Origin of the sequence: Sphingomonas flavalba (assembly GCF_047553045.1) — a bacterium.
Lineage (GTDB): Bacteria > Pseudomonadota > Alphaproteobacteria > Sphingomonadales > Sphingomonadaceae > Sphingomonas_L > Sphingomonas_L flavalba_A.
The window spans coordinates 2,533,899-2,589,903 of the sequence record NZ_CP180208.1; the positions used below are offsets into that span (position 1 = coordinate 2,533,899).

Annotated in this window: 53 protein-coding genes (1 of these 53 running past the window's edge); 25 read left to right on the forward strand and 28 right to left on the reverse strand. The window is 68.0% G+C overall.

The features are described 5' to 3' along the window. The first annotated feature begins 110 nt into the window (after positions 1–110). Positions 111–3,101, forward strand: coding sequence for a TonB-dependent receptor (locus ACMT1E_RS12125; RefSeq protein ID WP_414900543.1), 2,991 nt, complete (start codon positions 111–113; stop codon positions 3,099–3,101). Between the two features lie 323 nt (positions 3,102–3,424). Further along, complete coding sequence (locus tag ACMT1E_RS12130; protein ID WP_414900544.1) at positions 3,425–3,922, forward strand: MucR family transcriptional regulator; 498 nt, start codon at positions 3,425–3,427, stop codon at positions 3,920–3,922. 228 nt (positions 3,923–4,150) lie between these two features. Here the strand turns inward: ACMT1E_RS12130 and ACMT1E_RS12135 are convergent, their stop codons facing one another. From ACMT1E_RS12135 to coxB, 10 genes are all read right to left on the reverse strand, one after another. Next, positions 4,151–5,023: a class I SAM-dependent methyltransferase gene (locus ACMT1E_RS12135; protein ID WP_414900545.1), complete on the reverse strand. Its 873-nt coding sequence runs from the start codon at positions 5,021–5,023 to the stop codon at positions 4,151–4,153. After that, positions 5,020–6,417: a threonine synthase gene (gene thrC / locus ACMT1E_RS12140; protein ID WP_414900546.1), complete on the reverse strand. Its 1,398-nt coding sequence runs from the start codon at positions 6,415–6,417 to the stop codon at positions 5,020–5,022. The genes ACMT1E_RS12135 and thrC overlap by 4 nt, the downstream gene beginning before the upstream one ends. 64 nt (positions 6,418–6,481) lie before the next feature. Then, positions 6,482–7,051 (reverse strand): SURF1 family cytochrome oxidase biogenesis protein, encoded by a 570-nt coding sequence (locus ACMT1E_RS12145; protein ID WP_414900547.1) that lies wholly within the window; start codon positions 7,049–7,051, stop codon positions 6,482–6,484. After that, complete coding sequence (locus ACMT1E_RS12150) at positions 7,048–7,380, reverse strand: DUF983 domain-containing protein (protein WP_414900549.1); 333 nt, start codon at positions 7,378–7,380, stop codon at positions 7,048–7,050. The genes ACMT1E_RS12145 and ACMT1E_RS12150 overlap by 4 nt, the downstream gene beginning before the upstream one ends. Before the next feature lie 28 nt (positions 7,381–7,408). After that, positions 7,409–8,230: a cytochrome c oxidase subunit 3 gene (locus tag ACMT1E_RS12155; protein ID WP_414900550.1), complete on the reverse strand. Its 822-nt coding sequence runs from the start codon at positions 8,228–8,230 to the stop codon at positions 7,409–7,411. A gap of 35 nt (positions 8,231–8,265) precedes the next feature. Next, positions 8,266–8,820: a cytochrome c oxidase assembly protein gene (locus tag ACMT1E_RS12160; protein WP_414900551.1), complete on the reverse strand. Its 555-nt coding sequence runs from the start codon at positions 8,818–8,820 to the stop codon at positions 8,266–8,268. Next, positions 8,817–8,948, reverse strand: a complete 132-nt coding sequence (locus ACMT1E_RS12165; RefSeq protein WP_414900552.1) for a hypothetical protein — start codon at positions 8,946–8,948, stop codon at positions 8,817–8,819. Before ACMT1E_RS12165 ends, ACMT1E_RS12160 begins: the two co-directional genes overlap by 4 nt. Beyond that, positions 8,945–9,859: a heme o synthase gene (locus ACMT1E_RS12170; RefSeq protein WP_414900553.1), complete on the reverse strand. Its 915-nt coding sequence runs from the start codon at positions 9,857–9,859 to the stop codon at positions 8,945–8,947. Before ACMT1E_RS12170 ends, ACMT1E_RS12165 begins: the two co-directional genes overlap by 4 nt. A 53-nt stretch (positions 9,860–9,912) precedes the next feature. Continuing rightward, entirely contained in the window at positions 9,913–11,601 is a 1,689-nt protein-coding gene (gene ctaD, locus ACMT1E_RS12175; RefSeq protein ID WP_414900554.1) for a cytochrome c oxidase subunit I, read from the reverse strand. Positions 11,602–11,603: 2 nt separating this feature from the next. Then, positions 11,604–12,680 (reverse strand): cytochrome c oxidase subunit II, encoded by a 1,077-nt coding sequence (gene coxB, locus ACMT1E_RS12180; protein WP_414900555.1) that lies wholly within the window; start codon positions 12,678–12,680, stop codon positions 11,604–11,606. 193 nt (positions 12,681–12,873) lie between these two features. On the opposite strand from coxB, the gene pyrE reads away from it, so the two are divergent. Genes pyrE through ACMT1E_RS12205 form a run of 5 tightly spaced genes read left to right on the forward strand, consistent with a single transcriptional unit; the run spans position 12,874 to position 16,544 of the window. Continuing rightward, positions 12,874–13,455, forward strand: a complete 582-nt coding sequence (pyrE, locus tag ACMT1E_RS12185) for an orotate phosphoribosyltransferase (RefSeq protein ID WP_414900556.1) — start codon at positions 12,874–12,876, stop codon at positions 13,453–13,455. Then, positions 13,452–14,174 (forward strand): pyridoxine 5'-phosphate synthase, encoded by a 723-nt coding sequence (locus tag ACMT1E_RS12190; RefSeq protein WP_414900557.1) that lies wholly within the window; start codon positions 13,452–13,454, stop codon positions 14,172–14,174. Before pyrE ends, ACMT1E_RS12190 begins: the two co-directional genes overlap by 4 nt. Beyond that, positions 14,171–14,584, forward strand: coding sequence for a holo-ACP synthase (acpS, locus tag ACMT1E_RS12195; RefSeq protein ID WP_414900558.1), 414 nt, complete (start codon positions 14,171–14,173; stop codon positions 14,582–14,584). The genes ACMT1E_RS12190 and acpS overlap by 4 nt, the downstream gene beginning before the upstream one ends. After that, a complete protein-coding gene (gene lepB, locus ACMT1E_RS12200) occupies positions 14,581–15,450 on the forward strand; it encodes a signal peptidase I (protein ID WP_414900559.1) in 870 nt (289 codons plus the stop codon). The genes acpS and lepB overlap by 4 nt, the downstream gene beginning before the upstream one ends. Further along, the gene (locus tag ACMT1E_RS12205) at positions 15,447–16,544 is read left to right on the forward strand and encodes an AI-2E family transporter (protein WP_414900560.1); all 1,098 of its coding nucleotides are present in this window, start codon (positions 15,447–15,449) and stop codon (positions 16,542–16,544) included. Before lepB ends, ACMT1E_RS12205 begins: the two co-directional genes overlap by 4 nt. Before the next feature lie 5 nt (positions 16,545–16,549). On the opposite strand, the gene ACMT1E_RS12210 is transcribed toward ACMT1E_RS12205, so the two are convergent. Continuing rightward, on the reverse strand, positions 16,550–18,340 hold the full coding sequence (locus tag ACMT1E_RS12210; protein WP_414900561.1) for an ABC-F family ATP-binding cassette domain-containing protein: 1,791 nt from the start codon (positions 18,338–18,340) through the stop codon (positions 16,550–16,552). 115 nt (positions 18,341–18,455) lie between these two features. Between ACMT1E_RS12210 and ACMT1E_RS12215 the strand changes: the two genes are divergently transcribed. The 4 genes from ACMT1E_RS12215 (at position 18,456) to ACMT1E_RS12230 (ending at position 23,385) form a co-directional block, all read left to right on the forward strand. After that, positions 18,456–18,950, forward strand: coding sequence for a hypothetical protein (locus tag ACMT1E_RS12215; RefSeq protein ID WP_414900563.1), 495 nt, complete (start codon positions 18,456–18,458; stop codon positions 18,948–18,950). A gap of 135 nt (positions 18,951–19,085) precedes the next feature. Then, positions 19,086–19,751, forward strand: a complete 666-nt coding sequence (locus tag ACMT1E_RS12220; RefSeq protein ID WP_414900564.1) for a response regulator transcription factor — start codon at positions 19,086–19,088, stop codon at positions 19,749–19,751. An 89-nt stretch (positions 19,752–19,840) separates the two neighbouring features. After that, positions 19,841–21,148, forward strand: coding sequence for an ATP-binding protein (locus ACMT1E_RS12225; RefSeq protein WP_414903417.1), 1,308 nt, complete (start codon positions 19,841–19,843; stop codon positions 21,146–21,148). Between the two features lie 173 nt (positions 21,149–21,321). Next, positions 21,322–23,385, forward strand: coding sequence for a M13 family metallopeptidase (locus ACMT1E_RS12230; protein WP_414900565.1), 2,064 nt, complete (start codon positions 21,322–21,324; stop codon positions 23,383–23,385). Positions 23,386–23,439: 54 nt separating this feature from the next. On the opposite strand, the gene ACMT1E_RS12235 is transcribed toward ACMT1E_RS12230, so the two are convergent. Together ACMT1E_RS12235 and ACMT1E_RS12240 are read right to left on the reverse strand one after the other, a co-directional pair. Continuing rightward, positions 23,440–23,982, reverse strand: coding sequence for a SixA phosphatase family protein (locus tag ACMT1E_RS12235; RefSeq protein WP_414900567.1), 543 nt, complete (start codon positions 23,980–23,982; stop codon positions 23,440–23,442). After that, positions 23,979–26,699: an ATP-dependent DNA helicase gene (locus tag ACMT1E_RS12240; RefSeq protein WP_414903419.1), complete on the reverse strand. Its 2,721-nt coding sequence runs from the start codon at positions 26,697–26,699 to the stop codon at positions 23,979–23,981. The genes ACMT1E_RS12235 and ACMT1E_RS12240 overlap by 4 nt, the downstream gene beginning before the upstream one ends. Positions 26,700–26,867: 168 nt before the next feature. On the opposite strand from ACMT1E_RS12240, the gene ACMT1E_RS12245 reads away from it, so the two are divergent. Further along, complete coding sequence (locus ACMT1E_RS12245; RefSeq protein ID WP_414900569.1) at positions 26,868–28,448, forward strand: lysine--tRNA ligase; 1,581 nt, start codon at positions 26,868–26,870, stop codon at positions 28,446–28,448. Beyond that, positions 28,441–29,124 (forward strand): hypothetical protein, encoded by a 684-nt coding sequence (locus ACMT1E_RS12250; protein WP_414900571.1) that lies wholly within the window; start codon positions 28,441–28,443, stop codon positions 29,122–29,124. The genes ACMT1E_RS12245 and ACMT1E_RS12250 overlap by 8 nt, the downstream gene beginning before the upstream one ends. 130 nt (positions 29,125–29,254) lie before the next feature. Here the strand turns inward: ACMT1E_RS12250 and ACMT1E_RS12255 are convergent, their stop codons facing one another. From ACMT1E_RS12255 to mgtE, 5 genes are all read right to left on the reverse strand, one after another. After that, positions 29,255–31,084: a DUF885 domain-containing protein gene (locus ACMT1E_RS12255; RefSeq protein ID WP_414900573.1), complete on the reverse strand. Its 1,830-nt coding sequence runs from the start codon at positions 31,082–31,084 to the stop codon at positions 29,255–29,257. A gap of 160 nt (positions 31,085–31,244) precedes the next feature. Continuing rightward, complete coding sequence (locus ACMT1E_RS12260) at positions 31,245–31,727, reverse strand: RcnB family protein (RefSeq protein WP_414900575.1); 483 nt, start codon at positions 31,725–31,727, stop codon at positions 31,245–31,247. Between the two features lie 141 nt (positions 31,728–31,868). Continuing rightward, positions 31,869–34,037 carry a primosomal protein N' gene (locus tag ACMT1E_RS12265; protein ID WP_414900577.1) on the reverse strand — a complete coding sequence of 723 codons (2,169 nt, stop codon included), beginning with the start codon at positions 34,035–34,037 and terminating at the stop codon, positions 31,869–31,871. A 38-nt stretch (positions 34,038–34,075) separates the two neighbouring features. Further along, positions 34,076–34,465, reverse strand: a complete 390-nt coding sequence (locus ACMT1E_RS12270; RefSeq protein WP_414900579.1) for a DUF1489 family protein — start codon at positions 34,463–34,465, stop codon at positions 34,076–34,078. Positions 34,466–34,491: 26 nt separating this feature from the next. Beyond that, a complete protein-coding gene (gene mgtE / locus ACMT1E_RS12275; RefSeq protein WP_414900581.1) occupies positions 34,492–35,895 on the reverse strand; it encodes a magnesium transporter in 1,404 nt (467 codons plus the stop codon). A 131-nt stretch (positions 35,896–36,026) separates the two neighbouring features. Between mgtE and ACMT1E_RS12280 the strand changes: the two genes are divergently transcribed. Further along, positions 36,027–36,479: a peptidylprolyl isomerase gene (locus tag ACMT1E_RS12280; RefSeq protein ID WP_414900582.1), complete on the forward strand. Its 453-nt coding sequence runs from the start codon at positions 36,027–36,029 to the stop codon at positions 36,477–36,479. Positions 36,480–36,518: 39 nt separating this feature from the next. On the opposite strand, the gene ACMT1E_RS12285 is transcribed toward ACMT1E_RS12280, so the two are convergent. Continuing rightward, positions 36,519–37,400 carry a LysR substrate-binding domain-containing protein gene (locus tag ACMT1E_RS12285; RefSeq protein WP_414900583.1) on the reverse strand — a complete coding sequence of 294 codons (882 nt, stop codon included), beginning with the start codon at positions 37,398–37,400 and terminating at the stop codon, positions 36,519–36,521. A gap of 325 nt (positions 37,401–37,725) precedes the next feature. On the opposite strand from ACMT1E_RS12285, the gene ACMT1E_RS12290 reads away from it, so the two are divergent. Continuing rightward, a complete protein-coding gene (locus ACMT1E_RS12290; protein WP_414900585.1) occupies positions 37,726–40,014 on the forward strand; it encodes a CDC48 family AAA ATPase in 2,289 nt (762 codons plus the stop codon). Here ACMT1E_RS12290 and ACMT1E_RS12295 read toward each other — a convergent pair. Both ACMT1E_RS12295 and ACMT1E_RS12300 read right to left on the reverse strand, forming a co-directional pair. After that, the gene (locus ACMT1E_RS12295; RefSeq protein ID WP_414900586.1) at positions 39,983–41,275 is read right to left on the reverse strand and encodes an MFS transporter; all 1,293 of its coding nucleotides are present in this window, start codon (positions 41,273–41,275) and stop codon (positions 39,983–39,985) included. The two genes, ACMT1E_RS12290 and ACMT1E_RS12295, sit on opposite strands and share 32 nt — an antisense overlap. Then, positions 41,275–41,598: an antibiotic biosynthesis monooxygenase family protein gene (locus tag ACMT1E_RS12300; protein WP_414900587.1), complete on the reverse strand. Its 324-nt coding sequence runs from the start codon at positions 41,596–41,598 to the stop codon at positions 41,275–41,277. The genes ACMT1E_RS12295 and ACMT1E_RS12300 overlap by 1 nt, the downstream gene beginning before the upstream one ends. Positions 41,599–41,682: 84 nt before the next feature. Between ACMT1E_RS12300 and ACMT1E_RS12305 the strand changes: the two genes are divergently transcribed. Next, complete coding sequence (locus tag ACMT1E_RS12305; protein ID WP_414900588.1) at positions 41,683–42,300, forward strand: class I SAM-dependent methyltransferase; 618 nt, start codon at positions 41,683–41,685, stop codon at positions 42,298–42,300. Positions 42,301–42,316: 16 nt separating this feature from the next. Here the strand turns inward: ACMT1E_RS12305 and ACMT1E_RS12310 are convergent, their stop codons facing one another. Further along, positions 42,317–43,483, reverse strand: a complete 1,167-nt coding sequence (locus ACMT1E_RS12310; protein ID WP_414900589.1) for a phospholipase D-like domain-containing protein — start codon at positions 43,481–43,483, stop codon at positions 42,317–42,319. 129 nt (positions 43,484–43,612) lie between these two features. Here ACMT1E_RS12310 and rpoZ point away from each other — a divergent pair, with 129 nt between their 5' ends. Continuing rightward, the gene (rpoZ, locus tag ACMT1E_RS12315; RefSeq protein WP_414900591.1) at positions 43,613–43,954 is read left to right on the forward strand and encodes a DNA-directed RNA polymerase subunit omega; all 342 of its coding nucleotides are present in this window, start codon (positions 43,613–43,615) and stop codon (positions 43,952–43,954) included. A 113-nt stretch (positions 43,955–44,067) separates the two neighbouring features. On the opposite strand, the gene ACMT1E_RS12320 is transcribed toward rpoZ, so the two are convergent. Next, positions 44,068–44,544 carry a winged helix-turn-helix transcriptional regulator gene (locus ACMT1E_RS12320; RefSeq protein WP_414900592.1) on the reverse strand — a complete coding sequence of 159 codons (477 nt, stop codon included), beginning with the start codon at positions 44,542–44,544 and terminating at the stop codon, positions 44,068–44,070. Between the two features lie 134 nt (positions 44,545–44,678). Here ACMT1E_RS12320 and ACMT1E_RS12325 point away from each other — a divergent pair, with 134 nt between their 5' ends. From ACMT1E_RS12325 to ACMT1E_RS12340, 4 genes are all read left to right on the forward strand, one after another. Beyond that, positions 44,679–44,990: a CC_3452 family protein gene (locus ACMT1E_RS12325; RefSeq protein ID WP_414900594.1), complete on the forward strand. Its 312-nt coding sequence runs from the start codon at positions 44,679–44,681 to the stop codon at positions 44,988–44,990. A gap of 109 nt (positions 44,991–45,099) precedes the next feature. Beyond that, positions 45,100–47,190: a RelA/SpoT family protein gene (locus ACMT1E_RS12330; RefSeq protein WP_414900595.1), complete on the forward strand. Its 2,091-nt coding sequence runs from the start codon at positions 45,100–45,102 to the stop codon at positions 47,188–47,190. A gap of 55 nt (positions 47,191–47,245) precedes the next feature. Then, positions 47,246–48,436 (forward strand): acyl-CoA dehydrogenase, encoded by a 1,191-nt coding sequence (locus ACMT1E_RS12335; RefSeq protein ID WP_414900597.1) that lies wholly within the window; start codon positions 47,246–47,248, stop codon positions 48,434–48,436. Beyond that, positions 48,433–49,590 (forward strand): CaiB/BaiF CoA transferase family protein, encoded by a 1,158-nt coding sequence (locus tag ACMT1E_RS12340; protein ID WP_414900598.1) that lies wholly within the window; start codon positions 48,433–48,435, stop codon positions 49,588–49,590. The genes ACMT1E_RS12335 and ACMT1E_RS12340 overlap by 4 nt, the downstream gene beginning before the upstream one ends. 64 nt (positions 49,591–49,654) lie before the next feature. Here the strand turns inward: ACMT1E_RS12340 and ACMT1E_RS12345 are convergent, their stop codons facing one another. The 4 genes from ACMT1E_RS12345 to ACMT1E_RS12360 form a co-directional block, all read right to left on the reverse strand. Next, positions 49,655–50,542, reverse strand: coding sequence for an acyl-CoA thioesterase (locus ACMT1E_RS12345; RefSeq protein ID WP_414900599.1), 888 nt, complete (start codon positions 50,540–50,542; stop codon positions 49,655–49,657). After that, positions 50,535–51,770, reverse strand: coding sequence for a serine hydrolase domain-containing protein (locus ACMT1E_RS12350; protein ID WP_414900600.1), 1,236 nt, complete (start codon positions 51,768–51,770; stop codon positions 50,535–50,537). The genes ACMT1E_RS12345 and ACMT1E_RS12350 overlap by 8 nt, the downstream gene beginning before the upstream one ends. 99 nt (positions 51,771–51,869) lie before the next feature. Then, positions 51,870–52,124 carry a DUF3297 family protein gene (locus tag ACMT1E_RS12355; protein WP_414900602.1) on the reverse strand — a complete coding sequence of 85 codons (255 nt, stop codon included), beginning with the start codon at positions 52,122–52,124 and terminating at the stop codon, positions 51,870–51,872. A gap of 60 nt (positions 52,125–52,184) precedes the next feature. Further along, positions 52,185–52,640 (reverse strand): RrF2 family transcriptional regulator, encoded by a 456-nt coding sequence (locus tag ACMT1E_RS12360; RefSeq protein WP_414900603.1) that lies wholly within the window; start codon positions 52,638–52,640, stop codon positions 52,185–52,187. A gap of 232 nt (positions 52,641–52,872) precedes the next feature. On the opposite strand from ACMT1E_RS12360, the gene ACMT1E_RS12365 reads away from it, so the two are divergent. The 3 genes from ACMT1E_RS12365 to ACMT1E_RS12375 are packed head-to-tail and all read left to right on the forward strand — an operon-like array spanning position 52,873 to position 53,962. Then, a complete protein-coding gene (locus ACMT1E_RS12365; RefSeq protein ID WP_414900604.1) occupies positions 52,873–53,172 on the forward strand; it encodes a DUF1971 domain-containing protein in 300 nt (99 codons plus the stop codon). Beyond that, entirely contained in the window at positions 53,172–53,459 is a 288-nt protein-coding gene (locus ACMT1E_RS12370) for a hypothetical protein (protein WP_414900605.1), read from the forward strand. The genes ACMT1E_RS12365 and ACMT1E_RS12370 overlap by 1 nt, the downstream gene beginning before the upstream one ends. Positions 53,460–53,482: 23 nt before the next feature. Then, positions 53,483–53,962 carry a hypothetical protein gene (locus ACMT1E_RS12375; protein WP_414900606.1) on the forward strand — a complete coding sequence of 160 codons (480 nt, stop codon included), beginning with the start codon at positions 53,483–53,485 and terminating at the stop codon, positions 53,960–53,962. Positions 53,963–53,991: 29 nt separating this feature from the next. Here ACMT1E_RS12375 and ACMT1E_RS12380 read toward each other — a convergent pair whose 3' ends face one another. Beyond that, positions 53,992–55,248, reverse strand: coding sequence for a cysteine desulfurase-like protein (locus tag ACMT1E_RS12380; protein ID WP_414900608.1), 1,257 nt, complete (start codon positions 55,246–55,248; stop codon positions 53,992–53,994). Between the two features lie 144 nt (positions 55,249–55,392). Here ACMT1E_RS12380 and ACMT1E_RS12385 point away from each other — a divergent pair, with 144 nt between their 5' ends. After that, positions 55,393–56,005, forward strand: the 5' portion of a protein-coding gene (locus tag ACMT1E_RS12385) for a TetR/AcrR family transcriptional regulator (protein WP_414900609.1). 74 nt of this gene lie beyond the right edge of the window; 613 of the gene's 687 nt are visible here — the first part of the coding sequence; the start codon lies at positions 55,393–55,395; its stop codon lies beyond the right edge, outside the window.

Here is a 56,005-nt window from a genome sequence, read left to right on the forward strand (position 1 = left end):
GTGCCGCAGGCGGGCATTGACCGCGCTCCAATCTGAACGCAACATGCCGCAGCAAAATCGCGCTCGGCGCGATGGCCGGACAGCCGGCACCATTGGGGGAGGATGGTTTGATGGGGAAGTTCGATCTTCTGGGCGCAAGCATGCTCGCGCTGATCGTCTCGGCGCCCGCCACGGCGCAATCTGTCCCGGCCGATACGGCGGAGTCCGGCCTTGCCGATATCGTCGTCACCGCCCAGCGCCAGTCCGAACGGCTTCAGGACGTGCCGATCGCCGTCTCCGCATTTTCGGCGGAAACGCTTGAGCGGCAGCAGATCCGCAACGCCACCGACCTGCAACTGTCGCTGCCCAACGTCACCTTCACCAAGACCAACTTCACCTCGTCCAGCTTCAACATTCGCGGCATCGGCGACCTGTGCGTCGGCATCACCTGCGATTCCGCCACCGCGATCCATGTCAACGACATGCCGCTGCTGTCGACCAGGCTGTTCGAAACCGAATATTTCGATCTGGAACGGGTGGAGGTGCTGCGCGGCCCGCAAGGCACGCTGTTCGGCCGCAACGCGACATCGGGCGTGGTCAATTTCATCACCGCGCGCCCCAGCCTATCCGCATTCGGCGCCAGCGGATCGGTGGAATACGGCAATTACGACTCGGTCAAGGTCAACGGCATGGTCAACCTGCCGGTGGGGGAGACGCTCGGCGCCCGCGTCGCCGGCTATTATCTGAACCGCGACGGCTATACCAGGAACCTCTACGACAACAGCCGGATCGACGGCCGCGACCTCTACGCGCTGCGCGGCACCATCCGCTGGGAACCCAGCCCCGACACCACGCTCGACCTGATGGGCTATTACTTCCGCGAGAAGGACGACCGGTCGCGCATCCAGAAGCAGCTATGCCATCGCGATCCGACCGGCGTGCTCGGCTGTTTGCCGGACAGGCTGGCGAACGAAACGCTGAACGGCAACGCCACCTTCCCGGCAACGCTGGTTTCGAACGAGTTCCTCGCCATCCAGTCGGGTGGCGCGCTGACCCCGTTCGGCCTTGGTAGCGTCTACGGCGCGGACGTGTTCTCCAGCTCGGTCAACCCGGCCGGCGTGCGTACCGTCAACACCGATTTCAAGCCGACCTACTATGCCCGCGAGGTCCAGTTCATGGGCAAGCTGCATCAGCAGCTGGGCGATGCGTTCAGTCTGACCATCACCGGCGGCTATGCAAAGAACGAGGTCGACTCCCGATCCGACTATAATCTCGCGGTGCAGGATTCGCTGGCCACCAACCCGGGCCTGCTTGCGCTCCATGCCTATGGCCGGGCGGGCAGCCTGGCGCCGTTCCTCGACCCGGTTCGCCAGACGTTGATCCCCAACGGGCCGGCCGGCGGCGTCTGCCAATCGGATCTCGAACCGACCGGTACCGGCGTCTACGGTGGCCACAGCGTCGGCTGCTTCACCAGCAGCCTCGATTTCGACCGGTCGAAACAGACGACCCGGCAATATTCGGTTGAGGGCCATATCGACAGCAAGCTGGACGGCATGTTCAACTTCCTGATCGGCGGCCTCTATCTGGACAGCAAGACCCGCGACAACAGCTACTATATCAGCTCGTTCGGCATCGATTACGCTGCGGGCCTGCTCGGCGCGGCGACCTCGGCACAGATGGCGCCGCTCGGGGTACCGCTCAGCTATTTCGGTACGCCGACCTACCGCAACCATTCGGACCTGTTCCGGCTGAAATCCTACGGCATCTTCGGCGAAGCCTATCTGGAATTCAGCGACCGGGTGAAACTGACCCTCGGCGCGCGCTACAACAACGACAAGAAATTCTACCGCGCCCGCACCACCTTGCTGCAGGACGCGGTCGGCAATTTCGCGCTGGTCCCGTTCGGCTCCACGGATTTCACCGACGCGGTGAATTACGGCCAGCTTGATTACGACGCCAGCACCCCCGGCGCGCAGGAATTTGCCGTCACCCGTGTCGGCTTCAGCAAGATGACCGGGCGCGCCGTCCTCGATTTCAAGGTCACACCCGACAACCTGCTCTATCTGTCCTATTCGCGCGGCTACAAGTCGGGCGGCGTCAATCCGCCGCTGTCGGCGATCTTCGCGGTGCCGTCGCAATTCACGCCGGAAACGGTCGATGCGTTCGAAATCGGCTCGAAGAATACCTTCCTCAACGGCACGCTGCGCCTGAACCTGACCGGCTTCTACTATAAGTATAACGATCTGCAGCTCAGCCGGATCGTGTCACGCACCGCGGTCAACGACAATGTCAGCGCCAATATCTACGGGCTGGAGGCGGAAGCGCTGATCAGTCCGGTGCGCCGCCTGCTGGTCAACCTGAACTTCAGCTATCTGCGCACCAAGGTGTCGGACGACAAATATCTGGTCAACACCCGCGACCCGTCCGGCGGCCGGTCCGATGTCGTCATCGTCAAGGACCTGTCGAACGCCGCCAACTGCGCGGTGGTGCCGACCACCGCCGGCAACGCCGCCGGGGCCAACAGCTTCGTCGGGCTGGTCAACACCCAGGCACTTGGCCTGCAGGCGCCGCGCGCGATACCGGGCATGGGCGCGACCGGCGCCTTCTCGCTGTGCAGCACGCTCCAACAGCTTTCCACCAACACCCTGCCAGCCGGCTCGCCGCTGCTCGCGCTGCAACCGGTGCTGAACGGCCTGTTCGGCGTCGACGCCAACGGCAACCTGCCGTTTCACGTCGCCGGCAGCGGAGTAGAGGTCAACATTCGCGGCAACCAGTTGCCGCAGGCGCCGCGCTACAAATTCTCGGCGGGCATCCAGTACACCGCCGATTTCGCCAACGGCATGTCGTTCGTGCCCCGCTTCGACATCACCTACACCGGCGAATCCTATGCCAGCATCTTCAACGGCCATATCGACCGGATGCAGGGCTATGCGATCATCAACGCACAGGCGCAGCTCAACGGCCCCGACGACCGCTGGTTCGTGCGCGGCTTCATCCAGAATCTCACCAACAACAACGCGATCACCGGCCAGTATGTGACCGACCAGTCGACCGGGCTGTTCACCAACATCTTCACGCTGGAACCGCGCCGCTACGGGGTCGCCGCCGGCTTCCGCTTCTAAGCGTCCGCCTGCCCAACCCGGTGCTTCCCCGCCGCCGCGCCATCGCGGCGGCGGGGGATCCGCCCCTTATCGACATAATGACAACGCCGCGGTCCCGGCGCACGTCCGCCGCGAACAGCCGCCTCACCCTATTTGTTTGGCGCCGCTTCTCCAGTCATCGTCACCGGACAGCCCGTCTTTCGGCGTATCATCGGGGTATCGGGTCGACAAATTGTACATTTCGTGCAAGCATCCGCGCGCGATATTGGGTCGGTCATTCCCCCTTCGACTGATCCATGGAATATCCGGATACCGCGCCGCCCCGGAATATGGAGTAGAAAATAATGGCCGATGCCGAACAGACCGATCTCACCATGCTGACCGTCGACTTGTTGAGTGCCTATGTCACCAACAATTCTGTGCCCAGCGCCGATCTCGCCGCACTGATCAAGGCGACGCATGCGGCACTGACCGACATCAACGCCCCCGCCTCCGCCGAATCCGATGCGCCGGAAGTCCAGCCGGCGGTCACGGTCCGCAAAAGTCTCGGATCACGCGAATATATTCTTAGCCTGATCGACGGAAAAGCTTACAAGACCCTGAAAAGGCACCTTTCCCGCCACGGTCTGACCCCGGACGAATACCGTCAACGGTACAACCTGCCGAGCAACTACCCGATGGTCGCGCCGGCCTATTCGGAACAGCGTCGCCTCGTCGCGCAGAAGCTCGGCCTCGGTCGCAAGCGCCCGGCCGCCGCTGCCAAGGCGGCTCCCGCGCCGACCAAGCCCCCCCGCGCGTCTGCGGCTAAGAAGCCCGCCGGCCGGCGCAAGGCCGCCAGCTGATCCGGCGTCATCCTGTCGATCGTCGAAAAAAGCGGGTTCCGTCCCCAGTTCCCCCCTTTGAACGGAACCCGCCAGAAATCGCCGCGAAGGGAACGCAGCGAACTGGCCTGACTATGCGACGAAAGGATGATGCTGTCCACGGCTATCATACCGGCCGGGTATCATTTTAGCGGGCAATAGGAATGGCATCACGCGCAAATTCCCGCTGGGCCGGCGGGCGCCTTTGACTCAGTCCGCGGTCCAGCGGGCGAAGATCGCGGTCGGCAGCAACAGCCCGCGCGCCTCCTCGCGCACCGCCAGTTCCCCGGCTTCCACCCGTCCCGGCAGGTCGGCAAAGGCCTGGGCAAGCAGTTCGCCAATCGCCAGTGCCGACATCCGGACCGCATAGACGGTCAGGAACAGAAAGCGCGATTCGGCGTCGAGCAGACGGCGGCAGTCGGTGATCAGGGCGGGCAGCCCTTCCTCCAGCCGCCACACCTCGCCGGCCGGGCCACGGCCGTATTTCGGCGGGTCGAGGATGATGCCGTCATAACGGTGGCCGCGCCGCACCTCGCGCGCGACGAACTTGGCCGCATCGTCAACCAGCCAGCGGATCGGCGCCGCCGCCTGGCCGGACAGGATGGCGTTGGCCCGCGCCGCGTCCACCGATTTGCGCGACGCATCGACATGGACCATCTGCGCCCCCGCCGCCGCCAGCGCCAGCGTGCCGACGCCGGTATAGCCGAACAGGTTCATCACCGACGGCGCGTCCCGCCCGGCAATGCGTTCGCGCATCCAGCTCCACACCGGCGCCATGTCGGGAAAGAAGCCGAGATGGCGGAACGGCGTGCAATTGGCCTGGAAACGCACCTCGTTCCAGTCGAGCGGCCAGCCTTCGTCCGGCACCGGTCCGGTCAGTTGCCAGCGCCCGCCGCCATCCTCGTCCGATCCGGGAATGAACGCGCCGTCCGCCCGCCAGTCGGGCGCGGCGGGCGCCCACAGCGCCTGCGGCTCCGGCCGGATAAACCGGAACCGGCCATAGCGTTCCAGCTTGCGCCCGTGGCCGCTGTCGATCAGGCCGTAATCGGCCCACGGCTCGCCGATGAGGGTGGAAAGGGTCACCGCGGCGTGGCGTGCGCCGCGATATGGGCGGTCACCGCGCCAAAATCCGCCGGCAGCGACACACAGCGTTCGGCGCGGGCGAACAGATCGCCGACCCGCGCCGGCAACGCCGGCCGGTTGCCGGTCGCGCGCTCCACCGCGTCGCGAAACTTGGCGGAATGGGCGGTGGCCAGCGTGACCAGCGGCACCGCCGGGTCGAGATCGGCGGCGCGCGCGGCGGCCAGGCCGACGGCGCTGTGCGGGTCGATCACCTGCCCCGCCGCCTCGCTGGCCCAGCGCATCGCCAGCGCCATGTCGTCGGCGTCGATCCGCGCGCTGGCGAACAGGCCGGCGGCACCGCCCAATTGCCCGTCCGTCAGCCGCATCGCCTTCGTCGCCTCGAACCCGTGCATCTGCGCCGCCATCGCCTGCCCATCGCGCCCGCCCAGGTCGAACAGCAACCGCTCGAAATTGGAACTGACCTGAATGTCCATCGACGGCGTCGCGGTCGCGGTCACCTCACCGGTCGAATAGTCGCCGCTGGACAGCGCGCGATAGAGGATGTCGTTGACGTTGGTCGCGACGATCAGCCGGGCGATCGGCAGGCCCATCTTTGCCGCGACATAGCCGGCGAACACGTCACCGAAATTGCCGGTCGGCACCGAAAACGCCACCGGCCGCCCCGGCGCGCCCAGCCGGACGGCGGCGTAGAAATAATAGACGACCTGGGCCATCAACCGCGCCCAGTTGATCGAATTGACCGCCGACAGGGCGAAACGCCCGGCGAAATCGCGGTCAGCGAACATCGCCTTCACCAGCGCCTGCGCGTCGTCGAAACTGCCGTCGATCGCGATATTGTGGACGTTGGGGGCGAACACCGTCGTCATCTGGCGACGCTGCACGTCGGACACCCGGCCTTCCGGGTGGAGCATGAAGATGTCGACCTTGGCCCGGCCGGCAATCGCGTCGATCGCCGCCGATCCGGTATCGCCGCTGGTCGCGCCGACGATGGTCAGATGGGTGTCGCGGTTCGACAGAAAACGCTCGAACAACAGGCCTAACAGTTGCAGCGCCACGTCCTTGAACGCCAGCGTCGGGCCGTGAAACAGCTCCAGCAGCCACTGCCGCTCGTCAAGCTGGACCAGCGGCGTCACGGCGGCGTGGGAAAACCGGCCATAGGCCTGCGTGCACAGCGCGCGCAGCGCGTCCTCGTCCAGCGCGTCGCCGACAAACGGCTTCATCACCGCGACGGCGGTATCGACATAGGACAGGCCGGCCAGCGCGGCGATCGCGTCGGCCGAAAAGCTTGGCCAGCGTTCCGGCAGATACAGGCCGCCGTCGGGCGCGAGGCCCGCCAGCGTCACCTGTTCGAAGTCGAGCGGCGGCGCTGCCCCTCTGGTGCTGATATAGCGCATGGCGGGCGCTTAGCCGGGCTGGCCGCACATCGCAACGCCGCTGCGCGCCACATCGCCCGTCATGTCACCCGCGCCGGCGCAGCGCCAGGCCGTAGATGATCATCGCCACGCCGGCGAAAAGGAACCACTGCACGGCATAGGACAGGTGGTTGTTGGGAATGTCTTCGGGCGACGGCGCCGCCGCCGCCTGCAACCCCGGCGCCGGTTCGCTCGCGACCAGCCGGATGACGTGCTGGCTGTCCGGGGCGATGACGCCGGTCACCGGCCCACCGGTCCACGCCGGGTCGTCCGGCCGGTCGGACCAGCCCATCACCGCCTGAAACCCCGGCCCTTCCGCCCCACGCCGGCACTGGGCGATATGGGACCATCCGGGCACCCCGGCCAGATTACGCCCGCTGGTCGATCGCCAGCCGACCACCTCGACGCACAGCGCGCTGCTCCGGCGGAACAGCGGCGCGTTGCGCGGGTCGGGTACGGTGGGATAGGCAACCGGCGGCTGGTCGTGCGCGGCGGCGTAGGTGGCGAGCAGCGCCGCCTTCCACTGCGCCCGCTGCAACTGCCAGATGCCAAGGCCGATCATCAGCGCCACCGCCAGCGCGACGATGACGGTGGGGATAAGCGGCAACCGCTTCATGCCTCGCCCTGTCGCCCCTCGCCGGCATCGTTGTGATATTCGGAATAGAGCAACGCCGCCTTCGACACCCGCAGCGCGCCGATAACCAATCCGGCGGTTATCGGCACCCACAGCAGGACATGCACCCAGAATGGCGGGCCGACGGTCAGTTCAAGCGCAATCGCCAGGCCGACGATCAACCCGCCAAGGAACAGGGTCAGCAACGCCGCCGGCCCGTCGCCGACATTGAACGCCGAATAATCCAGCCCGCACGCGCGGCATCGCGGCGCGAAACCGACAACGCTGGCGAACAACGTCTTGGCGCCGCAGCGGGGGCACAGCCCCCGCAACGATGCTCGGGCGAGACCGGGAAGCGTATCAGCCGCCGTGGATCGGTGCGCCGGCGCTGCCCCATACGTAGATGGTGATGAACAGGAACAGCCAGACGACGTCGACGAAGTGCCAGTACCAGGCGGCCGCTTCAAAACCGAAGTGCTGCCGCGGGGTAAAGTCACCCTTGTAGGTGCGGATCAGGCAGACGATCAGGAAGATCGTGCCGACCAGCACGTGGAAGCCGTGGAACCCGGTCGCCATGTAGAAGGCGGCGCTGTAGTTCAGACCCTTGAACGGGAACGGCGCGTGGATGTACTCGAACACCTGGATGCTGCTGAACAGCGCGCCAAGCAAAATGGTCAGCCACAGGCCCTTCTTCAGCCCTTCGCGGTCACCGTGGATCAGCGAATGGTGCGCCCAGGTGATGGTGGTGCCCGAACACAGCAGGATCAGCGTATTGAGCAGCGGGAAGGAGAACGGGTCGATCACCTCGATGCCCTTGGGCGGCCACACCCCGCCGACCGACTCGACCGCCGCCGGGAACAGCGCGAAATCGAACCAGGCCCAGAACCAGCCGACGAAGAACATCACTTCGGACGCAATGAACAGGATCATGCCGTACCGCAGGTGCAGCCCGACCACCGGAGTATGGTCCCCGGCATTGGCCTCGCGCACCACGTCCGCCCACCACAGGTACATGGTGGCGATCACGCCGGCGACGCCCAGCATGAAAATGCTGCCGCCATAGGCGGCGGTATGCATCCACATGACCGCGCCAACCGCCATGACCAGCGCCGAGAATGAGCCCATCAGCGGCCACGGGCTGGGAGGCAGGATATGGTAGTCGTGGTTCTTGGCGCCGGCCATCTGTCTGAAGACCCCTTTGTTGATTCCGCTCCGCTCTAGCTTCCGGCCTTCGCCGGGTCCACCGGGAAGAACGTGTAGCTAAGCGTGATTTCCTGAATATCGTCGGCGTCCCGATCATCGAGAATCTTGGGATCGACGAAGAAGATCACCGGCATCCGCACGGTCTCGCCGGGCTTCAGCGTCTGCTGGGTAAAGCAGAAACACTCGATCTTGGTGAAATATTTGCCGGCCGTGCTCGGCGACACATTGAACGTCGCGGTCCCGGTCACTTCGTGGCTGGCTGTGTTGCGCGCGACAAAGAACGCCATGTCGCGCGCGCCGACGGCGATGTCGTCGGTCTCGCGCTCCGGCTTGAATTCCCACGGCAGGTTCGGCGCGGTGTTGGAATCGAAACGGATGCGGACCATTCGGGTCGACACGGCGCCGGTCGTCGGCGCCGCGACGGCGCGCTGCGTCGTCCCCTGAAAACCGGTAACCTGGCAGAACAGGCGATACAGCGGCACGCTGGCATAGCCGAGGCCGAGCATGCCAAGCACAAGCACGGCGGCGGCAATGGCGCTGCGGCGGTTGCGGACGGCAAGCTCGGTCATGACCCGCTCATCTTGGCTATGGCGATGAAATAGAACAGCACGACCAGCGCGCCGAGCAGCAGCGCGGTAACCAGCGCCCGCGACCGCTGCCGCGACCGGATGCGGTCGGTGTCGTCCGGCTCGCTCATGCCAGCACCAGCCGGTCCACGACCAGCGCCCCGAACAGCAGGAACAGATAGGCGATCGAGAATTTGAACAGCGCCCGCTCGGCCCGCATCGCCGCCGGGTCGACCACCCGCGACAGGCCGACGCGCACCGCCAGCAGCGTGAACGCCGCGCTCAGCACCACCGCCGTCACCCCGTACACCGCGCCGGTCAGCCCCAGCGCCCACGGCAGCACCGCGACCGCGCTCATCACCACGCTGTACAGCAGGATCTGGCGGCGGGTGACCTGCTCGCCGGCGACGACCGGCAACATCGGGAAACCGGCGGCGGCGTAGTCGGAACGGACGAACAGCGCCAGCGCCCAGAAATGCGGCGGCGTCCACAGAAAGATCAGGGCGAACAGCAGCACCGGCAACAGCGTCACGTCGCCGGTCACCGCCGCCCAGCCGAGCAGCGGCGGAAACGCACCGGCCGCCCCGCCGATGACGATGTTCTGGGACGTCCGCGGCTTCAGCCACATCGTATAGACGACGACGTAGAACAGGATCGACACCGCCAGGATCGCGGCGGCGAACCAGTTGGTCGCCAGGCCGAGCAACAGCACGGAGAAGAACGACAGGCCGATGCCGAAATGCAGCGCCGACTGGCGATCCATCCGCCCGGCGGGCAGCGGCCGGTCGCGGGTGCGCTTCATCCGCGCGTCGACGTCGGCCTCGTACCACTGGTTCAGCGCGCCGGCCGCGCCGGCGCCGACCGCGATGCACAATATCGCGGTAAACGCGATCGCGAAGGGCAAATGCCCCGGCGCGGCGAGCAGCCCGCACAGCCCGGTAAAGACGACAAGCGTCATCACCCGCGGCTTGGTCAGCGCAAGGAAATCGCGCCAATCGGCAACGGGCGACAGATCGGCCGTGTTCAACGCTGACGTGTTCATCTCAAATCCTGTGCCGCCCGACACATATGCCGGGCGGCGTTACCTGTCTTGGCTCAGTCGATCCGCGGCAGGGTCGTGAACTGGTGGTACGGCGGCGGGCTGGGCAGCGTCCACTCCAGCGTGGTCGCGCCGTCACCCCACGGGTTGCCTTCCGCCTTGCGGCCGGCGGCCAGCGACCAGAACAGGTTGACGAAGAAGAAGATCATGCTGCCGGCCATGATCATGTAGCCGGTGCTCGCCATCTCGTTCCAGCCGGCATAGGCCGGGGTATAGTCCGGAATACGGCGCGGCATGCCTTCGATGCCCAGGAAGTGCATCGGGAAGAACAGCACGTTCACGCCGATGAAGAAGGTCCAGAAGTGCAGCTGGCCCAGGACCTCGCTGTACATCCGGCCCGACATCTTCGGGAACCAGTAGTAGAAGCCGGCGAACAGCGAGAACACCGCGCCCAGCGACAACACGTAGTGGAAGTGCGCGACCACGTAATAGGTGTCGTGCATATAATCGTCGATGCCGCCATTGGCGAGGACGACGCCGGTGACGCCGCCGACGGTGAACATGAAGATGAAGCCGAGCGCCCAGACCATCGGCGTCTTGAAGGTCAGCGATCCACCCCACATCGTCGCGATCCACGAGAAGATCTTGATGCCGGTCGGCACCGCGATCACCATCGTCGCCGCGGTGAAGTACATCTTGACGTTCACGCTCATACCGGTGGTGAACATGTGGTGCGCCCACACGATGAAGCCGACGGTCGCGATCGCCACCATCGCATAGGCCATGCCGAGATAGCCGAAGATCGGCTTCTTGGAGAAGGTCGAGACGATGTGGCTGACGATGCCGAAGCCCGGCAGGATCATGATGTACACTTCGGGGTGGCCGAAGAACCAGAACAGATGCTGGTACAGCACCGGATCGCCACCGCCGGCCGGGTCGAAGAACGCCGTGCCGAAATTGCGGTCGGTCAGCAGCATGGTCAGCGCGGCGGCCAGCACCGGCAGCGCCAGCAGCAGCATGAACGCGGTGACCAGCGTCGCCCAGGCGAACAACGGCATCTTGTGGATGGTCATGCCCGGCGCGCGCATGTTGAAAATGGTGGTGATGATGTTGATCGCGCCGAGGATCGAACTGACGCCGGCGATATGGATCGACAGAATCACCAGGTCGACCGACGGCCCCGCCGCCCCGCTGGTCGAGAGAGGCGCATAGATCGTCCAGCCCGTGCCCGGCCCAAGGCCGGTGCCGCCGGGGAAGAAGGTCGAACCGAGCAGCAGAACGAACGACGGGATCAGCAGCCAGAAGCTGATGTTGTTCATCCGCGGGAAGGCCATGTCCGGCGCGCCGATCATTAGCGGCACGAACCAGTTGCCGAACCCGCCCATCATCGCCGGCATGACCATGAAGAACACCATGATCAGCCCGTGACAGGTGATCAGCACGTTCCACAGGTGGTACGCCTCGTCCATCGTCGCCGGCCCGCCGCCGACGATGGCGTTGTGATAGCTCGCCCAGGTCTGCAGATATTGGATGCCCGGATGCATCAGCTCCGCGCGCATCAGGCCCGATACGGCACCGCCGATGATACCGGCGACGATCGCGAAGATCAGATAGAGGGTGCCGATATCCTTGTGGTTGGTCGACATGAACCAACGCGCGAAGAAGCCGGGCTTGTGGTCGGCGTCGTGCGCGTGGTCGTCCTCATGGGCGTGAAAGGCGCTGGGGGTTGCGGCGATGTCTGTCATTGTCAGTTACCCGAATTGGCCGTTGCGGCCTGAGAAGGAGCAGCGGCGGGCGCTTCGGCCGGAGCGGCGGCGACGGCGGCTGGCGCTTCGGCGGCCGGCGTCTCGGCGGCGGCCGGCGCGTCCTCCGGCATCGTGCCGCCCTTGGAACGGACCCACTGCGCGAAACGCTCGGGGCTGACCACCTCGACCGCGATCGGCATGAAACCGTGGCGGGCACCGCACAGCTCGGAACACTGGCCGAAATACAGACCTTCCTTCTCGACAGTGAACTGCACTTCGTTCAGCCGGCCGGGGACCGCGTCCATCTTGGTCCAGAAGGCGGGAATCGCCCAGCTATGGATCACGTCGTTGGACGTGACGATCAGCTTGATCTGCCGGCCAACCGGCATGACAATGCGGTTATCGACGGCCAGCAGCGGCGGACCGTCGGCGTCGGCGCGCTGGCGCTCACCCGGCGCGACGTCGTCCTTCAGCATGTTCGAGATGATCTCGAAGCCGCCATTGTCCGGGTATTCGTAGGTCCAGTACCACTGGTTGCCGACCACCTTGATGGTCAGCGCGTCCTTCGACGCCGGCTTGAACTGCGCGGCAAGCAGGCCGATCGACGGCACCGCGATCGCCAGCAGGATAAACACCGGCACCAGCGTCCAGATCACCTCGATGACGGTGTGGTGCGAGGTGCGCGACGGCACCGGGTTGGCGCTCGCGCGGTAACGGAACATCACCCACACCAGCAGCACCAGCACCAGCAGCGTAATCGCGACGATGACCGGCATCAGCACGGCGTCATGGATCCACAGCGCTTCCTGGCCGTTCGGGGTCACCTGATGCTCGACCTGCATCGATCCGGCCTGCGGCATGCCCACATTGGGGTCGGGCAGCAACGGGGCCGGCGCTTCCACCGCCTGCGATTCGGCGGCGGCCGGTGCGTCAGCGGCCGGGGTCGCGACCGGCGTGATCGGCGCCGGCGCGGCAACCGTGGCGGGCGCGACCGGCGCCGGCGCTGGGGCCGGCTGGGCCGTCGCGGCAGACGCCGCGATAAGGCCGAAAGCGAGCAGGAACGGCGTGAACTTGATCATGATATTCTGTCTTTTACCCCGGCTTGGCCGCACGCGCGCGGCGGCCCTTGGACCCTGATCCTCGAGCAAGATGCCGGGCTTATATGCTCGCCGTCCCGCTGTCTCAAGCATCTTGGCGCCTTTTTTCCGGCCATTGCGCCACAGCGCCGCCGACCCTATCAGGGCGGCCGCGCTGAAGGACAAGGCAAAGGGCATGACAGACGACGAGATATTGGCGGAATTCCGCGCCGCAGAGGCGCTGCTGGAGGGCCATTTCATCCTGTCGTCGGGGCTGCGCAGCCCGCGTTATCTGCAATGCGCGCGGGTGCTGATGAACCCGGCGCGCGGCGCGCGGCTGGCCTCGGCGCTGGTCGAAAAGCTGCCGGCGGCGGTGCGATCGGCGATCGACGTCGTCGTTTCCCCGGCGATGGGCGGCATCATCATCGGCCATGAAATGGGCCGGGCGCTCGGTGTCGACGCGCTGTTCGTCGAACGGCCGGACGGCGTTTTCGCGCTGCGCCGCGGCTTCCGCCTCACCCCAGGCCAGCGCGTGCTGATGATGGAGGACGTCGTCACCACTGGCCTGTCGTCGCGCGAAGCGATTGCCGCGATCCACCGCGCCGGGGGTGAAGTGATCGCCGCCGGCGCACTGGTCGACCGGTCGGACGGCGCCGCCGACCTTGGTGTCCCCTTCTATCCGCTGATCCGCCTGTCGGTACCCAGTTACGCCGCCGATTCGCTGCCGCCGGACCTTGCGGCGATCCCCGCGGTGAAACCGGGGAGCCGCGCGGCATGACCCTTCGACTGGGCGTCAACATCGATCACGTCGCGACGATCCGCAACGCGCGCGGCGGCGCGCATCCCGATCCGGTCGCCGCGGCGGTGGTCGCCGCCGGCGCCGGCGCGGACGGCATCACCGCGCATCTGCGCGAGGACCGGCGCCACATTACCGATTCGGACATCGCCCGGCTGATGGCCGACATCGCGCTGCCGCTGAATCTGGAAATGGCGGCGACGGAGGAAATGCTGGCGATCGCGCTGGCCCACCGCCCCCATGCCGCCTGCATCGTCCCCGAAAAGCGGGCGGAGCGGACGACGGAAGGCGGGCTGGACGTCGCTGGCCAGCAGGCGGCGTTGACCCCGTTCGTCGCCGCGCTGCGCGACGCCGGCATCCGGGTCAGCCTGTTCATCGAACCGGACCCGCGCCAGATCGCGGCGGCGGTGGCGCTCGGCGCGCCGGTGGTGGAACTGCACACCGGTCGCTATGCGAATCTCGACGGTGCCGGCCGGGTCGCCGAACTGCGCCGCCTCGCCGATGCCGCCGCCCTCGCCGCCAAGAACGGCATAGAGGTCCACGCCGGCCATGGGCTGACCTTCGATACGGTGATCCCCGTCGCCGCGATTCCGCAGGTCGCCGAGCTGAACATCGGCCATTTTCTGATCGGCGAAGCGATCTTCACCGGCCTCGCCGCCAGCGTCGCGCGGATGAAGGCGCTGATGGCCGAAGCGCGGTGATCGTCGGCGTCGGCTCGGATCTGTGCAGCATTGCGCGGATCGAATCCTCGCTCGCCCGGTTCGGCGCGCGGTTCGAGCAGCGGGTGTTCACCGATGCCGAACGCGCCAGGGCGGCACGCCGGCCGCTGACCCGCGCCGGCACCTATGCCAAGCGATTCGCCGCCAAGGAGGCCTTTTCGAAAGCGGTTGGAACCGGCTTCAGGCGCGGCGTGTTCATGCGCGACATCGGCGTCGTCAACGCCCCGTCCGGGGCGCCGACGCTGGCGTTGACCGGGGGCGCGAAAGAACGGCTCCAATCCCTGATCCCGCCGGGCTATGACGCCCGGATTCATTTGACCTTGACCGACGATCACCCCTGGGCACAGGCTTTCGTCATCATCGAGGCCGTGCCGAAGGAGGGAATCGCTTGAGCGATTCGAACAGCAACACCACGACGCCCGCCCCCATCGACAAGAAGGGGAAGAAGGGCACCGACTGGTGGGGTGAGATCAAGGGCATATTCTGGCTGGTGCTGGCGGTGTTCACCTTCCACAGCTTCATCGCCAAACCGTTCTACATCCCGTCGGAATCGATGATGCCGGGGCTGCTGGTCGGCGACCGGCTGGTCGTGTCGAAATATCCCTATGGCTGGTCGTTCGTCTCGCCGACCTTCCACCTGCTACCCTATTTCCCCGGCCGGCTGTTCGGCCGGCTGCCGGAACGCGGCGACGTCGTGATCATCTCGCCGCCCGGCGAGCGGGTCGACTATATCAAGCGCGTCGTCGGCCTGCCCGGCGACCGGCTGGAAATGCGCGGCGGCACCCTCATCATCAACGGCGTGCCGGTGAAGCGGGCGCGCCGCGCCGACGCGATGATCCCGGTCGACACCAACGCGCCGTGCAGCGATATTCAGTTCCCCGGCCGGCTGGTCACCCAGCCCGACGGCAAGCAATATTGCCGCCTGCCGATCGTGCGGGAAACCCTGCCCAACGGCCGCAGCTACGACACGATCGACCTGGGCGACGGGCCGACCGACAATTTCGCCGCGCTGACCATCCCGGCCGACAATGTGTTCGTGATGGGCGATAACCGCGACCGCAGCGCCGACAGCCGGGTGTCGATCGCCGACATGGGGCTGGGCGGGCCGGTGCCGTGGGAAAATCTCGGCGGCCGCGCGGAATTCATCACCTTCTCGCTCGATGGCGACACGGTTCTGTACAACCCGATCAGCTGGATCACCGCGCTGCGCTCCGGCCGGGCGGGGACCAGCCTCCACCCGGATGAAGACGCCCGATGAGCGACAAACCGGCCCTTCCGCCACAGGGGCCGGGCCCCGTTGAAATGGCCGATCCGGCGCTGCGCTTCGAAGTGAAGCGCGCGCTGGTCTGGCTGTCGCTGATCGTCGGCTTCGCGCTGGTCGTGCTGCTGATCCAGCCGATCATGCTGATCCTCGCCGGGCTGGTGCTCGCGTCGATGCTCGACGGCGGCGTCCGGCTGCTCGGCCGGGTGCTGCCGATCGGCCGCGGCTGGCGGCTGCTGCTCGTCACCCTCGCCGTCACCATATTCATCACCGGAACGACGATCCTCGCCGGGGTGGAGATCGCGGCGCAGGCAAGCGAGTTGAGCGCCGTCGTCCAGGAACAGGCGGTGCGCTTCTTCAACTGGTTGTCGGGCACCGGCCTGTTGCCCGCCGGCAAGACCGATCTGTCCGGCCTGGCGCAGCAGGCGATGGGGTCGATCGGCCGGCTGACCAGCTGGGTCGGCACTGCCGCCGGCGCGATCGGCAGCGCGGTGATGATCCTCGCCATCGGCCTGTTCGTGGCGATGGAACCGCGCGCCTATGGTCAGGGACTCGAATGGCTGGTCCCGCGCGAATCACGCGTCGAGTTCAGCCACACCCTCGACCACATGGCGCTGGTGCTGCGCCGGCTGCTCGCCGGCCGGCTGTTCGGCATGCTGTTCGAAGGGGTGCTGATCTGGATCGTGCTGTCGATCGGGGGGGTGCCGATGGCGCTGCTGCTCGGCATCATCACCGGCATCCTCGCTTTCATTCCCAATATCGGCGCCTTCGTCAGCGGGGTGCTGATGGTCGCCGTGGGCTTCAGCGCCGGGATGGATACCGGGCTGTGGGCGATCGCCACCTATTTCATCGTCCAGACTTTCGACGGCTACGTCGTCATCCCGCTGGTCGCGCGCAAGACGGTGGACATGCCGCCGGCGCTGACGCTCGGCTGGCAGGTGCTGGTCGGCAGCGTCCTTGGCCTGCTCGGCCTGATGCTCGCCGATCCGCTGCTGGCGATGATCAAGACCGCGCTGGAACGCAGCGCCGAAACCGGCAACCCGGACGCGCCGCCGAAACCGGCGCGCCGCCGCCGCGCCGCAAAGGGCTGAAGCCCCTAGCCCAGCGCCTCGACCTGTTCGGCCAGCAACAGCCAGCGTTCCTCGGCCGCATCCTTCTCGGCGCGGGCGGCGGCAATTGCCTCGGTCAGCGCGGCGAAGCGCGCCGGATCGCGCGTATACAGGTCGGCATCGGCCAGCGCCGCCTCGTCGCGGGCAATCGCCGCCTCGATCGCCTCGATCCGCGCCGGCAGCAGATCATAATCGCGCTGGTCCTTGTAGCTGAGCTTGGTCGCCGGGGTGCGCGGCGGCGCGGCCTGCGCCTTCGCCGCCGCCGGCTTGCGCGGTTCCGCCACTGGCGCCCGCCGCCGTTCCCAGTCGGCATAGCCGCCGGCAACGACGTCGACCTTGCCGGACCCGTCGAGGCCCAGCGTCAGCGTCACCGTCCGGTCGAGGAAATCGCGGTCATGGCTGACGATCAGCACCGTCCCGTCATAATCGGCGATCACTTCCTGCAGCAGGTCAAGCGTCTCCAGGTCCAGGTCGTTGGTCGGCTCGTCCAGCACCAGCAGGTTGGATGCGCGGGCGAACTCGCGGGCCAGCAGCAACCGCGACTGTTCGCCGCCGGACAGCGTGCCGACCGGCGCGTCCGCCAGCCCCGGCGCGAACAGAAAGTCCTTCAGATAGCCCTGGATATGCTTGCGTGTCCCGCGCACGTCGATCCAGTCGCCACCGTCGGCGAGTATGTCGCGCACCCGCTTCTGCGGTTCCAGCAGGCTGCGTTGCTGGTCGATGACAATGCCGTCCAGCGTCCGCGCCAGCGTCACGCTGCCCTCGTCCGGCGCCAGCTCGCCGGTCAGCAGGCGCAGCAGCGTCGTCTTGCCCGCGCCGTTGGCGCCGACAATGCCGATTCGGTCGCCGCGCTGGATGCGCAGGGTGAAGTCGCGGATGACGGCGCGGCGCTCCGCCCCCTCGCCGAAATGCTTGCTCACCTTGTCGGCGACGATCACCGACTTGGTCTTCACGTCGTCGCTCGCCGCCGCCAGCTTGGCGGTACCGGCCGGGCCAAGCATCGCCGCGCGCTGCGCCCGCATCTGGTTCAGCTTTTCCAGCCGCCCCTGGTTGCGGCGGCGGCGCGCGGTGACGCCGCGTTCCAGCCAGTGCAGCTCCAGCTTCAGCTTGGCGTCCAGCTTCTCCGCCGCGCGCGCTTCCTCGGCGTAGACCTTCTCCATCCACCCCTCGAACCCGCCAAAGCCGATCTCGGCGCGGCGCAGGCTGCCGCGGTCGAGCCACAGCGTCGACCGGGTCAGCCGGGTCAGGAAGGTGCGGTCGTGGCTGATGACCAGAAAGGCGCCGGCGAATCGGTTCAGCCAGCCCTCCAGCCAGTCGATCGCCATCAGGTCCAAATGGTTGGTCGGCTCGTCGAGCAACAGCACGTCCGGCTCCTGCGCCAGCGCGCGGGCAATCGCGGCGCGGCGCCGCTCGCCGCCGCTCGCCGTCGCCGCCGGCCGGCCGAGGTCGAGGCCGATCTGGTCGGCGATCGCCTCGACCGCGTGGCGCTCCGGCGCATCCGGCCCGGACAGGGCGAAATCGCGCAGCGTCGGGTGGGCGGCGACCGGCGGGTCCTGTTCGAGCAGGATGACGCGGGCGCCCGGCACGATGGTCCGCCGCCCGGCATCGGCGTCGATCTGCCCGGCGAGCAGGCGCAGCAGCGTCGTCTTGCCGGCGCCGTTGCGGCCGATCAGCGCCAGCCGGTCGCGTGGGTTGATGTGGATGTCCAGCGCACTGAACAGCCAGCCGCTGCCCTGGATCAGGCCAAGGCCTTCGTAAGAGAGGATCGGTGCCGCCATCGCCGCTGCCCGATAGTCGGTCGGGCGGCGTCCGTCACCCCGTCGGCTCGCACTTTCGGCTGATCCGTCACATTCATGGCCTATTCAAGCCTTGCCGCTTATGGCGGTCGGCGAAATGAGGATTTCGACGCATCTTGCCCTGGCGGCGCTGGCGGCGTCCGGCCTGACCGGAACGGTCGCGCCGGCGGCGGCACAGCAGCGCGGCGCGCAGGAAGACGAAGCTCGGCGCGGCGATGTCCGGCCGCGCGGCAGTCTGTACGAAGTCTATCGCGCCCGGCGCGGCAACCCGGACAATGCCCGGCGCCCCAACGGACGCGGCGATCCGAACGCCGCCTATCCGATGCCGGAAAAACGCAACCCCTACGAAGCGATGCGCGCCCGGCGCGGCGACCAGTACGAAGCGTATCGCGCCCGTGTCCACGGGCAGGTCCGCTCGCTGCGGGAAATCGAAGGGCGTGTCGTCCCGCGCATGCCCGGCTCCACCTACATCGGGCCGGAATTCGATTCGGCCAGCGGCAACTACCGGCTGAAATTTCTGCGCGGCGGCCAGGTCATCTGGGTCGACGTCGACGGCCGGACTGGACAGGTGCGCGGCCGTTCGGGCTATTAAGGCGGCGCGCGGCGGAATGGATGCCGGTTTCCAGCAAAAGCGTCGCTGCGACAAAATTATAGAGCAAGCGGCGTGGTTCACCTATCACCCCGCTTGCTCTAGACAAGCGAACACCCGTTTCCCGAAAGGAATCCGATGCGCGTTCTGATCGTCGAGGACGAACCGAGCCTGGGCCAGCAGCTCCGCAATACCCTCGAAGCCGCGGGCTATGCGGTGGATCTCGCCACCGACGGCGAGGACGGCCATTTTCTGGGGGCGACCGAAAGCTACGACGCGGTCATCCTCGACCTCGGCCTGCCGGAAATCGACGGGCTGACCGTGCTCGACCGCTGGCGCAAGGACGGGCGGACAATGCCGGTGCTGGTGCTGACCGCGCGCGACAGCTGGTCGGACAAGGTCGCCGGGCTGGACGCCGGCGCCGACGATTATCTGGCCAAGCCGTTCCAGTCGGAAGAACTGATCGCCCGGCTGCGCGCGCTGATCCGCCGCGCCTCCGGCAATGCCAGTTCGGAACTGACCGCCGGCGATGTCCGCCTCGATACGCGCAGCGGCAAGGTCACCCTCGCCGGGGACCCGGTGAAGCTGACCGCGCAGGAATACAAGCTGCTCAGCTACCTGCTCCACCACAAGGGCAAGGTGGTCAGCCGCACCGAGCTGATCGAGCATATCTACGATCAGGATTTCGACCGCGACTCGAACACGATCGAAGTGTTCGTGACCCGTATCCGCAAAAAGCTGGGCGCCGACGTCATCACCACCATCCGCGGCCTCGGCTACAGTCTGGAGGACCCGGACGCCTGACCGCGCCCGCGCTTTGAATGACCGCCGAACCAGACGACCTGCCGGAAACTCCCGCGCGGCGGCGTTCGACCGGCTCGCTCAGCCGGCGGATGATCGTCGTCGCCGCGCTGTGGATCAGCCTGCTGCTGCTCGGCGGCGGCATGGCGCTCGATCGGGTGCTCAGCACGGCGATCACCCGCAATTTCGACGAATCGCTCGAATATGTGCTGACCGCGATGATCGCCTCGGCGGAAATCGGCCCGAATGGAGAGGTGCTGCTCAACCGCCCGCTCGGCGACCAGCGCTTTCTCGAACCCTATTCCGGCCTCTATTACCAGATCAGCGGCGACGGCTTCGACCATTTCCGTTCGCGCTCGCTGTGGGATCGCGCGCTCGCCGTCGCCCCCGGCCATGCCGACGAGAATGTCCATGTCTATGACAGCAAGGAATTTGCGGACGCGCCGCTGCGCGTGCTCGAACGCGATCTGAAACTGCCGGGGTCGTCGGTCGTCTGGCGGTTCCAGGTCGCCCAGTCGCGCGAAGGGCTGAACGCCCAGATCGCGACGTTGCGCGAAACGCTGATCAAGAGCTTCGCGCTGCTCGGTATCGGGCTGATCGCGCTCGCCGCGCTGCAGACCTTCTATGGCCTGTGGCCGCTCAGGAAGGTGCGGGAAGCGATCAGCGCGATGCGCACCGGCAAGGCCAGCCGGGTGACGGAAGCGATGCCGAACGAGGTCACGCCGATGGTCGAGGAACTGAACGCCCTGCTCGAACATAACGAACGGCAGGCGGAAGAGGCGCGGCGCCATGCCGGCAACCTCGCCCACGCACTGAAAACGCCGCTGACCGTGATCATGAACGCGGCGACCGCCGCCGCGCCGGATCTGGCCGAATCGGTGATGCGCGAAGCGACGACGATGCGCCGGCAGGTCGACCACCATCTCGCCCGCGCCCGCGCCGTCGGCCGGCGCGGCCACGCCCATAGCCGGGCGGAGGTGTGGCCCAGCCTGCAGGCGGTCGAACGCGCCGTCTCCCGCCTCTACGAAAATGTCCGCCTCGACATGGACGGGCGCAAGGACCTGGCCGTCCGCGTCGAGCGGCAGGACCTCGACGAAATGCTCGGCAACCTGATCGAGAACGCGGCGAAATACGGCGGCGGCAGCGTGTTCGTCACCGTCGGCGCCGACAACGGCTTCGTCGATATCGCGATCGAGGACGACGGCCTCGGCATCCCGGAGGAAAAGCGCGAGCGGCTGTTCCAGCGCGGCGAACGGCTCGACACCACCAAGCCCGGCACCGGCCTCGGCCTTGCCATCGTCCGCGACGTCGCCGAAATCTACGAAGGCTCGGTCGCGCTGGAGGAAAGCGAGGACCTCGGCGGCCTCCTCGTCCGCCTCCGTCTCCCCGCAGCGGGTTAGAGTTTGCCCTGTTTAAGCTGCACCGGCCCGCTCCCCCACCCGCCACGATCCCCTGGATCCCGCCCGCTTCGGCGAACCCCCGCCCGGCGCCGACGAACGACATCGCCACGCCTTGCCTGCGAAAACCGTGCGTTTACAACAGGCCCATCCATATCAGCATCCCGGGGACTTCGATGACCAAGCGCAATCTGATCGGGGCGGCAATGCTCGCTCTGGCGACCACCCTCGCCCAACCTGCCGTCGCCCAGGCGGCACCGGCCGCCGCGACGCCGGCGAAGCCGACCTTCGGCAGCTTCGGCTTCGACATCGCCGGCATGGACAGGGGCGTCGCGCCCGGCGACGATTTCTACAAATTCGCCAATGGCGGCTGGGACAAGGCGACCGCCATTCCCGAAGACCGTGCCTCCTGGGGCTCTATGGTCGTGCTGCGCGACCTGTCGGACCAGCGCACCCGCGCGGTGATCGAGGAATCGGCCGGCGCCCATGCCGCGCCCGGTTCCGCGACGCAGAAGGTCGGCGACTATTTCGCCAGCTTCATGGACGAAGCGGCGATCGAGGCGAAGGGCGCCACGCCGCTGCAACCGCAACTTGCAGAGATCGCGGCGGCCAAGTCGGCCAGCGATATCGCCCGGCTGTTCGGCGAGGACCAGTGGCTCGGCATCGACACGCCGATCGGCGGCGGGGTCGAACAGGACCTGAAGGACAACACCGTCTACGCCGTCTACATCGGCCAGGGCGGGCTCGGCCTGCCCGACCGCGACTATTATCTGGTCAAGGACAATCCGAAATTCGCCGAGGCGCGGACCAAATATCAGGCCTATATCGCCCAGCTGCTGACCCTTGCCGGCATCGGCGACGCGGCGGCGAAGGCGCAGCGCATCTTCGACCTGGAGACCAAGATCGCCCAGACCCACTGGACCCGCGCCGAATCGCGCCAGATCGACAAGCTCTACAACCCGGTCGCCACCGCCGACATCGCCGCCACATACCCCGGCTTCGACTGGCATGCCTTCCTGACCGCCGCCGGCGTCGCCGACCAGCCGCAGATCGTCGTCACCCAACCGAGCGCCGTCACCGGCATCGCCGCCCTCGTCGCGTCGGAACCGCTGGACACGTGGAAGGACTATCTCGCCTTCCGCGCGATCAGCAACGCCGCCCCGCTGCTGTCCAAGCCGTTCGTCGACGCCAATTTCGCGCTCTACGGCAACACCCTCGCCGGCACGCCGCAGTTGAAGGAACGCTGGAAGCGCGGCGTCGATCTGGTCAACGGCGGCATGGGCGAAGCGGTCGGCGAACTCTACGTCGCCAAATATTTCCCGCCCGAATCCAAGGCAAAAATGGAGGCGCTCGTCGCCAATCTGCGCACCGCGCTCGACGGCCGACTGTCGCGGCTGGCGTGGATGGCGCCTGAAACCAAGGCCAAAGCGCGCGCCAAGCTCGCCGCCTTCACCTCGAAAATCGGCTATCCCGACACATGGCGCGATTATGGAAAGCTGGAGATCCGCCGCGACGATGCCTTCGGCAACGCCCAGCGCGCCCGCCGCTTCGAATATCAGCGCAACCTCGACAAGATCGGCAAGCCGGTCGACAAAAGCGAGTGGGGGATGACCCCGCAGACGGTCAACGCCTATGCCAACCCGCTGATGAACGAAATCGTGTTCCCGGCGGCGATCCTGCAGGCGCCGTTCTTCGACCCCAATGCCGACGACGCGATCAACTACGGCGCGATCGGCGCGGTCATCGGCCACGAACTCAGCCACCATTTCGACGATCAGGGCCGCAAATTCGACCCGCAGGGCAACCTGGCCGACTGGTGGACGGCGGAGGATGTCACCCGCTTCAAGACCTATACCGACAAGGTCGTCGCCCAGTACGGCGCCTATGAACCGATCCCCGGCAGCCATGTGAACGGCGAACTGACGCTGGGCGAGAACATGGCCGACCTCGCCGGCCTCAACATCGCCTACGACGCCTACCAGTTGTCGCTCCACGGCAAGCCGGCGCCGGTGATCGACGGCTACACCGCCGATCAGCGCTTCTTCCTCGGCTATGCGCAGGTCTGGCGGTACAAGGCGCGCGACGCTGCGGTGCAGCAGCAACTGACCACCGACCCGCACACGCCGGGCAACTGGCGCCCCTATGTCGTGCGCAACCTCGACGCCTGGTACAAGGCGTTCGACGTCAAACCGGGCCAGACATTCTACCTGGCGCCGGATCAGCGCATCAAGGTCTGGTAAGCCACGGGCGGCGGGGGCCGGCGACCGCGCCGGCCCCGCCCGTCAGGCGTTCCGTCACTCGCGCCCGGGGCCGAGCGCCGGGTCCAGATCGCGCGGCCGCACGAAACGAGCCAGCACCCCGCCCCCGGCGTCGATGTCGGCCCAGCGGTCGACGGCGAATTGCAGCTCAGCCAGGCTGGCGGTCGGAAATTTCTCCTCGACATCGTCGCGCAGCCGGTCCTCCGGCCGGTCCGGCACCAGCAGCAGCACCAGATCCTCCAGCCCCGGATTGTGCCCGGCGAGCAGCAGGCTGCCAACATCGTCCGCCGTCTCGCGCACCAGGTCGCACAGCGTCGCGGCGGAGGCGAGGTAGATGCGCTTGTCCCACACCGGCGTCATCGGCCGGCCCAGCCCGTCCCACACCCCGTCCAGCGTCTGCACCACCCGCACCGCCGGCGACGCGATCACCCGGTCGAACGCCATGCCCGCCTCGCGCATGTGGCGGCCGACGGTCCGCGCCGCGCGCGCGCCCTTGGCGTTCAACGGCCGGTCGAAATCCCTGGGCACGGTGTCGTCCCATTGCGACTTGGCATGGCGCAGCAACGTCAACGTCTTCATCGTGTCTCCGGCATCCGCTCTCCGCCTGTCTCTTGCCCCACTTCCGTTACCGATGAAAGGCGTCCGCCGACCCGCGCGACCGCTTCGGCCAGGGTGACGCGCGTCACCGGCGTGCCGGGCGGAAAAGCGGTGAGCAGGCGTGACGGCATCGCGGCGGACAGCAGCACGAAGGTGCCGTGGTCGTCGGCGCGGCGGATCAGCCGGCCGAACGCCTGCGCCAGCCGGGCGCGGATCATCCGGTCGTCATAGGCGCCGCCGCCACCCGCCATCTTGCGCGCGACGTGGAGGACGCTCGGCTTCGGCCACGGCACCCCCTCCATCACCACCAGCCGCAGCGAATGGCCGGGCACGTCGACGCCGTCGCGCAGCCCGTCGGTGCCGAGCAGCGAGGCGCGCGGATCGTCGCGGAAGATGTCGACCAGCGTGCCGGTGTCGATCGGGTCGACATGCTGGGCGAACAGCGGCAACCCGTCGCGCGCCAGCCGGTCGGCGATCCGCGCGTGGACGGCGCGCAGCCGCCGGATCGCGGTGAACAGGCCAAGCGTGCCGCCGCCCGCTGCCGCGATCAGCGCGGCATAGGCGCCGGCGAGCTGAGCGATGTCGCCGCGCTTGACGTCGGTGACGATCAGCACCTGCGCCTGCGCGCCGTAGTCGAACGGGCTGGCCGCGGCGAAATGTATCGGCGGCTGGGTCAGGTGGACGGCGCCGGTGCGCGCCTCCGCCGCCGCCCAGTCACCGCCGCCGGTCAGCGTCGCGGAGGTGACGAGCACGCCATGCGCCGACTTCAGCACCGCGTCGGCCAGCGGCCGCGTCGGGTCGAGCCAGTGGCGGTGCAGGCCGATGTCATATTCGCGCCCCTCCGCCCGGTCGACCGCCAGCCAGTCGACGAAATCGGGGTCGACCGGCCCGCCGGCACGGGCGAGCAGCGCCAGCCAGCCGGACAGCGTCTCGGTCCGCCAGCCGAGCGAGGCGATCGCCCCTTCCACCCGCGCCCGCGCCTGCCCGTCCAGCCAGTCCGGCCCGTCCTGCAGCACCGCCTCCAGCCGGCGGCCGAGCCGGACCAGCGGGCGCAGGATCGCATCCAACGCCTCCGCCGCCACCCCCGCCGCCTCGACCAGCGCACCATCGAGCGCCGCCATCTCGGTTTCCAGCCCGTATCCGGCATCCTCGCCACCGTCGCGGGCGTAGACGGCGCCGCGCACCGCCGCGAGCAGCGCCTCGACCGGGCCAAGCGCCCCCCCTTCCGCCACCCGCTGCAACCAGCCGTCGCCGGGCAGCGCCTGCGCCGCCGTCGTCGCGGCGGCGATCGCCCGGCCGCCTTCCTCGTCATAGCTGGCGACGTCGGACAGGCGGGCGGCCAGCCCGCGCCGGCGGCCGCGCCCCTTGCGCTCCGGCCCGGTGATCCACCGGCGCAGCTCGATCGCCTCCTGCCCGGACAGCGCGGTCGAGAACATCGAATCGGCCGCCTCGAACAGATGATGCCCCTCGTCGAAGACGATGCGGGTCGGGCGCTGCGCCTCCTCCCGCCCGCGAGCGGCGTTGACCATGACCAGCGCGTGGTTGGCGACGACGATGTCGGCATTGGCGCTGGCACGGACCGCGCGCTCGATGAAGCATTTGCGGTAATGCGGGCAGCCGGCATAGACGCACTCGCCGCGCCGGTCGGTCAGCGCGGTCGATCCGTTGCGGCGGAACAGCGTCGGCAGCCAGCCGGGCAGGTCGCCGCCGATCATGTCCCCGTCGCGGCTATAGGCGGCCCAGCGCGCGACAAGCTGCGCCAGAATCGCCGCCCGCCCGGCAAAGCCGCCCTGCAGCGCATCCTCCAGGTTCAGCAGGCACAGGTAATTCTCCCGCCCCTTGCGGACGACCATCCGCCGCCGCCGCGCCGCCGGCTCGGGGAACAGCTTCGCCCCCTCGCGGTCCAATTGCCGCTGCAACGCCTTGGTATAGGTCGATACCCAGACGGCGCCGCCCGCCGCCTCCGCCCACAGCGAGGCGGGCGCCAGATAGCCCAGCGTCTTGCCGATGCCGGTGCCCGCCTCCGCCAGCATCACCGTCGGCGTATCGCGGGCAACGCGCGGGCGGAACACCGCGCTCGCCGCCTCGGCATAGGCGCGCTGGCCCGGCCGCGTCTCCGCCCCCGCCCCGGTCAACTGGTCGAGCCGGTCAAGCGCCGCCGCCGGGGCGACGCTGATCGGGCGCGGCGCCGGGCGCTGCCCGCTCTCCTCCCATTCCGGCAGCTTGGCGAACAGCCAGCGTTCGGCCTGCGCCGGCCGCCGCAGCCGGTCGCCGACCGCCGCCGCCCACGGCCAGCGCAGCCGGTGCAGCGCCTGCGCCGCCGTCCACGCCCCTTCCCGCTCCGGCCAGCTTTCGTCCTCCAGACGGTCAAGCAAAACCCCGGCCGCACGCAGCAGCAGCGCGGCGGTCTCGACGTCACCGGCCGGCGGCGGCAGGCCCAGCGCCGTCGCCAGCCCTTTCGGCGTCGGCACCGCGAAACGCGCCGGGTGGACGAAGGCGAACAGCTCCAGCAGGTCCAGCCCGGACAATTCGGCATAACCCAGCCGCTGGCCGACCAGCGGCGCGCCAAGCAGGATCATTGGCGTATCCGCCGCCCGCGCGATCGCCTCGCCACGCCCCACCGCCCGCGTCTCGCCATCCGGCGCCGCGATCCAGATACCGGCATGGCTCGCGTGCAGGGCAGGATAGGCAAGCGACATCGCACGACCCTTGCCCACCCGGAACAGGTTGGCAACACCCTTCGCCACCCCAACCCCACACCCCCACCCCGTCATGGCGAGCGCAGCGAAGCAATCCACACCCCCGGGCCGATTTGCCCGCCCCCGGTTGCGCTTCGCGGCAACAGGCGGCACAGGGCGGGGGTGACCATGAACGATCCCATCGCGCTCCGCGCCGCCGCGCTGCAGTCCAAGGCCTGGCCGTACGAGGAGGCGCGCAAGCTGCTGAAACGCTACCCGGACGGCGCGCCGGCCAAGGGCCATGTGCTGTTCGAGACCGGCTACGGCCCGTCGGGCCTGCCGCATATCGGCACGTTCAACGAAGTGCTGCGCACGACGATGGTCAGGAATGCGTTCCACGCCCTGTCGGACGTGCCGACCCGGCTGATCGCGTTCAGCGACGACATGGACGGGCTGCGCAAGGTGCCGGACAATGTGCCGAACAAGGCGATGCTCACCGAACATCTCGGCAAGCCGCTGACCCGCATTCCCGACCCGTTCGAAAAATACGAATCCTTCGCGCATCACAACAATGCGATGCTGCGCGCCTTTCTCGACCGGTTCGGCTTCGATTACGAATTCGCCTCGTCGACCGACTATTACCTGTCCGGCCGCTTCGACGCGGCGCTGAAGCAGGTGCTCGTCCATTACGACGCGATCATGGCGGTGATGCTGCCGACGCTGCGCGCCGAACGCCGCGCCACCTATTCCCCGGTGCTGCCGATCAGCCCGAAGAGCGGGGTGGTGCTGCAGGTACCGGTCGAGGTGGTCGACGCCGAAGCCGGGCTGATCCGCTTCGAGGATGAGGGTGAGACGATCGTCCAGTCGGCGCTGTCCGGCCTCGCCAAGCTGCAATGGAAGGTCGACTGGGCGATGCGCTGGGTCGCGCTCGCCGTCGATTACGAGATGGCCGGCAAGGACCTGATCGATTCGGTCGTCCAGTCGGGCAAGATCGCCCGCATCCTCGGCGCCCGCCCGCCGGAAGGCTTCAACTACGAGATGTTCCTCGACGAAAAGGGCGAGAAGATCTCCAAGTCGAAGGGCAACGGCCTGTCGCTCGAACAGTGGCTGACCTACGGCACGGAAGAGAGCCTGGCCTTCTTCGCCTATCGCGAGCCGAAAAAGGCGAAGCAGTTGCACATGGGCGTCATCCCGCGCGCGATCGACGATTACTGGCAGTTCCGCGCCGCCTATCCCGGTCAGCCGGTCGAACAGCGGCTCGGCAACCCGGTCCATCACATCCACGACGGTGCCGTGCCGGCGGAGCCGCTGCCGGTCACCTTCAGCCTGCTGCTCAACCTCGCCGGCGTGCTCGGTGCCGACGCCACCGCCGCGCAGGTATGGGGGTACCTTTCCAATTACGTGGCTGATGCAACCCCGATAACCTACCCGGAACTCGACCGGCTGATCGGCCACGCCCTCGCCTATAACCGCGACGTCGTCGCCCCGACCCTCAATCGCCGCAAGGCGACCGGGGTCGAGGCGGAGGCGCTCGCCGCGCTCGACACCTTCCTCGCCGCCGCCGACCCGGCGACCGGCGCCGACGCGCTGCAGAACGAAATCTACGAGATCGGCAAACGCTTCTACGGCAAGGAGGCTCTGCGCGACTGGTTCAAGGCGCTCTACGAAACCCTGCTCGGCTCGCCGCAAGGCCCGCGCATGGGCAGCTTCATCGCGCTCTACGGCGTCGCCAATAGCCGCCGCCTGATCGCCGAAGCGCTCGGTGCTTAAACGCCTGCTGCTCGCGCTGCTGTTGCTGCTCGGCGTGGCAACGGCGGCGCAGGCGGCCAGCCCGCGCGCCCTGCTGACCGCGGCGATCTTCGACGATGCGGACAAGACGGCGGTGCTCGCCGGCATCGACGCCGCCGGCCGCGCCGCAACGACAACCCTCGCCCACGCCCCGCGCGACAGCGAGGCGCGGCTGGTGAAGGCGATGGCGGTCGGCTACCGCGCGACGCTGGAACGCAGCCGGCAGGGCGCGATGGCGGCGCGGACGGAGATCGAGGCGGTCGTCGCCGCCGAACCGCACAACCCGGACGCGCAGATCGCCGTCGCCGGCTGGCATCTCGACGCGATCGCCAGCGCCGGCGCCCTGCCCGCCCGGCTGGTGCTCGGCGCCAGCCGCGACGCCGGGCTGGCCGCGCTCGACCGGGCGGTGGCGCTGCGCCCCGACCATGCGATGTATCCGGCGCTCGCCGCGCTGATGCGGATCAGGCTCGACCCGCGCGACATCGCCCGCGCCCGTTCGCTGGCCGAGGCGGCGGTGGCGGCGGAAGCGACAACCCCGCTCGACCGGCTGCTCCGCCAGCGCGCCGCCGCTTTGCTCGAACCGCTCCGCGCCGGCGACGGCAAGCGCGCCAGCGCCCTTGCCGTCCGCCTGCTGCCGCTCGGGCAGGTCAAGCGCTAGAGTTTGTCCGCTTCAGGCGGAAACGGCACCTGCCCGCTCCCCCACCCGGCCTCCCATATCATACTGCCGTTGGGAGGCCGGGTGGGGGAGCGGGCAGGTGCCGCTTAAACAGGACAAACTCTAAGCGCCGTCACCCCCGCTTTTTCGTCGCGATCCAGGCGTCGATCTTCTTCTCCAGCACGCTCATCGGCAGCGCCCCGGTCATCAGCACCTGGGCATGGAATTCGCGCGGGTCATATTGCGCGCCCAGTTCCTGCTGCGCCTTGGCTTTCAGCTTCAGAATGGTCAGCGCGCCGATCTTGTAGGCCAGCGCCTGCCCCGGAATGGCAATGTAACGCTCAACCTCGGCAACGGCATCGGTCTCGCTCATCGGCGAGTTGGCCAGCATGTAGGCGATCGCCCGGTCGCGGGTCCAACCCTTGGCGTGGATGCCGGTGTCGACGACCAGCCGCATCGCGCGCAGCATCTCGTCGCTCAGGCCGCCCATCCGCTGATAGGGGTCGGTCTCGACGCCCAAGTCCTTGTACAGCGTCTCGGCATAGAGCGCCCAGCCCTCGACGAAGGCGGTGTTGCCGCCAAAACGCATGAAGGCGGGCAGCGCCGGATTCTCCTGCGCCAGGCTGATCTGGAAATGATGGCCCGGCACCGCTTCGTGCAGGTAGAGCGTCTCCATCCCCCACAGGTAGCGGCTCGGCAGATCATAGGCGTTGTAGTAGAACACGCCCGGGCGCGATCCGTCCGGCGTGCCCTGCTGGTACGACCCGCCGGCATCGGTCTTTTCCCGGTAATCCGGGACCGGGCGAATCTCCAGCGGCGACTTGGGCAGGGTGGAAAACTGCTCGGGAATGCGGGTCCACACCCGCTTGCCGATCGCCTCATAGCCTTCGCGCAACTGGTCCTTGCTGGTCGGCTTGAACCGCGCGTCCCCGCGCAGGAAGGTGAAGAATTCGGCGAGCGTGCCCTTGAAACCGACCTGCTGCTTCACCGCCTCCATCTCGGCGGTGATCCGCTTCACTTCCGACAGGCCGAGGTCGTGAACATAGTCCGCGGTCAGCGGCAGCGTCGTGTTCTGCTCGATCAGATAAGCATAGAGCCGGTCGCCGCCCGGCATCGCGGACAGGCCGACACTGTCACGCGCTACCGGCAGATACTCGTTTTTCAGGAAATCGCGCAGCCGGATGTCGGCCGGGATGATCTGGTCTCGGATAATGTCGGCATAAGCCTTGGTCAGCCGCGCCCGGTCGGCGGCGGCCATGCCGTCGGGAAACGCCTTGACCGGCCCGTAAAAGGTCGATCCTTCCACCCCTTGCGCAATCTGCAGGTCAAGCTGGTCGATGACGTTGTTGACCACCAGCTTCGGCTGGACGACGCCGGCCTTCATCCCCTGCCGGAAGCGGGTGATCGCCTCGTCGAGCAGGTGCACATATTCGCGGTGCCGCTTCAGGTTGTTCTCGTAATCGGCCAGCGTCTTGAACGGCGCCGCCCCCTGGCCGGAGGCAATGTCCGGGTAGAAGGTGTGGAAACCATAGAAATGGTCGATCGGCCGCACCGCGGTCAGCGCCAGCAGGTCCGGTTGCAGGCCACGCAGGCCAAGCTCGGTCTGCCATTTGAACACGTCGTAGGCGACCTGGTTGGTGGGGTTCAGCCTGGCCCGGTCGATAGCGCGCAGCGCGGCAAGGTCATCCTCCGCCGCCTTGCGTTCACCCGCGAAATACGCGTCGCTCAGATAATCGCCGAGCCGGTCGGCATAGCGCAGGTCGCCACGGAACAGCGCCTGGATCGGGTTGCGCTTCAGCCCGGCCTCGTCGCTGTCGTGGAACAACGCCAGCAGCCGGGCATCCTCCGCCCCCTGGCTGGCGGCGGGAGAGGGCGTCGGGGCCTGCGCGCCGACAGGCGCCATGGGCAAGGCAAAGGCGGCACCGGCAAGCAGCGCGGCGCAAACAGAACGGATCGATGGCATCGGAAAAGACTCCGCTTTCAGCATGGCCCCAGCTTTAGGCCGAAGCCCTGATAAACGGGAGGAATTTTTCGACGAACAGCATGCCCGCGTGGCGAAGCGGGCATGAAAATGGGGCCGGCGGTAAACCGCCGCCCCCGAAATCCGGTCCTGACCGACTCCTTTACCAGAAGAAACCGCGATGGACGGTCAGCACCCGGCCGGTCCGCATGTTCACCAGCAGCACATCGTTGCCGTACCGGACCCAGCGGGTTCCGGCGCGCGGCGCGCCCAGCCGGTAAGCGGCGGGATTGCCGATCAGGTAACGCTGGCCGTAAAAGGCGCGCGGCAGACTGTAACCGACAGTCACCGGCCGATAGCGCCATCCGCGAACCGGCGCGGCATAGGCCGGGCGGCGAAAGGCGTTGCGGTTGGTCCGGCGGTAATCCTGCCAGTCCTCGCGATATTCGCGGCGGGCCTCACGCACGTCGCGCTGCTGCTTGCGCACGTCCTGCTGGGTACCGTACCGCCGCGCGTGATCAAGCTGCTGCTGCTGGCGCTGGATCTCCATCCGGTCCCGCTGCAATTCGCCACGCGACTGCGCAATGGCAGAAGTGGCGGGAAGCGCGACGGCCGCCATCAGGGCGGTGAAAATCAGTTTGCGCATGGTCTGTCTCCAATCTCCCAGGCCTGCTCCGAACGCGCCATTCGCATTTCGGTGCCGGCCTGGTTCCCGTCTTCTCGTCGATTCGTGCTGAATTCGCGCGGAATGACTTCGTCAGCGAAATGAAAGGAAATCGGGCGGGAGCTAAAGAAAGCTGTACGGATCGACATCGACGGCGACGCGCACGCTCGCCGGCCAATCAAGCGCGCCCAGCCAGTCGCGGATCACCTCCTGCACCGGCAGGGCGCGGCGGGCGTGAACCAGCAGGCGCTGGCGGTGCCGTCCACGCAACATGGCAAGTGGCGCCGGCGCCGGGCCATAGACCTGCATGCCGTCGACACGCGGCGCGGCGCGGCCGATCAGCCGCGCCGTCTCCACCGCCGCCTCCGCCTTTTCCGATGACACGACGATCGCGGCGAAGCGGCCGAACGGCGGCGCCCCGGCATCGCGCCGCGCGGCGGTTTCCGCCGCGTAGAAGCCGTCGGCGTCGCCGGTGACAAGCGCGCGGATCACCGGCGCTTCGGGATCGAAGGTCTGGACGAGCACCCGCCCCGGCTTCTCCCCCCGCCCGGCGCGGCCGGCGACCTGGGCGATCTGCTGGAAACTCCGCTCGGCGGCGCGCAGGTCGCCGCCCTGCAAGCCCAGATCGGCATCGACGACGCCGACCAGCGTCAGTTCGGGGAAATGATAGCCCTTGGTGATCAACTGGGTGCCGACGACGATGTCGATCGCTCCCGCCTCCATCCGCGCGACGAACTCGGCGGCGCGGGCCGGGGACCAGATGGTGTCAGATGTGACGATAGCGGTCCGCGCCTCCGGAAACAGGGCAGTGACCTCGTCGGCGATCCGCTCGACACCGGGGCCGCAGGCGACCAGACTATCCTCCGCCTTGCATTCCGGACAGGCGGTCGGCGGCGTCATCAGGTGACCGCAATGGTGGCATTGCAACCGGCGGACCAGCCGATGCTCCACCATCCAGGCGGTGCAGTTCGGGCATTGGAAGCGGTGGCCGCAGGCACGGCACAGGGTCAGCGGCGCATAGCCGCGCCGGTTGAGGAACAGCAGCGCCTGCTCGCCGCGCTCCAGCGTTTCCGCCAGCGCCGCGACCAGCGCCGGGGCCAGCCAGCGCCCGCGCTCCGGCGGGTCGGCGACCAGGTCGAGCGCGGCGATGTCCGGCATATCCGCCCCGCCATAGCGCGCCGGCAAATGCAGCACGCGATAGCGGCCGATCTCAACCTGATGCAGCGTCTCGATCGCCGGCGTGGCGGAAGCGAGCACGACCGGAATCCCCTCCAGCATCGCCCGCATCACCGCGACGTCGCGGGCGTGGTAGGGAACGCCCTCTTCCTGCTTGAAGCTGGTCTCGTGCGCTTCGTCGACAACGATCAGGCCGAGCGCCGGATAGGGCAGGAACAGCGCCGATCGCGCGCCAACCACCACCTTCGCCTCGCCGCTGGCGATCGCCCGCCAGGCGCGGCGGCGCTGCGACTGGCGCAGGTCGGAATGCCAGGCGACCGGGGCAACGCCGAACCGCGCCTCGAACCGGCGCAGGAACGGCTCGGTCAGCGCGATCTCCGGCAACAGCACCAGCGTCTGCCGCCCGGCGCGTAGTGCGGCGGCGATCGCCTCGAAATAGACCTCCGTCTTGCCGGAGCCGGTAACGCCATCGAGCAGGATCGGCTGGAACGCCGCGGCATCGACCGCCGCGGCCAGATCGGCGGCCACCGCCGCCTGCGCCTCGGCCAGCACCGGCGGCGCATGGTTGGGGTCGGGGACCGGATAGGGGCTGTCGAGCGCAACCTCGACCGGCTCGATCGCCCCGGCCTTGACCAGTCCGCGAATCACCGCGTCGGACACGCCGCCGATCGCCGCCAGTTCGCGGACCAGTCCCTGCCGCTCGCCGATCCGCTCCAGCGCCTGCGCCCGCTGCGGCGTCGTCCGCTCGGGCGTTCGCCCCGTCGCCCGGTATTCGGTGATGCTGCGCCCGCCTTCCAGCGCGGATGCGCTGGCCAGCGCCATGCGTAGCACCGCCGCCGGGGGCGCGAGATAATAGGCGGCGGTCCACTCGATCAGCCGGCGCAGCGGCGCCGGCAGCGGCGGCGCGTCGTGCACGCCGACAAGGTTGCGCAGCCGGTTGTCGCCAACCTCGCCGGCAGAAGGCAGTGATTCCGCTTCCCACACCACGCCGGTCAACTGGCGCGGACCGAGCGGGGCGACGACGATGCTGCCGGGCGCAACGTCCATGCCGCGCGGCACCCGGTAGTCGAGCGGGCCGAGCGCGGGGTTGAGCAGCAGGACGCGGGCGCGGGACATGATCGTCAGTTAGGCGCTGCCGCGCGCTTCGCAAAGGCTCAGAGCAGCGCGAGCGCGGCCAGCGCATCGCGGATCGCCGGCGGCAGGGCCTCCCCGCCGGTAGCCGCGGCCAGGTCGGGCGGCGCATCCGCCCCGGTCAGGTACCGCCAGCCCTGATGGGCGCGGCGCGGCCAGGCCTGCACCGGCAGCAGTGCCGCATCGAGCCGGATGATCCAGCGCGGCGCGTCGGCGACCGGCTCGAAAGCGACGATCGTCTGCCGAGCGACCAGATGGTGCTTGATGATCCAGTACAGCGATCCACCGACCAACTCGGCATGGCGCGTCGGCCGGTACCGTGTGGTCACGTCAACGGTGCCGCCGGTAGCGCGCGCCGCGATCCGCCCGGCCAGCGCCTCGAACCCGGTGCAGCCGACCGCGACCTTGGTCATGTGCAGCGCCGCCATGCCCGCCCGCGTCAGCCGACCAGGCCGGACGCCGCGGCCAGCCCGAGAAACACGAAGAACCCCATCGAATCGGTGGTCATCGTCACGAAGATCGACGACGCGACCGCCGGGTCGGCCTTCAGCCGCTCCAGGGTCAGCGGCACCAGCACCCCGGCCAGCCCGGCAATGACGATATTGGCCAGCATCGCCGTCGCGATCACCACGCCCAGCAACGGGTTCTGGAACACCAGCGACACGCACAGGCCGATCACCACCGCAATCGTCGCGCCATTCAGCAGCGCGACGCGGATCTCGCGCATCACCGCGCGCCAGCGGTTGGTCCGGGTCAACTGGTTGGTGGCAAGCGCCCGCACGGTGACGGCCAGCGTCTGCGTCCCCGCATTGCCGCCAACCCCGGCGACGATCGGCATCAGTGTCGCCAGCGCGACCATCCGCTGGATCGTCCCTTCGAACAGGCTGATGATCGACGACGCGACAAGGGCGGTGGCCAGGTTGACGACCAGCCAGCGCACCCGCGCACGGTAGCTGTCGAGCACCGGCTCGTTGATGTCGCCGTCGCCGGCGCCGGACAGCTTCAGCACGTCCTCGCCGGCTTCCTCCTGAACGATGTGGAGGATGTCGTCGACGGTGATCATGCCGACCAGCCGCCCGGCCTGATCGACGACGGCGGCAGAGATCAGCCCGTATTTCTGGAAGCGCAACGCCACTTCCTCCTGATCCATGTCGACCGGGATCAGGGTCTGCTCGCGCTGCATCACGTCGGCGAGCTGGATAGTGCGCGGCGTGCGCAGCACCCAGCTCAGCCGCAGCGTGCCGATCGGCCGGTGTGCCGGGTCGACAACAAAGATTTCCCAGAAATCGGTCGTGAGGTCCTCGTTGGACCGCAGATAGTCGAGCAGATCGCCGACCGTCATATTCTCACGCACCGCGATCAGCTCGCGCTGCATCAGCCGGCCGGCCGATTCCTCCGGGTAGCTGAGCGCCTCCTCGATCGCGGCGCGGTCGTCCGGGTCAAGCGCGCGCAGCACCGCCCGCTGCTCGTCCTCTTCCAGATCCTCGATGATCGCGACAGCGTCGTCGGTGTCGAGCTGGCCGGCGATGTCGGCGACCTGGTGCGCGTCGAGCTCGTCGAGCAGCGCCTCGCGCACCCAGTCGTTCATCTCGGCGAACACGTCGGCGTCGAGCATCTCGGCCAGCGCGGTGGCCAGCGCCGGGCGCCGCTCTTCCGGCGCCACCTCGAACAGGTCGGCGATGTCGGCCGGGTGCAGCGGCGCGACCAGCGCCCGCGCGCCCTCGTCATCGCCCGCCTCGACCCGGTCGAGGACGGCGGCGACAAATGCCGGGGTCAGCCGGTCCTCGTCGTCATGGCTGGGCTCGACGGCGGCATCGGTGGCGGCAAGCTCGCTTTCGCTCATCGCTGCGCTCCTCACTCTCGATCCCGGTGGCGCACCGCCTTAGGCGCGTCGGGCGCGGAATGGCAATCTCCTTCCATCCGGCGCGCCCGGCCCTATATGGGCCACCTTCCCACACGCGCAGGAGACCGCCGATGGCCGACGCCGAAACCCTGACCTTCACCCTGGACACCGGCGATGTCGTCATCCGCCTGCGCCCGGACCTCGCCCCGAACCACGTCGCCCGCATCAGCGAGCTGGCGCGCGAGGGCTTTTACGACGGCGTCGTGTTCCACCGCGTCATCGACGGATTCATGGCGCAGGGCGGCGACCCGACCGGCACCGGCACCAGCGGCTCGTCCAAGCCGGACCTGAAGCAGGAATTCTCCGCCGAACCGCATGTTCGCGGCGTCTGCTCGATGGCGCGCACCTCAAACCCGGACAGCGCCAACAGCCAGTTCTTCATCTGCTTCGACGACGCCCGCTTCCTCGACCGTCAGTACACGGTCTGGGGTGAAGTGGTGTCGGGCATGGAGCATGTCGACGCGCTGCCGAAGGGCGAGCCGCCGCGTAGCCCCGGCAAGATCGTCAAGGCGACCGTCGCCTGATGCCGTCCAGGTGGCGGCCGGGCGCCCGCCCGGCCGCCATCACACCTTGATCGTCTTGATCAGCCAGTCGCGAAACAGGCGCACGGCACGCGATTCCAGCGCCCGCGGTCGGCAGACGAACCAGTAGCTGTACGGGCTGGCAAGGTCGAAACCGAACAGGCTGGTCAACCTGTCGTCATGCGCCTCGATCAGGTGGCTTTCGTGCATGAACGCGACGCCAAGCCCCTGCGCGACCGCGTCGAGCATCAACTGCCCCGAATCCAGCTGGTCGATCGCCATCGGTTCCAGCTCCGGCAGGCCGACCGCCTCGCGAAACACATTGAAATTTTCCGGCATGTCACGGTGGAGCAGCACGGTTGTCCGCGCCAGGTCCGCCGGCTCGCGGATGCCGTCCGCTCCCTCGGTCAACGACCGCGCGGCAATGGCAAGGATCCGGTTGCGGTCCAGCCGGTAGGCGTAGAGAGCCGGGTCGATATCGCGCGCCAGCGCGATCGCGGCGTCAAGCCCGTCACCCAGCCGGGTGACGCTGTGCGCCGCGGTATCGATGTCGATATGCAGGTCGGGGTGCCGGGCGCGCAGGTCGCCAAGGCGGGGGAACAGCCGCTGTGACGCGAATAGCGGCGGCACGCCCAGCCGGAAACGGAGCAGCGCGGTACCGCTCATCAACTGCTCGATCGCCTCGCCCAGCGCATCGAGCGGCGGCGAAGCGGCTTCCAAAAAGCGCAAACCGACGTCGTTCAGGCGGATCGCCTGATGACCACGATCGAACAGCGGCTTGCCGACGAACCGCTCCAGCGCCTGCACCCGGCGGCTGAGCGCGGGAGACGACAACGCCAGTTCCTCAGCCGCGGCCTTGATCGAGCCAAGCCGCGCAACCTGGATGAACGCCTCGATCGCGGTGAGCGGGGGCAGACGCCGCATATGCCGTTCCTTGTGCGATGCAAATAAAAGTCTAGTTCAGCAGTCGAAATTCCGTGAGCGCCGGAATCTCCCGATCCTCTGTCTATCACGATTGCATAATTTGCAACTCACATTTGGTATTTCGCACTTGCACAAAAACCGATTCGAACGCAAACAGGACGGGCCTTTCAGGCATCCTCTCCTAAAACTTCAAAGCCGGTCCTTCGGGGCCGGCTCTTTTTTTGCCCGCGCTTTCCCTTCCTGCCCGAAGCACAAGGGGGTCGCAACCTGCCGGCGGCGTACCTATGTCTGGCATCCGACAACGCGAAGAGAGGGCAAGGCGGCAATGGCCGATAGTGACGAAGGGCGGAAGATCCAGGTTGCCAACGCCCGGCCCGAAGACAGCGGCCGCGGCCTCGCCCGCATTCCGCGCGCGGTGATGACGGCGCTGGGCCTGCAGGAAGGCGACGTCGTCGAAATCGCCGGCAAACGCACCACCGCCGCCCGCGCGCTCCTCCCCTATAGCGAGGACGAAGGGCTGGACATCCTGCGCCTCGACGGGCTGCAGCGCGCCAATGCCGGCGCCGGCTCCGGCGACATCGTCACTCTGCGCAAGGCGGAATCGAAACCGGCGCAGCGCGTCGTCTTCGCCCCGGCCCAGCAGAATCTGCGGCTGCAAGGCTCGTCGATGGCGCTGAAACGCACCTTCTACGGCCGCCCGCTCAGCGCCGGCGACGTCGTCGCCACCGCTGGCCATCAGCAATCCAATGTGCCGCCGCAGGTGCGCCAGATGATCGCGGCGCCGGCCTACGCGCTGCAGGAAATCCGGCTGGTCGTCGTCGCCGCGACCCCCAAGGGCATCGTCCATATCGACGAGAATACCGAGGTCGAGCTGCGGCCCGAATATGAGGAACCGCGCGACGCCCGCCGCGCCGACGTCACCTACGACGACATCGGCGGCCTCGGCGCGACCATCCACCAGTTGCGCGAGATGGTCGAACTGCCGCTGCGCTATCCCGAACTGTTTCAGCGCCTCGGCGTCGACCCGCCGCGCGGGGTGCTGCTCCACGGGCCGCCCGGCACCGGCAAGACCCGGCTGGCCCGCGCCGTCGCCAACGAGAGCGATGCCGAATTCTTCCTGATCAATGGCCCGGAGATCATGGGCTCCGCCTATGGCGAGAGCGAGAAGGCGCTGCGCGAGGTGTTCGAGCAGGCAACCCAGCGGGCGCCGTCGATCATCTTCATCGACGAGATCGATTCGATCGCGCCGAAGCGCGGCCAGGTGCAGGGCGAGGCCGAAAAGCGGCTGGTCGCCCAGCTGCTGACGCTGATGGACGGGCTGGAGGCGCGCGCCAATCTGGTGGTGATCGCCGCGACCAACCGGCCCGAGGCGATCGACGAGGCGCTGCGCCGCCCCGGCCGTTTCGACCGGGAAATCATCATCGGCGTGCCGGACGAGCTTGGCCGGCGCGAGATTCTGGCGATCCACACCCGCGGCATGCCGCTCGGCGAAGGCGTCAACCTTGATGAACTGGCGCGCACCACCTTCGGCTTCGTCGGCGCCGACCTCGCCGCGCTGACCCGCGAGGCGGCGATCGAGGCGGTGCGGCGGATCATGCCGCGCATCAACCTGGAGGAACGGACGATCCCGCCGGATGTGCTGGAATCGCTGTCCGTCACCCGCGCCGATTTCGTCGAGGCGCTGAAGCGGGTGCAGCCGTCGGCAATGCGCGAGGTGATGGTCCAGGCGCCGACGACGCGCTGGGACGACATCGGCGGCGTCGACGAGGCGCGCGAACGGCTGCGCGAGGGCGTCGAACTGCCGCTGAAGGACCCGGCGGCGTTCCGGCGGCTCGGCATCCGCCCGGCCAAGGGCTTCCTGCTCTACGGCCCGCCCGGCACCGGCAAGACATTGCTGGCCAAGGCGGTCGCGCACGAGGCGCAGGCCAATTTCATTGCCACCAAGTCGTCCGACCTGCTGAGCAAATGGTACGGCGAGAGCGAACAGCAGATCGCCCGTCTGTTCAGCCGGGCGCGGCAGGTGGCGCCGACGGTGATCTTCCTCGACGAACTCGATTCGCTGGTCCCGGCGCGCGGCGGCGGGCTGGGCGAACCGCAGGTGACGGAACGGGTGGTCAACACCATCCTCGCCGAGATGGACGGGCTGGAAGAACTGCAATCGGTCGTCGTCATCGGCGCGACCAACCGGCCCAACCTGATCGACCCGGCGCTGCTCCGCCCCGGCCGCTTCGACGAGCTGGTCTATGTCGGTGTGCCCGACGAAGCCGGGCGGCGGCGCATCCTCGGTATCCACACCGCCCGCATGCCGATCGCCGGCGATGTCGACCTCGACGCGCTGGCGGCGCGGACGGAACGGTTCACCGGCGCCGATCTCGAGGACCTGGTCCGCCGTGCCGGCCTCAGTGCGCTACGCCGCTCGCTCGACTCGGTCGAAGTGTCGATGGCCGATTTCGAGGACGGGCTGAAAACCACCCGCGCCTCGGTCACGCAGGAAATGGAGCGCGATTACGAACAGATCGCCGCCAAGCTGAAACAGGACGCCAGCGGCATGGACACGATCGGCTTCATCGCGCCGGGCATGCTCACCCCGCGCGGGCAGAAGGGCGGAGACTGACGATCGCATAGCCGGCAAGCACGAACAGCGCCGCGCCGGCGGCAAGATAGGGCAGCGGCCCCCACAGCTCGTACAGGCCGACGCCGATCGACGGACCAAGGACATAGGCGGCGCCGTTGACCGCCGTCGTCCGCCCGGCGACGGCGCCCTGTTCCTCGGCGCCGACCGCCAGCGACGCGCCGGCGGTAAAGGCCGGGCGCAGAAAGCCGAAGCCGAGCGAGGCGATGCCGGTCGCCACCGCGATCGCATAGAGCGATCCGGCGACGCCGATCAGCGCGCAACCGGCGGCGGCGCTGATCCCGCCCCAGATCGCCAGGCTGCGCGGGCTGAGGTCGAGCAGCGGGATCACCCCCCATTGCGCGAGCAGCGTCGCCCCCGCCCCGGTCATCAATACGATACCGATCGCCTGCTGCGCCTCGATCGGCGGCAGGCCGAGCCGATCGATGACGAGGAAGCCGATCGCCTGGCTGGTCATCGCCTGCGCGTGGCCGGTGACGAGGCCGACGACCATCCACGGCCAGATCCGCCGGTCGGTCAGCTTGATCTCGCGCGGCGGCCCCTCGGCGGTGGCGGCAACGATGCTGGCGCCGGTGCCCTCGCCGCCGATCGAGGGATAGCTGGTCACCGCGCCCTTCGCCGTCGCCTCCGGCGCGTCGTCGGACAGATAGCGCAGGACCAGCCACAGCACGACCGCGCCGAAGCCGGCGAAGACGAAGGCCGGCCCGGCCAGCCCGACCAGCGGCAGCACGAAGAACGGCGCAAAGGCCGGCCCCAATATCGTGCCGAGGCCGAAGGCTGAGGCGAGCAGGGTCAGCGCCCGCGTCCGTTCCTCACGCCCGGTGCGCGCGGCAACCATCGCCTGCGCCGCCGGCGGCGCGGCGGCGCCGAAACCGCCATAGATGATCCGCGCGAAAATAAACGCGACCATCGCCGCCGTGCCGCCGATCCAGCCCAGCACGCCGGCGGCAAGGAACACGCCGCACAGGATGACCGACAGGGTGAAACCGGCGATGCCGAGCGCGACCATCCGCTTGCGCCCCGACCGGTCGGACCGCCGCGCCCAGGCCGGGGCAACCGCCACCCAGACGAGCGCCGACACCGAAAAGGCCAGCGCAACCGCGCTGTCGCGCACGCCAAGCGAACGGCCCAGCGCCGGCAGCACGGATTGCAGCGCGGTATTGCCGGCGGCGATGGTCAGCATCACCAGGAACAGCAGGCCGAAATCGCGATCGACGCGCCCGCCCCCGGCCCGCCGCTGCATTACGCCCGCCCCCAGGCATAGGCGCGGTCGACGGTGGCGACGACGACCTGATAGTCGTCATACCACACGCCCCGGCCGCGCTCGCGGATCGCCGCGTGCTCCGGCTGGTCGCGCCAGGCGAGCGCCGCCGCCTCATCCGCCCAGTAGCTGACGGTGATCCCGCGCCGGTCCTCGGCGCGAACGCTGGTCATGGCGACATAACCCGGCTGGCGGGCGGCCAGCCGGACCATCGCGTCGGCCGCGGCGGCATAGCCGGCGTCGTCGTCGGCGCTGCGCGTCGAAACGAAGATGACGGCGGTCATACCGGTAAGAATTTGCGCCATATCGAGGCCATAGGGGCGCCGCGCGCTTGAATAAAGGCCACGGATTTGCGACGGCACGATTTCAGGACCGTTCACGGAGTCATGATGTCCGTTTCTTCCGCCCAGCATCGCAGCAAGTCCCGCAACAGCTTCGCGCACCGCAGCCGGCCGCTGGCGATGTTCTTCTCGGGCTTCCTGAAGCATCCGGTCATGGTCGGCTCGATCATCCCGTCTTCACCGATGCTGATCGACAAGATGCTGAAGCCGGTCGACTGGGCGTCGACGAAACTGTTCGTGGAATACGGCCCCGGCGTCGGCACCTTCTGCCGCCCGGTTCTGGAAAAAATGGCGCCGGATGCGACGTTGATCGCCATCGATACCAACGCTGATTTCGTCTCCTATCTGCGCGACGAGATCCCCGATCCGCGCTTCAAGGTGGTCAACGGTTCGGCCGCCGATGTCGGCCGCATCGTCCGCGACCATGGTTTCGCCCACGCGGATTACGTCCTGTCCGGCCTGCCCTTCTCCACCCTCCCCGCCGGCATCGGCCCGCGCATCGCGTCGGAAACGGCCGCGATCCTGCGCCCCGGCGGGGCGTTCCTGGTCTATCAGTTCAGCCCCAAGGTCCGCGACTTCATCGCCCCGCATTTCAAACGGATCGACCACGGCTTCGAATTCTGGAACGTCCCGCCCGCGCAGCTCTATTGGGCGTGGAAGGACTGACGCGTCAGGGCTGACCTTAGCTTCCGTCGACGTCGAAATTCAGCCGGCTGGTGATGTTGTAGTCGAGCACCGCCACGATGAAATAGCACAGCGCCCACCGCATCCGCAGGAGCAGCGTGCGCCATCCGGTTACGTCCGCCAGCGTCCATTCCCGGCACTGCGCCAGTTCGCCGTCAAAATAAGCGCGCATCCGGTCGGCGAAGCCGGCGTCTTTCACCGCCAGCATGATCTCCATGTTCAGATACAGGCTGCGGATATCGAAATTGGCGCTGCCGATATGGGCGCGATCCTCGACGATCATCAGCTTGGTGTGCAGCTTGCCCGGCTGGTACTCGAACACCCGGACTCCCCGGCGGAGCAGCCCGGCATAGCAGAAACGCGCCGCGCCGATCGTCGTCGTGTTATCGGACTGGGCGGCGGTCATCACCCGCGCCGCACCGCGCCGGCCAATCCGCTCCACCCGCCGCAGCACCGCCGGGTTCGGCGCGAAATAGGCGGTGCCAAGGTCCAGCCGGTGGGCGTGCTGCAACTCGCGCTTCACCGCCCGCGCCCACGGGTTCAGCCGCCGGGTCGGCCCACCGAGCAGCCAGTGCACCCGGCCATGGCGCGGCTGCCAGCCTTTCAGCGCGCGGCGCAGCGCGCGCAGGCGCGGGTGCGGGTGCTGACTCCATTCGAGCAATCGGTCGAAATAAACGGCCAGCGGTGTCGCCGCCGCCCCGTCGAGCAGCAGCCCCAGGTCGCGCCAGCCGCCTTCGCCGGGCGACAGGAAATAATCGTCGGCGATGTTGAACCCGCCGATCAGCACCCGCCTGTCGTCGGCCAGCGCCATCTTCTGGTGGTTGCGCAGCAGGTAACGGCGGCCGAAACGCGGGATGAAGCAGCAAAAACGGCCGCCCAGCTCGGTCAGCGGCGCGAAGAACCGCCGGTCGCACGCCTCCGCGCTGCCGAACCCGTCGACAAGCAGCGACACGTCCACCCCGCGCACCGCCGCCGCCATCAGCGCGTCGCGCACCCGCAACCCGGCATGGTCGGGCGCGAAGCTGTAGTAAAGCAGGCGCAGGCTATGCTCCGCGCCGTCGATCAGGTCGATCAGCGCGGCCAGGCGCTCCGGCCCCTCGGTCATCAATCGCAACCGGTTGCCGTCGATCAGCGCATTGTCCCCGTCGATCGCCGCGTCACCCATGGCGCAGGGATGCCGTGCCCGACGGAGGGAGGCAAGCCGGCACCGCCGCCCCGCCCTTTTCATTGACATCGGCGGCCCGCGTCGCTACCTGCGTGCCCTTCCTTCCATCGCGATGAAGCTGGAGCGACTATGGCGCGCGTTACCGTCGAGGATTGTGTCGACAAGGTGCCCAACCGGTTCGACCTGGTGCTGGTCGCGGCGCAGCGCGCGCGCCAGATTTCCGGCGGCGCCGATCTGACCCTCGACCGTGACCGGGACAAAAATCCGGTCGTCGCCCTGCGCGAGATCGCCGAAGAGACGATCCACCCGGACGACCTGCGCGAGTCGGTGGTCCAGCTGCTCCAGCGCGTCCAGGTCGATGATGAGGACGCGCCCGACGCGATCGGTTCGCTCAGCCAGTCGGCGGAGGCGCTGCGCCTGACCGCCGCAGCGCCGCCGCGCAACCAGAATCTCGGCGCCGATTACGAATAACTGAGGCCCCTTCGCCACGGCGAAGGGCGCCCTCCGGCCGGCCACCTGTCCGGCCAACGACCTGAAAGTCTCGCAACAGCGGGCGCCACCGGCCCCCGCATCCGCCGCCGGGGCTACTTCGCCCCCACCGCGCCGGCCAGTTCCGCGCGGTCGCGGAAACACAGATCCTCCCATTCCAGCGGCCGCCCGTCATGGGCGTAGACGCGGATCGGCCGCACCGGTGCGCCGTCGCGTGTGTCGACCAGCACCGGATTGGACGGGCAGCCGGTCTCCCACCGTTCCCCCCACTGGCGCAGGGCGATCATCGTCGGCAGCAGCGCGGCGCCCTTGTCGGTCAACCGGTACTCCACCTTGCGGCGGTCGCCGGGGCAGGCCTGCCGCTCCAGAATCCCCGCCGCGACCAGCCGCGCCAGCCGGTTGGCGAGAATATTGCGGGCAATGCCAAGGCTCGCCTGCATTTCCTGGAAATGCTGCAAGCCGTTGAATGCCGCGCGCAGGATCAGAAAAGACCAGCGCTCGCCCATCGCCTCCAGCGCGGCCGGCAGGCTGCACTGCAAGGCAAGATGCGGCAGGGGGGCGGGTTTTTCCATGATCGCCAAGGCTAGACCAGCCCGTGCGCCAGGCGAAACGAAAAAATGCCTCCCGGTTTCATCTGAAAACTTGACGGCGTAAACTTGACGCTGTAAATATCGGATCGCCCCTCAGCGAAATGGGAAAGACCCCGATGCTTCGTTCTCTCAGCCTGGCCGGCGCGCTTGCCGCGTCGTCCCTGTTCGTCTCGGCCCCCGCCGCTGCCCAGCCGGGCGCCTTCTACAACGCCATTCCGGCGACCGCCCCCGCCGCCGGGCGCACCGTGATCCGCGACCAGATCTGGTCGTGCGACGATAACAGTTGCGTGTCCGCCCGGGGCGACAGCCGCCCGGCGGTGGTCTGCGCCGTCGCCGCGCGCCAACTGGGCCGGCTGACCGCCTTCACCGTCAATGGCGAGGCGTTCGACGCCGCCGCGCTGGACAAGTGCAACGCCCGCGCGAAATGAACGCGCGCGGGCGCCGGCCCGAAGGGCGCATCCCCTCCCTTTGCGTCCTTCGGGCCACCCGGCATGAAATCTGTTGCATTGCGGCAGGGGGCGGCCCCATCTAGGCCGGATGCTGCGGCAATATGAGCTTGTAGAACGGGTCAAGAGCTACGATCCCGACGCCGACGAGGCGCTGATCAACCGTGCCTATGTGTTTTCGATGCAGGCGCATGGCAGTCAGAAGCGCGCCTCCGGCGATCCCTATTTCAGCCATCCGATCGAAGTCGCCGGCATATTGACCGACCTGCGGCTGGACGGCGAGACGATCGCCACCGCCATTCTCCATGACACGATCGAGGACACGGTCGCGACGCCGGAGGAAATCGAAAAGCTGTTCGGCGCCAACGTCGCCCGGCTGGTCGACGGCGTCACCAAACTGTCGAAGATCGAAGCGCAGACCGAGAACGAACGCGCCGCCGAAAACCTGCGCAAATTTCTGCTCGCCATGTCGGACGACATCCGCGTGCTGCTGGTCAAGCTGGCCGACCGGCTGCACAACATGCGCACCCTCCACTTCATCAAGAACGAAGACCGGCGCCGCCGCATCGCCCGCGAGACGATGGATATCTATGCCCCGCTCGCCGAACGGATCGGCATGTACGAATTCATGAATGAAATGCAGACACTGGCCTTCCAGCAGCTGGAACCGGAAGCCTATGCCTCGATCACCCGGCGGCTGGAACTGCTCGAAGCCGACGGCGGCGACCGGATCGCGCGGATTTCGTCCGGGTTGAAGCTGCTGCTCGGGCGCGGCGGGCTGGACGCGGAGATCAACGGCCGGCGCAAGCACCCCTATTCGATCTGGCGCAAGATGCAGGAACGCCACATCAGCTTCGAACAGCTTTCGGACGTGATGGCGTTCCGCGCGATCGTGCCGACGGTGGAGGATTGCTATAAGGCGCTCGGCATCATCCACCGCCGCTGGCCGATGGTGCCGGGGCGGTTCAAGGACTATATCTCGACGCCGAAGCGCAACGGCTACAAGTCGCTGCACACCGCCGTCATCCATGCGGAAAACATGCGGGTGGAAATCCAGATCCGCAGCGAGGCGATGCACGCTCAGGCCGAATTCGGCCTCGCCGCCCACTGGGCCTACAAGCAGGACAGCAAGAAGGGGCCGGACGGGCAGGTCGGCTGGATCAGGGACCTGATCGAAATCCTGGAAACGGCGGGCAGCCCGGAAGAGCTGCTCGAACACACCCGGATGGCGATGTATCAGGACCGCATCTTCGCCTTCACGCCGAAGGGGGAACTGTATCAGCTTCCCAAGGGCGCCACCCCGGTGGATTTCGCCTATGCCGTGCACACCGACCTTGGCGACACCGCGGTCGGCGCCAAGATCAACGGCCGCGTTGTCCCGCTGCGCACCCCGATCGTCAACGGCGATCAGGTGCAGATATTGCGCTCCAAGGCGCAGGAGCCGCAGCCGGCCTGGCTGAACTTCGTCGTCACCGGCAAGGCGCGCGCCGCCATCCGCCGCTTCGTCCGCCACAAGGAACGCGACGAGGGCATGGCGCTCGGCCGCAAGCTGTATGACGAAATCGTCGCCCGCCTGCCCGCGCAGCTCGCGCCGGACGCGCTGAAAGAGGCGCTGCAACGGCTGAAGATGGATGACGAACCGGCGTTGATGATTGCCATTGCGCGCGGTCAGATCAGCGATGCCGGGCTGATGGAGGCTTTGATGCCCGGCTCCTCCGGCGGCGACGCTGAAACCGCGCCGCGCCAGCGTGAAGCGATCTCGATCAAGGGGCTGACCCCCGGCGTCGCCTTCGTCCTCGCTTCGTGCTGCCACCCGGTGCCCGGCGACCGCATCGTCGGCCTGCGCCACCCCGACGAGCCGATCGAGGTCCACGCCATCGGCTGCCCGAAGCTGGCCGACGGCGTCGATGCCGACTGGATCGACCTGTCCTGGCGCGACGGGTCCGACGGCGCCGTCGCCCGGCTCGCGGTGGTGCTGAAGAACGAACCCGGCGCACTCGGGGTGATGGCCAGCGTCATCGGCGCGCACAAGGCGAACATTCTCAATCTGCGCCTCGACAATCGCGACGGCGGTTTCCACAGTTTTGTGCTCGATCTGGAAGTGCGCGACCTGCATCACCTGACCCGCATCCTCGCGGCGCTGCGCGCGGCGGAGGCGGTCAGCTCGGCGACCCGCCTGTAGCGGTCCGCCCGGACAATCATCTGGCCCGCGCGCCGGGCCGCAGAGGGAGGCAAATATGGCTGAAACGATCGCGCGTCTGCGCTGGGATGATCCACTGTTGCTCGACGAACAGCTGAGCGACGAGGAACGGGCGATCCGCGACACCGCCCACGCCTATGCCCAGGACAAGCTGGCGCCGCGCGTCATCGCCGCCTTCCGCGACGAGACGCAGGACCCGTCGCTCTTCCGCGAGATGGGCGAACTCGGCCTGCTCGGGTTGACCCTGCCGGAAGAATATGGCGGCGCCGGCGCCTCCTATGTCGCCTACGGCCTCGTCGCGCGCGAGGTGGAGCGCGTCGACTCCGGCTATCGCTCGATGATGAGCGTACAGTCGTCGCTCGTCATGCACCCGATCTTCGCCTATGGCGACGCGGCGCAGCGGGCGAAATACCTGCCCCGGCTGGCAACCGGCGAATGGATCGGCTGCTTCGGCCTGACCGAGCCGGATGCCGGCTCCGACCCCGGCGGCATGCGGACGCGGGCGGAAAAGATTGACGGCGGTTACCGGCTGTCCGGCTCCAAGACGTGGATTTCCAACGCCCCCTTCGCCGACGTGTTCGTCATCTGGGCGAAATCGGACGCGCATGACGGCGCGATCCGCGGCTTCGTCCTGGAAAAGGGCGCGAAGGGCCTGTCCGCGCCGAAGATCGAAGGCAAGCTGTCGCTGCGCACCTCGACCACGGGCATGATCATGCTCGACGGGGTCGAGGTCGGCGAAGACGCGCTGCTGCCCAACGTGTCGGGGCTGAAGGGGCCGTTCGGCTGCCTCAACCGCGCACGCTACGGCATCGCCTGGGGCGCGATGGGCGCGGCCGAGGATTGCTGGCACCGCGCCCGCGCCTACACCCTCGACCGCAAGCAGTTTGGCCGCCCCCTCGCCGCCACCCAGCTGGTCCAGAAGAAGCTGGCCGACATGCAGACGGAAATCACCCTCGGCCTGCAGGCGGCGCTGCGCGTCGGCCGGCTGTTCGACGAAGGCCGGATGGCGCCGGAAATGGTCAGCATCGTCAAGCGCAACAATTGCGGCAAGGCGCTCGACATCGCCCGCGCCGCCCGCGATATGCACGGGGGCAACGGCATCGCCGAGGAATATCACGTCATGCGCCACGCGATGAACCTGGAAACGGTCAACACCTACGAAGGCGCGCACGACGTGCATGCGCTGATTCTTGGCCGGGCGATCACCGGCCTGTCGGCGTTCGCGTGAAGCCGCTCGCCGGCGTCCGCGTCCTCGAACTGGCCCGCATCCTCGCCGGGCCGTGGGCCGGGCAGATGCTCGCCGACCTCGGCGCCGACGTCATCAAGGTCGAACGGCGCGGGGCGGGCGACGACACCCGCGCCTGGGGGCCGCCCTTCGTCGAAGGGGCGGACGGCGCGCCGCTGGCGGCCGCCTATTACCATAGCTGCAACCGCGGCAAGCGATCGATCCTCGCCGATTTCGAGTCGGCGGAGGACATCGCCCGGATCAAGGCGCTCGCCGCCGACGCCGACATCCTGATCGAAAATTTCAAGGTCGGCGGCCTCGCCCGCTACGGGCTGGACTGGCCGGCGCTGCGCGCGCTCAATCCGCGCCTGATCTATTGCTCGATCACCGGCTTTGGCCAGACCGGCCCCTACGCGGCGCGCGCCGGCTATGATTATCTGGTGCAGGCGATGGGCGGGCTGATGGCGATTACCGGCGAGCCGGGGCGCGAACCGCAGCGCGTCGGCGTCGCCGTCGCCGATCTGTTCACCGGCGTCTACACCGCCGGCGCGGCGCTGGCCGCGCTCCACCGCCGCGCCGAAACCGGCGAGGGCGGCCATGTCGACATGGCGCTGCTCGATGTGATGACCGGGGTGCTCGCCAACCAGGCGATGAACCTGTTCGTCAGCGGCCAGTCGCCGGGGCTGACCGGCAACAGCCACCCGAATGTGGTCCCCTACCAGCCGTTCGCCACCGCCGACGGGCTGGTCATCGTCGCCACCGGCAACGACCGGCAATATCAGCGCCTCTGCGGCGTGCTCGGCCTACCCGAACTGGCCGACGACCCACGTTTCCTGACCAATGCCGGGCGCGTCGCCAACCGCGATGTGCTGGTCGCCCTGCTCGCCGCACGGACCGCGACGATGGCGCGCGACACTCTGCTCGCGGCGCTGGAGGCGCAGGGCGTGCCCGCCGGGCCGATCAACAGCGTCGCCGAGGCGTTCGCCGATCCGCAGGTAGTCGCGCGGGGCATGCGGGTGGAACTGGCCGCCCCCCATGTCGCCGGCGGGCGCCTGCCGCAGTTGCGCGGCCCGATCCTGCTCGACGGAGAAGCGATGGTCGCCGATCGGCCACCGCCCGCGCTCGGCCAGGACGACGCCGACTGGCAATGGCGCTGATCGCCGGCGCACCGCCTCAACGGTTTCGCCGCCACCCGCTCCCGCCCGCCAGGCCCGCCTCCGCCTAACTGCGCTGGCGGATCAGTCCTTCCTGCGCGACGCTGGCGATCAGCCGCCCGTCACGAGTGAACAGCGCACCGCGGTTGAACCCGCGTCCGCCGCCGGCCCACGGGCTGTCCGTCGTGTAGAGCAGCCAGTCGTCGACACGGAAATCGTCGTGCAGCCACAACGCGTGGTCCAGGCTTGCGGTCTGCATGCTGGCGTCGAGCCAGCTGACGCCGTGCGGCCGCATCGACGTGCCGAGCAGGAACATATCCGACATATAGGCCAGCATCGCGCGGTGCAGTGCCGGATCGTCGCCGACCGGGGCAACGGCGCGCAGCCAGATCTGCTGGGCAGGCGGCTCCTTCTCGCCGGTCATCCAGCCATGGCCGCCGACCGAACGCATCTCGAACGGGCGCGCGCGCGGAAAGATCAGCCGCCATTTCTCCGACAGGCGCGGCGCGAAGGCGCGGCGCAATTCCATTTCATCGGGCAGTTCCTCCGGCGGCGGGACAGCGGGCATCTCCGCCTGGTGGGCCAGCCCCGGCTCGCGCTTCTGGAACGACGCGGCCAGCGACAGGATCGGCTGGCCGTGCTGGAAGGCGATGACCCGGCGGGTGGAAAAGCTGCCGCCGTCATGGTCACGCCTGACACGGTAGATGATCGGCTGCTCCTCGTCCCCCGGCCGCATGAAATAGGCATGGAGCGAATGAGCCACCCGTTCCGGCGGCGTGGCATGGGTCGCGGCGACCAGCGCCTGCGCGATCACCTGCCCCCCGAAAACCCGGCCGACGCCGTCCGGCTTCTGCGGCCCGCGATACAGGTCGGTGTCGATCCGTTCGACGTCGAGCAACGCGGTCAGCGCCGCGATCAGGCTCGCCGGATCGGCAGGGGTTTCCGTGTCAGCCACGGCGCGTCTCGGTCAGCGCGGCATAGAGCATTGTCTTGATCTGGCGGCGGATCGGCCAGGTGCTGGACGGGCTGAGCTGGGCCATGAAGATCATGATGATACGCTCCACAGGATCGACGAAGAAGGCGGTCGAAAACATGCCGCCCCAATAAAAATCGCCGATCGATCCGGGCAGCATCACCGCCGCCAGATCAGTTGTTACCGCAAAGCCGAGGCCGAAGCCGATGCCGGCGTTGGTCGCCTCGCTAAACAGCGATTTCGACATCGACGCAATGTCGCTGCCGCCGGGCAGGTGGTTGATCGTCATCAGCTCGATCGTCTTCGGCGCCAGGATGCGCACGCCGTCCAGCGTTCCCTTGTCGAGCAGCATCCGGCAGAAGCGGTGATAGTCGGCGGCGCTCGACACCAGCCCGCCGCCGCCCGAAAGCTGGGTCGGCGGCCGGCGCCAGGCGCTGGTCTGCGCCGCATCATACAGCACCATGCCCTTGCCCGGTGCCATCGCATAGCAATCGGTCAGCCGGCCAATCTTCGCGTCCGGCACGACGAAACCGGTGTCCTCCATGCCGAGCGGGGCGAAGATGCGGTCGCGGAACACCGTGTCGAGCGGCGTATCGGTCAGCCGCTGGATGACGACGCCAAGGATGTCGGTCGACACCGAATAATTCCACTCGTCGCCCGGCGAGAATTCGAGCGGGATATCGGCGAGCAGCCGAACGACGGCATCCAGGTCGTGCGGCCCGTACCACTCCTCCAGTTTGGTCGCGCGATAGGCGGCGTCGATATTGCCGCGATACTGGAAACTATAGGTCAGGCCGGATGTGTGGCGCAGCAGGTCGACCATCAGCATCGGCCGGGCCGGCGGCCGGGTGACGAACGGCGCGCCGCCACCACCGCCGGCGCGGACGGCCAGGTCCTTCCATTCCGGGATCACCGTCGCCACCGGGTCGTCAAGCGCGACGCGCCCCTCCTCGATCAGCTGCATGAACGCGACGGAGGTAATCGGCTTGGTCATCGACGCGATGCGGAACAGCGCGTCGTCGGTCATCGGGCGGCCGTCTTCGCCCATCACCCCGCGGGTCGAGAAATGGACCGGCGCGCCGTCGCGGCTGACAAGGAACTGGGTGCCCCTGAACCGGCCGGTCTCGACGTAGCGGTCGGCGATGAACCGATCGATCCGGTCCAGCCGCTCCGCGTCGAAGCCTTGTCGTGCCGGGTCAACCGTCTTCATCCGTCCGCGCTCCTGCCGTCCAGTCGGGCATATCGCCGCGCGGCCGCCGCGATCAACCGATAGTCGACGGACAAAGGAGGCGCCCGGTTTCCGCCCGCCTTACGCGTCGTCGCCCGCCGGAGTCTCGAATCGCGGCTCGACCGGGCCGGACAGCTTGATGGTCAGCGGCCGGCCGTAACGGTCCATCTTCTTGCCAAGGGCAACGCGAACCCAGCCTTCGCTGACGCAATACTCCTCGACGTCGCGGCGTTCATTGCCCTTGAAACGGATGCCGATGCCGCGGGTCAGCGCTTCGGCGTCGTAGAACGGGCTGGACGGATCGTTGCTCAGGCGGTCGGGCGGGGTATCGGTCATCCCCGCCCGATAGCGGCAACCGCCCGCCCCCGCCAGCCCGGATTTGCGCGGCGGCCCGACTCAGTGCAGTCCGCCGCCCAGCGCCGCGCCCGCCTCGCCGGCCGGGTGGAACAGGCCGCGCAGCGCATCACGCTGGCCCAACAGGTCGGCCAGCGTATACCGGTCGAACACCGCAAGGAATGCGGCCAGCGCCTCGCCCACCACCGGGGTCAGCCCGCAGGCGGGGGCGATCACGCAATTCTCGCAATCGGTCAGGGTAAAGCCTTCCTCGGTGTGGCGGATGACCTCGCCGATGCGGATCGCCTCCGGCGGGCGCGCCAGCCGGATGCCGCCGCCGCGCCCGCGCACGCTGGCGACATACCCGGCCTTGCCCAGGTCGTGGACGACCTTCATCAGGTGGTTCTGCGAAATGTCGTAGGCGTGCGCTATCTCCGCGATCGACGCCAGCCGGTCGGGGTCGGTGCCCAGGTGCATCAGCACGCGCACCGCATAGTCGGTATAGCGCGTCAGTCGCATCGTTCCTCCATCACGCCTCCGGCCGCCCGGCCCGCAATTTTAACATGCATGTCCATTGCATGTTTCCGGCGACTGGGATAGATGCATCCTTGATACATGTTTTGGACGCGACGATGACCGACCGGGTCGCAATCGACGAAGGACAGCACCGCTCGACCGGCATCGCCCGGCCCGTGCCGCTCCCGCGCTCCGCCCCCGCCCACACACCCTGTCCTCTGCAAAAGGCCTGATGATGAGCGCACCTGTTCCCTACCGCTCGACGCCGGTTTTCGACGAAAACACCCTGCCCGACGCCTTGCGGCGCCAGCATCGTACCAAGCCCGGTGTTTGGGGCGTCGTCCGCATGCTCGACGGGGCGATCACCCTGTCCTTCGCCAATGGCCGGCCGACGGAGCGCCTGTCGCCCGGCCGCCCCGGCCTGCTGTACCCCGACGATCCGCACTGGGTGACCCTCGACGGGCCGATGCGGATGCAGGTGGATTTCTACGACCGCCCGCCGGAGCTTCCCGCTCATGATGAGGAGACCCAATGATGATCAGCAAACCCGCAGGCGCGAGGGAAACCGCGGCGCGGCTCAGCTTCGTCAAGCTGATGCGCTACACCGTCGTCGCCGCCGTCGCGATGGTGGCGATGGCGCTGTTCTACCTGTGGCTGGTCGCCCCGCTCAACGGCACGATCGTCGTCGCCACCACCCTCGGCGTGTTCTTCTCGGTCGTGCTCGGCGGCGGGCTGATGGCGATCGGCTTCCTCAGTTCCAACAGCGGCCATGACGAACGCGCCGGCGCCCGCACTCGCGGCGTCGAAGAAGGCCGCGACTGACCGCCCGGAAAGGCTGTTTTCCGATGCTTGAACTCGCCATCGCCCGCATGCTTCACCTGCTCGCCATCATCCACTGGATCGGCGGGGTGGCGATGGCGACGCTGGTCGTCCTGCCCGGCGTCGCCCGGCTGCCCGACCCGGCGGAACGGATGGCGCGGTTCGAGGCGGTCGAATCCCGCTTCGCCCCGCAGGCGCGGCTGTCGATCGTCATCGTCGGCCTGACCGGCTTCTACATGACCTGGCGGATGGACGCGTGGTACCGCTTCTCGGAACCGGGCTACTGGTGGATGCATGCGATGGTCTGCGTATGGCTGCTGTTCGTGCTGCTGCTGTTCGTGGGGGAACCGCTGTTCCTCCACCGCTGGTTCCACAAGCGGGCGGCGGCCGATTCCGACCGTGCCTTCGCCTTCGCGATCCGCGCCCACCAACTGCTGCTCGCCGCCGCGCTGGTCACCATCGCCGGTGCCGTCCTCGGCGCCCACGGCGTGCTGCTGTTCACCTGAAGCCGGGGGCCGCAAGGGCCCCTCCGCCCCTACCTCCCGACCAGCGCCGCCAGCGCCGCGTCGAACCGCTCGACCTCCGCCATGCTGTTGTAATGGAGCAGCGACGCGCGGACCATGCCGCTGTCCATCGCCAGGCCAAGTCGCGCCATCAGCCGCGGCGCGTACATATGCCCGTCGCGAATGCCGATGCCGGCCGCCGCCATGTGGCGGGTGACGGCGGCGGGGGCGATACCGGGCAGGTTGAAGCTCAGCGTCGGCACCCGCAAGGCGATCATCTCCGGGTCGGCAATGCCGTAGACGGTGGCGCCGTGGCGCTGGAGCACGCCCAGCATCGCGCGTGAAAGCTGCTGTTCGTACCCACGCACCGCCTCCATCGCGCGGACCAACCGGGCACGCGGAGCTGCCGGCGCCGCCGGCCCCGGCAGCATGTCGGCCAGCGCTTCCAGATAGGCGACGGCGGCGGCCATGCCGGCGACATTCTCATAAATGAACGTCCCCGCCTCGATCTTGTAGGGCGGCGCGTCGGGGATGAAATCCTCGCGAAAGGTCGGCAGGGCGACCAGCTTGTCGCGCTTGCCCCACAGAAAGCCCATATGCGGGGAAAAGGCCTTGTAGCCGGAACAGACCAGATAGTCGCAATCCCACGCCTGCACGTCAATCGGCAGGTGCGGGGTCAGGTGGACGCAGTCGAGGAACATCTCCGCCCCCACCGCATGGGCGGCGCGCGCCACCGCCGCGATGTCGACGATCGAGCCGAGCGCGTGCGACACTGCGGTGCAGGCAACCAGCCGCGTCCGTTCCGACAACAGCGGCAGCAGGTCCTCGACATGCAACCGCCCGTCGGCGCGCATCGGCCAGACGGTGATAGTCGCGCCCATCGGCGCCAGCGCGCTCCAGGTCGCGACATTGGCGTCATGGTCCATGTCGGTGACGATGATCTCGCTGCGCTCCGGCCGCAAAGTCTGGCCGATCGCCAGGCTGACAATGCGGATGAACGACGTGGCGTTCATGCCGAACGCGATCTCGTCCGGGTCGGTGGCATTGACCAGCAACGCCACCTTCTCCCGGCCAAGGGCGATCGTCTCGTCAACGGCGATGCTCGCCGGATAGCGGCCGCCACGCTGGACGTTGCGCTCGGTCAGATGGGCGGTCACCGCATCGATCACGCCGCGCGGCGCCTGCGACCCGGCGGCATTGTCGAAATAGACGAACGGGTCGGGGCGAAACAGCGCCGGAAACTGCACACGCGCCGCCGCAACCGGAAACGGGCCGGACCTTGCCGTCATCGGGTATCAACTCCTTGCTGGTTCCCACGCAGCATGGCCGCCGCTATGCCCGACCGAAAGCGGAGGATTAGGGCGATGGGCCTAACAGCATCCCGGGCGCAGGCCGGCGGTTGCGGGAACGCGGGCTGGCGGGGCTGATCGCGCATGCCCCCCCGCGACACCAGAAGCCTTATCCTCGAAACCGCGATCGCGCTGTTCAACCGGCTCGGCACGGCCGGCGTTTCGACCAACCGGATCGCGGCGGAGTGCGGGATCAGCAAGGGCAATCTGAATTATCACTACCGCACCCGGCGAGAGATCATTCTCGACATCTTTTCGCTGATGCGGGACGAGATTCACGGCCACTGGGCGCATGACGACCGGACGCCGACGATGGCTCATATGCGCTTCATGTTCCTGCGCCAGATGGGCATGGTCCGCCGCTATCGCTTCTTCTACCATGATCTTGTCGGCATCCTGAACGACGATCCGCTGCTCCAGGCGCGCTACAACGAACTGCGCGACCGGCGGATGGCGGCGCTGCGCCGCTTCATGCAGGCGCTCGCCAGTCAGGGCCTGATCGCCCTTCCCGCCGAAGAAGAGGCGCTCGACTGCTTCCTGACCAGCACCTGGGTGCTGTCGGAACACTGGATCAACTACGTCGAAACCTTCGGCGGGGCGGTCGACGACGCGGCGGTCGCGCGGGGCTATGCGGTGCTGATCAACCTCGTCCGCCCCTATCTGACTCCCGCCGGCCTCCACGCCCTCGCCGCCGCCG

Bases quoted from the DNA above. Each gene is read 5' to 3' on its own strand.
- ACMT1E_RS12285 (WP_414900583.1), bottom strand. From the start codon at position 37,400: ATGCGGCGTCTGCCCCCGCTCACCGCGATCGAGGCGTTCATCCAGGTT.
- ACMT1E_RS12350 (WP_414900600.1), bottom strand. From the start codon at position 51,770: ATGAAGACGGTTGACCCGGCACGACAAGGCTTCGACGCGGAGCGGCTG.
- ACMT1E_RS12280 (WP_414900582.1), top strand. From the start codon at position 36,027: ATGGCCGACGCCGAAACCCTGACCTTCACCCTGGACACCGGCGATGTC.
- rpoZ (WP_414900591.1), top strand. From the start codon at position 43,613: ATGGCGCGCGTTACCGTCGAGGATTGTGTCGACAAGGTGCCCAACCGG.
- ACMT1E_RS12210 (WP_414900561.1), bottom strand. From the start codon at position 18,340: ATGGCGGCACCGATCCTCTCTTACGAAGGCCTTGGCCTGATCCAGGGC.
- ACMT1E_RS12310 (WP_414900589.1), bottom strand. From the start codon at position 43,483: ATGGGTGACGCGGCGATCGACGGGGACAATGCGCTGATCGACGGCAAC.
- ACMT1E_RS12295 (WP_414900586.1), bottom strand. From the start codon at position 41,275: ATGCAGCGGCGGGCCGGGGGCGGGCGCGTCGATCGCGATTTCGGCCTG.
- ctaD (WP_414900554.1), bottom strand. From the start codon at position 11,601: ATGACAGACATCGCCGCAACCCCCAGCGCCTTTCACGCCCATGAGGAC.
- pyrE (WP_414900556.1), top strand. From the start codon at position 12,874: ATGACAGACGACGAGATATTGGCGGAATTCCGCGCCGCAGAGGCGCTG.
- ACMT1E_RS12215 (WP_414900563.1), top strand. From the start codon at position 18,456: ATGAGGATTTCGACGCATCTTGCCCTGGCGGCGCTGGCGGCGTCCGGC.
- ACMT1E_RS12365 (WP_414900604.1), top strand. From the start codon at position 52,873: ATGAGCGCACCTGTTCCCTACCGCTCGACGCCGGTTTTCGACGAAAAC.
- ACMT1E_RS12320 (WP_414900592.1), bottom strand. From the start codon at position 44,544: ATGGAAAAACCCGCCCCCCTGCCGCATCTTGCCTTGCAGTGCAGCCTG.
- ACMT1E_RS12160 (WP_414900551.1), bottom strand. From the start codon at position 8,820: ATGACCGAGCTTGCCGTCCGCAACCGCCGCAGCGCCATTGCCGCCGCC.
- mgtE (WP_414900581.1), bottom strand. From the start codon at position 35,895: ATGAGCGAAAGCGAGCTTGCCGCCACCGATGCCGCCGTCGAGCCCAGC.
- ACMT1E_RS12165 (WP_414900552.1), bottom strand. From the start codon at position 8,948: ATGAGCGAGCCGGACGACACCGACCGCATCCGGTCGCGGCAGCGGTCG.
- ACMT1E_RS12190 (WP_414900557.1), top strand. From the start codon at position 13,452: ATGACCCTTCGACTGGGCGTCAACATCGATCACGTCGCGACGATCCGC.
- ACMT1E_RS12240 (WP_414903419.1), bottom strand. From the start codon at position 26,699: ATGTCGCTTGCCTATCCTGCCCTGCACGCGAGCCATGCCGGTATCTGG.
- ACMT1E_RS12300 (WP_414900587.1), bottom strand. From the start codon at position 41,598: ATGGCGCAAATTCTTACCGGTATGACCGCCGTCATCTTCGTTTCGACG.
- ACMT1E_RS12380 (WP_414900608.1), bottom strand. From the start codon at position 55,248: ATGACGGCAAGGTCCGGCCCGTTTCCGGTTGCGGCGGCGCGTGTGCAG.
- ACMT1E_RS12230 (WP_414900565.1), top strand. From the start codon at position 21,322: ATGACCAAGCGCAATCTGATCGGGGCGGCAATGCTCGCTCTGGCGACC.
- ACMT1E_RS12325 (WP_414900594.1), top strand. From the start codon at position 44,679: ATGCTTCGTTCTCTCAGCCTGGCCGGCGCGCTTGCCGCGTCGTCCCTG.
- ACMT1E_RS12220 (WP_414900564.1), top strand. From the start codon at position 19,086: ATGCGCGTTCTGATCGTCGAGGACGAACCGAGCCTGGGCCAGCAGCTC.
- ACMT1E_RS12290 (WP_414900585.1), top strand. From the start codon at position 37,726: ATGGCCGATAGTGACGAAGGGCGGAAGATCCAGGTTGCCAACGCCCGG.
- ACMT1E_RS12205 (WP_414900560.1), top strand. From the start codon at position 15,447: ATGAGCGACAAACCGGCCCTTCCGCCACAGGGGCCGGGCCCCGTTGAA.
- ACMT1E_RS12145 (WP_414900547.1), bottom strand. From the start codon at position 7,051: ATGAAGCGGTTGCCGCTTATCCCCACCGTCATCGTCGCGCTGGCGGTG.
- ACMT1E_RS12355 (WP_414900602.1), bottom strand. From the start codon at position 52,124: ATGACCGATACCCCGCCCGACCGCCTGAGCAACGATCCGTCCAGCCCG.
- ACMT1E_RS12155 (WP_414900550.1), bottom strand. From the start codon at position 8,230: ATGGCCGGCGCCAAGAACCACGACTACCATATCCTGCCTCCCAGCCCG.
- ACMT1E_RS12130 (WP_414900544.1), top strand. From the start codon at position 3,425: ATGGCCGATGCCGAACAGACCGATCTCACCATGCTGACCGTCGACTTG.
- ACMT1E_RS12235 (WP_414900567.1), bottom strand. From the start codon at position 23,982: ATGAAGACGTTGACGTTGCTGCGCCATGCCAAGTCGCAATGGGACGAC.
- ACMT1E_RS12125 (WP_414900543.1), top strand. From the start codon at position 111: ATGGGGAAGTTCGATCTTCTGGGCGCAAGCATGCTCGCGCTGATCGTC.
- ACMT1E_RS12370 (WP_414900605.1), top strand. From the start codon at position 53,172: ATGATCAGCAAACCCGCAGGCGCGAGGGAAACCGCGGCGCGGCTCAGC.
- coxB (WP_414900555.1), bottom strand. From the start codon at position 12,680: ATGATCAAGTTCACGCCGTTCCTGCTCGCTTTCGGCCTTATCGCGGCG.
- ACMT1E_RS12245 (WP_414900569.1), top strand. From the start codon at position 26,868: ATGAACGATCCCATCGCGCTCCGCGCCGCCGCGCTGCAGTCCAAGGCC.
- ACMT1E_RS12270 (WP_414900579.1), bottom strand. From the start codon at position 34,465: ATGACCAAGGTCGCGGTCGGCTGCACCGGGTTCGAGGCGCTGGCCGGG.
- ACMT1E_RS12335 (WP_414900597.1), top strand. From the start codon at position 47,246: ATGGCTGAAACGATCGCGCGTCTGCGCTGGGATGATCCACTGTTGCTC.
- ACMT1E_RS12330 (WP_414900595.1), top strand. From the start codon at position 45,100: ATGCTGCGGCAATATGAGCTTGTAGAACGGGTCAAGAGCTACGATCCC.
- ACMT1E_RS12375 (WP_414900606.1), top strand. From the start codon at position 53,483: ATGCTTGAACTCGCCATCGCCCGCATGCTTCACCTGCTCGCCATCATC.
- ACMT1E_RS12260 (WP_414900575.1), bottom strand. From the start codon at position 31,727: ATGCGCAAACTGATTTTCACCGCCCTGATGGCGGCCGTCGCGCTTCCC.
- ACMT1E_RS12305 (WP_414900588.1), top strand. From the start codon at position 41,683: ATGTCCGTTTCTTCCGCCCAGCATCGCAGCAAGTCCCGCAACAGCTTC.
- ACMT1E_RS12170 (WP_414900553.1), bottom strand. From the start codon at position 9,859: ATGAACACGTCAGCGTTGAACACGGCCGATCTGTCGCCCGTTGCCGAT.
- ACMT1E_RS12225 (WP_414903417.1), top strand. From the start codon at position 19,841: ATGATCGTCGTCGCCGCGCTGTGGATCAGCCTGCTGCTGCTCGGCGGC.
- ACMT1E_RS12255 (WP_414900573.1), bottom strand. From the start codon at position 31,084: ATGCCATCGATCCGTTCTGTTTGCGCCGCGCTGCTTGCCGGTGCCGCC.
- ACMT1E_RS12265 (WP_414900577.1), bottom strand. From the start codon at position 34,037: ATGTCCCGCGCCCGCGTCCTGCTGCTCAACCCCGCGCTCGGCCCGCTC.
- ACMT1E_RS12360 (WP_414900603.1), bottom strand. From the start codon at position 52,640: ATGCGACTGACGCGCTATACCGACTATGCGGTGCGCGTGCTGATGCAC.
- thrC (WP_414900546.1), bottom strand. From the start codon at position 6,417: ATGCGCTATATCAGCACCAGAGGGGCAGCGCCGCCGCTCGACTTCGAA.